This is a genomic window from Rufibacter sp. JT20002 (genome assembly GCF_056491185.1).
In genome coordinates this window covers 634,233-691,903 of the sequence record NZ_JBSZJY010000002.1, presented here as the reverse complement: position 1 = coordinate 691,903, position 57,671 = coordinate 634,233, and the positions used below count along the sequence as shown (strand labels likewise).

At 48.4% G+C, this 57,671-nt stretch carries 53 protein-coding genes (2 of these 53 cut by a window edge); 22 read left to right on the top strand and 31 right to left on the bottom strand.

Annotated elements, in window-relative coordinates; genetic code table 11:
• Positions 1-1,238 carry the 5' end (the start) of an alanine--tRNA ligase gene (alaS, locus tag ACW9SV_RS12385; RefSeq protein WP_479557080.1) on the bottom strand. 1,384 nt of this gene lie to the left of the window's left edge, so 1,238 of the gene's 2,622 nt are visible here — the first part of the coding sequence; it begins with the start codon at positions 1,236-1,238; its stop codon lies beyond the left edge, outside the window.
• 266 nt (positions 1,239-1,504) lie between these two features.
• On the opposite strand from alaS, the gene ACW9SV_RS12380 reads away from it, so the two are divergent.
• The 3 genes from ACW9SV_RS12380 to ACW9SV_RS12370 all read left to right on the top strand — a co-directional run bounded on the left by ACW9SV_RS12380 (position 1,505) and on the right by ACW9SV_RS12370 (position 3,912).
• Positions 1,505-1,843 carry a MerR family transcriptional regulator gene (locus ACW9SV_RS12380; RefSeq protein WP_186640576.1) on the top strand — a complete coding sequence of 113 codons (339 nt, stop codon included), beginning with the start codon at positions 1,505-1,507 and terminating at the stop codon, positions 1,841-1,843.
• 88 nt (positions 1,844-1,931) lie between these two features.
• A complete protein-coding gene (dprA, locus tag ACW9SV_RS12375; RefSeq protein WP_479557079.1) occupies positions 1,932-3,044 on the top strand; it encodes a DNA-processing protein DprA in 1,113 nt (370 codons plus the stop codon).
• 46 nt (positions 3,045-3,090) lie between these two features.
• Positions 3,091-3,912 carry an aminotransferase class IV gene (locus ACW9SV_RS12370; RefSeq protein ID WP_479557078.1) on the top strand — a complete coding sequence of 274 codons (822 nt, stop codon included), beginning with the start codon at positions 3,091-3,093 and terminating at the stop codon, positions 3,910-3,912.
• Positions 3,913-3,973: 61 nt separating this feature from the next.
• Here ACW9SV_RS12370 and ACW9SV_RS12365 read toward each other — a convergent pair whose 3' ends face one another.
• The 5 genes from ACW9SV_RS12365 to ACW9SV_RS12345 all read right to left on the bottom strand — a co-directional run bounded on the left by ACW9SV_RS12365 (position 3,974) and on the right by ACW9SV_RS12345 (position 8,382).
• Entirely contained in the window at positions 3,974-5,173 is a 1,200-nt protein-coding gene (locus ACW9SV_RS12365) for a dipeptidase (RefSeq protein ID WP_479557077.1), read from the bottom strand.
• Between the two features lie 134 nt (positions 5,174-5,307).
• On the bottom strand, positions 5,308-6,510 hold the full coding sequence (locus tag ACW9SV_RS12360; RefSeq protein WP_479557076.1) for a threonine synthase: 1,203 nt from the start codon (positions 6,508-6,510) through the stop codon (positions 5,308-5,310).
• A 76-nt stretch (positions 6,511-6,586) separates the two neighbouring features.
• Complete coding sequence (locus ACW9SV_RS12355) at positions 6,587-7,450, bottom strand: LysR substrate-binding domain-containing protein (protein WP_479557075.1); 864 nt, start codon at positions 7,448-7,450, stop codon at positions 6,587-6,589.
• Between the two features lie 60 nt (positions 7,451-7,510).
• Positions 7,511-7,873 carry a cupin domain-containing protein gene (locus tag ACW9SV_RS12350; protein WP_479557074.1) on the bottom strand — a complete coding sequence of 121 codons (363 nt, stop codon included), beginning with the start codon at positions 7,871-7,873 and terminating at the stop codon, positions 7,511-7,513.
• Positions 7,874-8,055: 182 nt separating this feature from the next.
• A complete protein-coding gene (locus ACW9SV_RS12345) occupies positions 8,056-8,382 on the bottom strand; it encodes a hypothetical protein (RefSeq protein WP_479557073.1) in 327 nt (108 codons plus the stop codon).
• Positions 8,383-8,737: 355 nt separating this feature from the next.
• Here ACW9SV_RS12345 and ACW9SV_RS12340 point away from each other — a divergent pair, with 355 nt between their 5' ends.
• A complete protein-coding gene (locus ACW9SV_RS12340; RefSeq protein ID WP_479557072.1) occupies positions 8,738-10,216 on the top strand; it encodes a nicotinate phosphoribosyltransferase in 1,479 nt (492 codons plus the stop codon).
• A 66-nt stretch (positions 10,217-10,282) separates the two neighbouring features.
• On the opposite strand, the gene pncA is transcribed toward ACW9SV_RS12340, so the two are convergent.
• The 21 genes from pncA to ACW9SV_RS12235 form a co-directional block, all read right to left on the bottom strand.
• A complete protein-coding gene (pncA, locus tag ACW9SV_RS12335; protein ID WP_479557071.1) occupies positions 10,283-10,894 on the bottom strand; it encodes a bifunctional nicotinamidase/pyrazinamidase in 612 nt (203 codons plus the stop codon).
• A gap of 177 nt (positions 10,895-11,071) precedes the next feature.
• A complete protein-coding gene (locus ACW9SV_RS12330; RefSeq protein WP_479557070.1) occupies positions 11,072-12,319 on the bottom strand; it encodes a glutamate-5-semialdehyde dehydrogenase in 1,248 nt (415 codons plus the stop codon).
• Positions 12,320-12,396: 77 nt separating this feature from the next.
• On the bottom strand, positions 12,397-13,491 hold the full coding sequence (gene proB / locus ACW9SV_RS12325; protein WP_479557069.1) for a glutamate 5-kinase: 1,095 nt from the start codon (positions 13,489-13,491) through the stop codon (positions 12,397-12,399).
• Positions 13,492-13,743: 252 nt separating this feature from the next.
• Positions 13,744-16,593, bottom strand: coding sequence for a M16 family metallopeptidase (locus ACW9SV_RS12320; RefSeq protein WP_479557068.1), 2,850 nt, complete (start codon positions 16,591-16,593; stop codon positions 13,744-13,746).
• A 120-nt stretch (positions 16,594-16,713) separates the two neighbouring features.
• On the bottom strand, positions 16,714-18,150 hold the full coding sequence (locus ACW9SV_RS12315) for a RagB/SusD family nutrient uptake outer membrane protein (RefSeq protein ID WP_479557067.1): 1,437 nt from the start codon (positions 18,148-18,150) through the stop codon (positions 16,714-16,716).
• A gap of 10 nt (positions 18,151-18,160) precedes the next feature.
• Positions 18,161-21,586 carry a SusC/RagA family TonB-linked outer membrane protein gene (locus ACW9SV_RS12310; protein ID WP_479557066.1) on the bottom strand — a complete coding sequence of 1,142 codons (3,426 nt, stop codon included), beginning with the start codon at positions 21,584-21,586 and terminating at the stop codon, positions 18,161-18,163.
• An 85-nt stretch (positions 21,587-21,671) separates the two neighbouring features.
• On the bottom strand, positions 21,672-22,655 hold the full coding sequence (locus ACW9SV_RS12305) for a FecR family protein (protein WP_479557065.1): 984 nt from the start codon (positions 22,653-22,655) through the stop codon (positions 21,672-21,674).
• A gap of 275 nt (positions 22,656-22,930) precedes the next feature.
• Positions 22,931-23,506 (bottom strand): RNA polymerase sigma factor, encoded by a 576-nt coding sequence (locus ACW9SV_RS12300; protein WP_479557064.1) that lies wholly within the window; start codon positions 23,504-23,506, stop codon positions 22,931-22,933.
• 374 nt (positions 23,507-23,880) lie between these two features.
• On the bottom strand, positions 23,881-24,645 hold the full coding sequence (locus tag ACW9SV_RS12295; RefSeq protein WP_479557063.1) for an enoyl-CoA hydratase/isomerase family protein: 765 nt from the start codon (positions 24,643-24,645) through the stop codon (positions 23,881-23,883).
• 105 nt (positions 24,646-24,750) lie between these two features.
• Positions 24,751-26,802, bottom strand: a complete 2,052-nt coding sequence (gene paaZ, locus ACW9SV_RS12290) for a phenylacetic acid degradation bifunctional protein PaaZ (RefSeq protein WP_479557062.1) — start codon at positions 26,800-26,802, stop codon at positions 24,751-24,753.
• Positions 26,803-26,912: 110 nt separating this feature from the next.
• Complete coding sequence (locus tag ACW9SV_RS12285; protein WP_479557061.1) at positions 26,913-27,509, bottom strand: acyltransferase; 597 nt, start codon at positions 27,507-27,509, stop codon at positions 26,913-26,915.
• Positions 27,506-28,711: a 3-oxoadipyl-CoA thiolase gene (pcaF, locus tag ACW9SV_RS12280; RefSeq protein WP_479557060.1), complete on the bottom strand. Its 1,206-nt coding sequence runs from the start codon at positions 28,709-28,711 to the stop codon at positions 27,506-27,508. The genes ACW9SV_RS12285 and pcaF overlap by 4 nt, the downstream gene beginning before the upstream one ends.
• A gap of 162 nt (positions 28,712-28,873) precedes the next feature.
• Entirely contained in the window at positions 28,874-30,034 is a 1,161-nt protein-coding gene (locus ACW9SV_RS12275; protein ID WP_479557059.1) for a 3-hydroxyacyl-CoA dehydrogenase NAD-binding domain-containing protein, read from the bottom strand.
• Positions 30,031-30,816: an enoyl-CoA hydratase-related protein gene (locus tag ACW9SV_RS12270; protein WP_479557058.1), complete on the bottom strand. Its 786-nt coding sequence runs from the start codon at positions 30,814-30,816 to the stop codon at positions 30,031-30,033. The genes ACW9SV_RS12275 and ACW9SV_RS12270 overlap by 4 nt, the downstream gene beginning before the upstream one ends.
• Before the next feature lie 4 nt (positions 30,817-30,820).
• Complete coding sequence (gene paaD / locus ACW9SV_RS12265; protein WP_479557057.1) at positions 30,821-31,312, bottom strand: 1,2-phenylacetyl-CoA epoxidase subunit PaaD; 492 nt, start codon at positions 31,310-31,312, stop codon at positions 30,821-30,823.
• Positions 31,313-31,448: 136 nt separating this feature from the next.
• Positions 31,449-32,252, bottom strand: a complete 804-nt coding sequence (gene paaC, locus ACW9SV_RS12260; RefSeq protein WP_479557056.1) for a 1,2-phenylacetyl-CoA epoxidase subunit PaaC — start codon at positions 32,250-32,252, stop codon at positions 31,449-31,451.
• Between the two features lie 4 nt (positions 32,253-32,256).
• Positions 32,257-32,547, bottom strand: coding sequence for a 1,2-phenylacetyl-CoA epoxidase subunit PaaB (paaB, locus tag ACW9SV_RS12255; protein ID WP_479557055.1), 291 nt, complete (start codon positions 32,545-32,547; stop codon positions 32,257-32,259).
• A gap of 39 nt (positions 32,548-32,586) precedes the next feature.
• Positions 32,587-33,543, bottom strand: coding sequence for a 1,2-phenylacetyl-CoA epoxidase subunit PaaA (paaA, locus tag ACW9SV_RS12250; RefSeq protein WP_479557054.1), 957 nt, complete (start codon positions 33,541-33,543; stop codon positions 32,587-32,589).
• A 137-nt stretch (positions 33,544-33,680) separates the two neighbouring features.
• Complete coding sequence (gene paaE / locus ACW9SV_RS12245; protein ID WP_479557053.1) at positions 33,681-34,757, bottom strand: 1,2-phenylacetyl-CoA epoxidase subunit PaaE; 1,077 nt, start codon at positions 34,755-34,757, stop codon at positions 33,681-33,683.
• A complete protein-coding gene (locus tag ACW9SV_RS12240) occupies positions 34,754-35,344 on the bottom strand; it encodes a TetR/AcrR family transcriptional regulator (RefSeq protein ID WP_479557052.1) in 591 nt (196 codons plus the stop codon). The genes paaE and ACW9SV_RS12240 overlap by 4 nt, the downstream gene beginning before the upstream one ends.
• 247 nt (positions 35,345-35,591) lie before the next feature.
• Positions 35,592-36,107: a hypothetical protein gene (locus tag ACW9SV_RS12235; RefSeq protein WP_479557051.1), complete on the bottom strand. Its 516-nt coding sequence runs from the start codon at positions 36,105-36,107 to the stop codon at positions 35,592-35,594.
• Positions 36,108-36,873: 766 nt separating this feature from the next.
• Between ACW9SV_RS12235 and ACW9SV_RS12230 the strand changes: the two genes are divergently transcribed.
• The 18 genes from ACW9SV_RS12230 to ACW9SV_RS12145 all read left to right on the top strand — a co-directional run bounded on the left by ACW9SV_RS12230 (position 36,874) and on the right by ACW9SV_RS12145 (position 54,197).
• Positions 36,874-39,600, top strand: a complete 2,727-nt coding sequence (locus ACW9SV_RS12230) for a S8 family serine peptidase (protein ID WP_479557050.1) — start codon at positions 36,874-36,876, stop codon at positions 39,598-39,600.
• Positions 39,601-39,791: 191 nt separating this feature from the next.
• Positions 39,792-39,983 carry a cold-shock protein gene (locus ACW9SV_RS12225; RefSeq protein WP_123125815.1) on the top strand — a complete coding sequence of 64 codons (192 nt, stop codon included), beginning with the start codon at positions 39,792-39,794 and terminating at the stop codon, positions 39,981-39,983.
• A 273-nt stretch (positions 39,984-40,256) separates the two neighbouring features.
• Positions 40,257-40,703: a hypothetical protein gene (locus ACW9SV_RS12220; protein ID WP_479557049.1), complete on the top strand. Its 447-nt coding sequence runs from the start codon at positions 40,257-40,259 to the stop codon at positions 40,701-40,703.
• Positions 40,704-41,007: 304 nt separating this feature from the next.
• A complete protein-coding gene (locus tag ACW9SV_RS12215; protein WP_479557048.1) occupies positions 41,008-41,226 on the top strand; it encodes a hypothetical protein in 219 nt (72 codons plus the stop codon).
• 338 nt (positions 41,227-41,564) lie between these two features.
• A complete protein-coding gene (locus ACW9SV_RS12210; protein WP_479557047.1) occupies positions 41,565-42,029 on the top strand; it encodes a hypothetical protein in 465 nt (154 codons plus the stop codon).
• 333 nt (positions 42,030-42,362) lie between these two features.
• Positions 42,363-43,517, top strand: coding sequence for an XdhC family protein (locus ACW9SV_RS12205; RefSeq protein WP_479557046.1), 1,155 nt, complete (start codon positions 42,363-42,365; stop codon positions 43,515-43,517).
• A 1-nt stretch (position 43,518) separates the two neighbouring features.
• The gene (locus tag ACW9SV_RS12200; RefSeq protein ID WP_479557045.1) at positions 43,519-44,115 is read left to right on the top strand and encodes a nucleotidyltransferase family protein; all 597 of its coding nucleotides are present in this window, start codon (positions 43,519-43,521) and stop codon (positions 44,113-44,115) included.
• 332 nt (positions 44,116-44,447) lie between these two features.
• Entirely contained in the window at positions 44,448-44,975 is a 528-nt protein-coding gene (locus tag ACW9SV_RS12195; RefSeq protein ID WP_479557044.1) for a (2Fe-2S)-binding protein, read from the top strand.
• Positions 44,972-45,964, top strand: coding sequence for an FAD binding domain-containing protein (locus tag ACW9SV_RS12190; RefSeq protein WP_479557043.1), 993 nt, complete (start codon positions 44,972-44,974; stop codon positions 45,962-45,964). Before ACW9SV_RS12195 ends, ACW9SV_RS12190 begins: the two co-directional genes overlap by 4 nt.
• Positions 45,961-48,180, top strand: coding sequence for a xanthine dehydrogenase family protein molybdopterin-binding subunit (locus ACW9SV_RS12185; RefSeq protein ID WP_479557042.1), 2,220 nt, complete (start codon positions 45,961-45,963; stop codon positions 48,178-48,180). Before ACW9SV_RS12190 ends, ACW9SV_RS12185 begins: the two co-directional genes overlap by 4 nt.
• Before the next feature lie 146 nt (positions 48,181-48,326).
• Positions 48,327-48,566, top strand: a complete 240-nt coding sequence (gene moaD, locus ACW9SV_RS12180) for a molybdopterin converting factor subunit 1 (RefSeq protein WP_479557041.1) — start codon at positions 48,327-48,329, stop codon at positions 48,564-48,566.
• 10 nt (positions 48,567-48,576) lie between these two features.
• Complete coding sequence (locus ACW9SV_RS12175; protein ID WP_479557040.1) at positions 48,577-48,987, top strand: molybdenum cofactor biosynthesis protein MoaE; 411 nt, start codon at positions 48,577-48,579, stop codon at positions 48,985-48,987.
• Between the two features lie 7 nt (positions 48,988-48,994).
• Positions 48,995-49,987: a GTP 3',8-cyclase MoaA gene (moaA, locus tag ACW9SV_RS12170; protein ID WP_479557039.1), complete on the top strand. Its 993-nt coding sequence runs from the start codon at positions 48,995-48,997 to the stop codon at positions 49,985-49,987.
• 81 nt (positions 49,988-50,068) lie between these two features.
• Positions 50,069-50,548 (top strand): cyclic pyranopterin monophosphate synthase MoaC, encoded by a 480-nt coding sequence (gene moaC, locus ACW9SV_RS12165; protein WP_479557038.1) that lies wholly within the window; start codon positions 50,069-50,071, stop codon positions 50,546-50,548.
• Between the two features lie 157 nt (positions 50,549-50,705).
• On the top strand, positions 50,706-51,791 hold the full coding sequence (locus tag ACW9SV_RS12160; protein WP_479557037.1) for a ThiF family adenylyltransferase: 1,086 nt from the start codon (positions 50,706-50,708) through the stop codon (positions 51,789-51,791).
• Positions 51,792-51,796: 5 nt separating this feature from the next.
• Positions 51,797-52,555: a sulfite exporter TauE/SafE family protein gene (locus ACW9SV_RS12155; protein WP_479557036.1), complete on the top strand. Its 759-nt coding sequence runs from the start codon at positions 51,797-51,799 to the stop codon at positions 52,553-52,555.
• A gap of 17 nt (positions 52,556-52,572) precedes the next feature.
• Entirely contained in the window at positions 52,573-53,763 is a 1,191-nt protein-coding gene (locus ACW9SV_RS12150; RefSeq protein WP_479557035.1) for a molybdopterin molybdotransferase MoeA, read from the top strand.
• 116 nt (positions 53,764-53,879) lie between these two features.
• Positions 53,880-54,197 (top strand): hypothetical protein, encoded by a 318-nt coding sequence (locus ACW9SV_RS12145; RefSeq protein ID WP_479557034.1) that lies wholly within the window; start codon positions 53,880-53,882, stop codon positions 54,195-54,197.
• Between the two features lie 43 nt (positions 54,198-54,240).
• Here ACW9SV_RS12145 and ACW9SV_RS12140 read toward each other — a convergent pair whose 3' ends face one another.
• From ACW9SV_RS12140 to ACW9SV_RS12125, 4 genes are all read right to left on the bottom strand, one after another.
• Positions 54,241-54,702, bottom strand: a complete 462-nt coding sequence (locus ACW9SV_RS12140) for a DUF4268 domain-containing protein (RefSeq protein ID WP_479557033.1) — start codon at positions 54,700-54,702, stop codon at positions 54,241-54,243.
• A 402-nt stretch (positions 54,703-55,104) separates the two neighbouring features.
• Positions 55,105-56,091 (bottom strand): aldo/keto reductase, encoded by a 987-nt coding sequence (locus ACW9SV_RS12135; protein WP_479557032.1) that lies wholly within the window; start codon positions 56,089-56,091, stop codon positions 55,105-55,107.
• A gap of 174 nt (positions 56,092-56,265) precedes the next feature.
• On the bottom strand, positions 56,266-57,159 hold the full coding sequence (locus ACW9SV_RS12130; RefSeq protein ID WP_479557031.1) for an aldo/keto reductase: 894 nt from the start codon (positions 57,157-57,159) through the stop codon (positions 56,266-56,268).
• A 252-nt stretch (positions 57,160-57,411) separates the two neighbouring features.
• Positions 57,412-57,671: the 3' end of a transmembrane-type terpene cyclase gene (locus tag ACW9SV_RS12125; protein WP_479557030.1), read on the bottom strand. Its footprint extends 403 nt past the window's final position; only the last 260 of its 663 coding nucleotides appear in the window; its start codon lies beyond the right edge, outside the window; it ends in the stop codon at positions 57,412-57,414.

Sequence of the window (57,671 nt, the reverse complement as noted above, 5' to 3'; positions counted from 1 at the left end):
AGGTCTAGCGGGAAGCCGAACGTGTCATATAATTCAAAGGCGGTTTTCCCGTCAATGGTATTGCCGTTTTCTTTGATGTTCTCTTGTAGCGAATCCAACCGCTTTAAACCGTTCTCCAACGTGCGCAGGAAGGCATTTTCTTCTTCCTCAATCACGCGCTGTACAAAGGCTTGCTGCGCTTTCAGTTCTGGGAACACGGTGGCCAGCTGGTCAGCCAAAACCGGAACTATGGTGTTCAGGAAAGGCTTTTTGAAGTTCAGGTACGTAAACGAGTAACGCACTGCACGGCGCAGAATACGACGAATCACATAACCTGCCTTGTTGTTAGAAGGTAATTGACCATCGGCAATGGTAAAGGAAATCGCCCGAATGTGGTCAGCGATAACCCGAATAGCAATGTCGGTTTTCTCGTTCTCGCCATACGTCACACCTGCTTCTTTGGCAATGAACTGGATGAGTGGCTGGAAAACATCAGTATCGTAGTTCGATTGTTTGCCCTGGATGGCCATGCACAAACGCTCGAAGCCCATACCCGTATCTACGTGTTGCGCAGGGAGTTTCACCAAAGAGCTATCGGCTAATCGGTTGAACTCCATGAATACGTTGTTCCAGATTTCCACCACTTGCGGGTGGTCATTGTTCACCAAGTCTTTACCAGGGATTTTGGCTACTTCCTCGTCAGAACGCAGGTCCACGTGAATCTCGGAGCAAGGCCCGCACGGACCTGTGTCGCCCATTTCCCAGAAGTTATCCTTCTTGTTTCCCATCAAGATCCGGTCTTCCGAGATCATCGTCTTCCAGATATTGAACGCGTCCTGGTCCATGGGAAGGTTTTCAGATGCATCACCTTGGAAAACGGAAACATACAACCTGTCTTTAGGCAGTTTGTAAACTTCGGTGAGGAGTTCCCAAGACCATTCCAGTGCCTCTTTCTTGAAATAATCGCCAAAAGACCAGTTTCCCAGCATCTCAAACATGGTGTGGTGGTAGGTGTCATAGCCTACTTCCTCCAGGTCGTTGTGCTTTCCAGAAACCCGCAAACACTTCTGCGTATCGGCTACCCGGGCAAAAGGCGCGGGCTTGTTGCCCAGGAAATAGTCCTTAAAAGGCGCCATTCCTGAGTTGATGAACATAAGCGTAGGATCGTCTTTTACCACAATAGGGGCAGACGGCACAATCTGGTGGCCTTTAGAGGCGAAGAAATCGAGGAACTTCTGACGTATCTCAGCGGAGGTCATGTATCTAAATAATTGCTTTCTAAACTTAGGCGCAAGGGCTTGTAAATGCGAAAGAAAAAGCGAATTTTTGCCGTTCCAGCACGCACCACGCCGTCTGCAAAAGTAAGCTTTTTTAGCATATTGCGGTGGTAACGGGTGGGTTTTCGCTCTGTTTTTCAGAAAACAAGCTTAAAAAGAGTTCTGAGTTCTGAGTCTTGAGTCCTGAGTCGGTTCAAGAATTTTCCAGACTCAGAACTCAGAACTCAAGACTCAGAACTAGCAAAAAAGTGCCTTACAAAGAACGAGATATAGAAAAGCAGTATTACAGCATTGGGGAAGTGGCAGCCATGTTTGAGGTGGCCCCCTCTCTGATACGCTTTTGGGAAACAGAATTTGACATTCTCAAACCCAAGAAAAACAAAAAGGGAAACCGGCTTTTTTCTCCAAAAGATATTGAAAACCTGCGCTTTGTATACCACCTGGTAAAGGAACGCGGCTACACCATCCAAGGCGCCCGCGAAATGCTGAAGACCCGCGGCGTGCAAGCCAGGGAGAAGTTTGAGATGATCCAGAGCCTGGAGAAGGTAAAGGAATTCTTGATCAGCATCAAGTCACAATTGCCTTAAAAGAGGGGTTCTAATCTTGCAGTTACTAGGCATAACAAGTTTAAAAAGAGCCGTATAAGCAAGACGCAGAACTCAGAATCAACACCCCGTGTCGCACGATCTCCTGTACCAAGTAGCCCTGCCGCTTATTCCCGGAGTTGCCGGGGTAACTTCGCGCGCGCTCCTAAGTTACTGCGGATCGGCGGAGGCGGTCTTTTCCTCTTCCAAGGAGCGATTGGTCAAGGTAGCGGGGGTGGGCACTATCCTTGCGGATAAGATTCACTCCAACCGATCTGCGGCTCTGAAAGAAGCCGAAAACATTCTGAAGCGGGCCGAGAAAGAACAAGTTAAAATCCTGTTCTACAATTCACCTGAGTTTCCTAACCGGCTAAAGAACCTACCCGATGCCCCACTCCTGCTGTATTACAAAGGAAACGCGGACTTGAACGCCACTAAGGTGGTCAGTATTGTGGGCACTCGGGTTTGCACTGATTACGGGAGAGCCGTGACCGAGCAGCTAATTCAGGCTTTGGTGAAACACGAAGTGCTGGTCGTTAGCGGACTGGCGTACGGCATCGATATCGCCGCGCACCGGGCGGCTTTAAAGGTGGGCCTCCACACCGTGGGTGTAATGGGTACCGGCATTGACTTGGTGTACCCAAGTGTTCACAGAACGGAAGCCAACAAGATGTTGGAGCAGGGAGGCTTGTTAACCGAGTTCCCCTTTGGGACGGCTCCTGACGCACCACGTTTTCCGGCCAGAAACCGCATTATTGCCGGTATGGCAGACTGCACCATTGTGGTAGAATCCACCGCAAAAGGTGGCTCTCTTATTTCTGCGGATATTGCCCACAGCTATGACCGGGAAGTAATGGCAGTACCTGGCCCTATCACCTCTCCTACCTCACAAGGCTGCAACCACCTCATCAAGACCTTAAAGGCGGTGCCCTATACCCAACCCAAAGACTTAGAGGAACTGTTGAACTGGGACAAAGCCTTGTCACCGGCTAAAGTACAAAGCAGTCCTGCCGAAGATTACCTCGGGTTTTCAGAAGAAGAGCGGAAAGTGTTGAAGTCATTGAAGGAAGCAGGGCCGTTGCATATTGATGTGCTGAGTAGGCATACCCAACTCTCCATGAATCAACTCTCCACGGTGCTGCTTACTCTGGAGTTCAGTAGCCGAATCAAGAGCTTGCCTGGTAAACAATTTGCCTTGATTTAAGCTCTTTTCAGCAAACCAGGCAAAAAGCCCTTAAACTTATAATTAAGTGTTCCTACTTTATAACGGCCAAATTATTCCAGAAGAGAAACTACATCTTCCCCTTTCAAATCGGGGGTTCCAATACAATGATGGTTTCTTTGAAACGATCATACTAGAGGAAGGCGCTTTGCGGTTTTGGCCAGAACACAAAGAACGCATAGCTGAAGCAACCTCTATTTTAGGGTTTCAATTACCTGAAGAACTCTTAACTGGTTCTTTTCCAGACTTGGTTTTGCAACTAGCCGACCTGAACCATTGTAGAGCTTTGGCCCGCATTAAACTGAAGGTCTGGCGTGCGGGTGCTGGGTTGTATACACCCCAAACAGATCAGGTTGATTGGCTTGTTTCAGCGCAACCGGCACAAAGCCCTTCAACTGCTCCAATCAAAGTGGGAATTTGCCAAAGCGTGAAGACCATTCCCTCGGTTTTCTCTTCTTTCAAAGGTGTTAATTCACCGGTGTACGTTCTGGCCAGCCGCGAAAAAGAGGCCCGAAAAATGGATGACCTTCTTCTACTTGACCCTTTCAACAACCTGGCAGAGTTAACGTTTTCCAACCTTTTCTGGATCAAGGACGAGGTTCTGTTTACTCCAGCTTTACAGACGGGCTGTCTTAACGGAATCATGCGCCGAAAGCTTCTTCAATGGGCAAGAAGCAAAGGCTTACAGGTACAAGAGGGTTTATTTTCCCCAAGTGACCTTGCCGGTGCTACCGTAGTTTTTGCCGGGAATGTAACTGGTTTACGGGTGATTACTGAAATAGAAAACCAAAAAGTAAGTAGTCAACCCTCCCGTATCCAAGAAATTCAAAGAGAAATATTCCACGCTTAATCAAGCTTCTCCTTTTTACCTCTTTTTCTAAATCCCGGTTTAAAACGGATAATGAAACTACTTACTTATTGGCTACCGCCGAGGAGGTGTTTGCCTCCCAAACCCTAATGAAATTACCACCTAAGATTTTTTCAATTTCTTTTTTCTTGTAACCTCGTTGCAATAAAGCTTTGGTGATCAACGGATAAGTGCTCACATCATCTAAACCTTTTGGGGCAGAACCGATGCCATCATAATCAGAACCTAAGCCGACATGGTCTATGCCGGCAAGTTTTACCACATGGTCTATATGATCTAGTAGAATAGAAATAGGTGGTTCAATATCCTTTGACTCCTCTGGAAACTTTTGGTACAGAGCCGCTTTCAAGGCCATTCCATCTAACCCTTTCTCCCGCAGCTCCTTTATATCAGCTTCATGCTTGCCTATGAAAGTTTTTATTCGTTTAGAGTAGGAACTATCCAGGAACTCAGAAAAGAAATTAAGATGGATGACCCCGCCGTTTTTACCGATAGCCTTGATCTGCTCATCATTTAAGTTGCGGGGATGCGGGCAAAGTTTAGCAGCACAACTATGGGAAACCAATACTGGTTTGGTAGAAGTGGCCATGACATCCCAGAAGGTCTGCTCCCCCACATGTGATAAGTCTACCAGCATGCCTAAATCGTTCATACGGCGCACTACCTGCTTACCAAAGTCATTCAGGCCTTTGTTACCCACATAGCCGGTGCCTTTTGTTTCATCCGCAGCGGAAGAGGCCCAGGAAGTACTGTTGTTCCAGGTTAAGGTCAGGTACCTCACTCCTCGGTTATAGAGGTGATTGAGGTTGTCCAGTTTGTCTTCAATCATGTGCCCTCCCTCTACTCCCGTCAAGGAGGCAATCTTCTTTCCTTTGATGGCTTCTCGCATCTGGGCGGGGGAATACACCAGTTGTAGTTGGTCTGGGTTCCGCTTGACAATGGCTTCTAAGGTGTCAATCTGCTGGTTTGCGAAATTGAAAGCCTGTCCGGGACCGTAAGTCTCATCACAGAAGACCGCAAACACCTGCACATCCAAGCCGCCTTTCTTCATGCGGGCTAAATCTGTATGCGCTTTTCCGGTTAAATCCTGCTCCATGGATTGCCCCTCCATGACTACTTGGGACAAGACATCATTGTGGGTATCTACTAAAATGGCTTTCTCGTGGAGGGCTTGGTACGAACTGTTACAGGAGAAAAGGAATCCTAACGCGGAGAGCGCAAGCAAAGTGGAAGAAACTTTCATGGGAGCAGCAGAGATTGAAGGCTGGTTTTCGTTCCCATTTTAAGCAAAAACAGGCAGAAAGCCAACTTAGCGGCGTTTGCCTTAAATTCATGAACTAAATAGTTGGAGAGCTGCGCCGCCGCTTTGGCCGTGAATCAGCCTTTGTATCTGCCTTCTATGTTATCCATGTACTTCTGCCCGGACCCGGTATTAAGCAGCAACACTTTCTCCTGGGGGTTCAGCCAACCTTGTTTTAGTAATCTCCGGGCGGCCATCCATACGGCAGCCCCTTCGGGGGCGACAAAAAGGCCTTCTTTTCTTCCCAGTTCCCGAACTCCTTCAATCATATCTTCCTCGGTGATGGAAATAGCTGTGCCACCAGATTGCTCCAAAACCTGAAGCATCAAAGGCTCGCCTATAGGGCGGGGTACCGCTAAACCATTCGCAATGGTGGGAAGTCCGTTGTAATTTTGAGAGTTGGCATGGATACCTTCGTAGGTATCTACCAAAGGACGGCAGTTCTGGGCCTGAACCGCCACCATGCGCGGCAACCGAACGTTTTTCTTAAGCCAACCCAAGGCAATCATTTCCTGAAAGGCTTTCCAAATGCCTATTAGGCCAGTTCCTCCGCCGGCTGGGTACAAGATAACATCGGGTAACTGCCACTGCAGTTGCTCCGCGATTTCGTAACCCATAGTCTTTTTACCCTCTAGCCGGTAAGGTTCTTTTAGCGTGGAAACATCCAGCAAACGGTTATCCTGGTTTATTTTTCTTACCTCGGCGGCGCAGTCATGTATGAGTCCATCCACCAGATGGATTTCGGACCCGTACCAGTAACACTCTTCTTTAAAGGCTTTTGGCGTGTGCCGCGGCATCACCACAATGGCCGGAAGGTTGGCTTTAGCGCAATAGGCGGCCATGGCTACCCCGGCGTTACCGGCGGTGGGAATTATGCAGCCTTCGGTTCCAATTTCCAGTGCTTTAGAGATAGCCATGCTCAAGCCTCGGGCCTTAAATGATCCCGTGGGATTTTGGCCCTCGTCTTTCAAGAGCAGGTCCTCTAAACCGTAGGTACTTCCCAAGTTTTTAAGCTCCAAAAGTGGGGTAAATCCCTCACCCAAAGATACCCGGTTTTTCTCCTCTAATACCGGCAGCATTTCTTGATAGCGCCACATGGTGGCCGGCCTGTTTAGGAGGTCTTCTTTCAAAAAGGTGCCAGAAACCTCATACTGCGCTAAAAGAGGCATGCTGCAACAGGTGGACACACGTTGCAAAACGTCAAAGTCATGCTTTGTGCCGCATTTTGAGCAGGTAAGGGTAGTTATATTGCTAAGTGTGGTTTCTGTTGTTGCTGCCATAGATAAGAAATTACCTAGGCAATTAGGGCAACTACTATGACCTAAACAAATAGCTATTAGGCATAGTCTATTCCGTTTAGGAATACTGGCGTTTCATAAACTGAATAAAGTTTTTGTAAGGAGCGTTGTTCTCAGTGCCTTTCCGTTGGATAAAGTTAAAGGTCCGTTTCACCTCCAGGTCTTTTATTTTTACCTCCACCAACTCCCCAGACTCAAGTTCCTTTACCACGGCTTGGCGAGGAAGAAAAGCTAAACAGGTGTCTACGCGCACAAAATTCTTCAAAGCCTCGGTTCCGCCCAGCCGCACCCGAACGGGAAGCTGTGAGAGTTTGATTCCTTTCTGAACCAACGCTTCCTCCAGAACAGCCAGAGTACCGGACCCGGCCTCCCGAAGCGCCAATGGTATCTGGTACAAATCTTTCACTTCCAGCTCATGCTTTTTTAAAGGATTCCGATGGGAACAGACCGCGATTACTTCATCGGTGAGAAAGGGAGTGTAAGTTACCTGGCTTACTTTGTTGATGCCTTCAATAATGCCTAAGTCAATGTCGTGGTCCAGCAAGGCCTTCAGAATGTTCTCACTGTTGCGGTTCCGTAGGCTGAGCTCCACCTGAGGGTATTGCGTAAGATAGGCAGAAAGAACCGGAGGCAAGATGTACAGCGAAATGGTGGTGCTGGCGCCCAGCACTAAAGTAATCTGCGGTTGAAAGTTCTGGCTCAATGAAGGCAGTTCATGGTGCAAGTCGTTCTGGATTTGCTGCACGGCTTCCAGTTTTTGGAAAAGGAGTTGACCCGCCGGGGTAAGGCTGATAGTATTGCCATGCCGTTCAAAGAGGCCCGTTTTGTAGTAGTCTTCCAGCGCCTTTATCTGTTTACTAATGGCTGACTGGCTGATGTACAGAATCTGGCTGGCCTTGGTAAAACTGAGTTGCCTAGCCACTTCAAAAAAAACAACGTGTTTGTGCGAGATCACAGGTAAGGTAAAAGATTAACAAGGTACTTACAACCGCTCCAGGGTTAAGCGGGTACGCTCACTTTCTTCCCGGTTGCCGGTGTTAAGCGTAGAAGCAGGCTCAAACAGCAGGACACTTACTTCTTCCTCGGCCACGGGCCGGTGCTCCACTCCTTTGGGTACAATCAGAAACTCCCCTTCCTTCAACTCTATGGTTTTATCTCTGAACTCCATTTTAAACTGGCCTTGTACCACCAAAAACAATTCATCTTCGTGCTCGTGGTGGTGCCAGACAAACTCTCCTTTCAGTTTGGCAAGTTTTACGTGTTGTCCGTTCAATTCACCTACAATCCTGGGGTTCCAGTGGTCAGAGAACAGCGACAGCTTTTCAAGAAGGTTAACTTTCTGCATGGGTTTTAGGGATGCTCTTAGGTGAAGATACTAGATGAACCTTGATTTAAATGATGCTTTTAGGCCTTTTCCGCAAAAAGCCCTAAAAACAGGAAAGCCTCTCAAACAATGAGAGGCTTTCCTGTAGAAGTTTGTAGAGTTTACATCATACACCTTTGGGTTTACATGTGAAAGAAGTAGACTTAGGCAGTTGTTCCATTAAACTTTTGGCCATTTGTGATTTTGCGTTGTTTTTTCAACTTATCGGCCAAAACGTACACGTCGCCATATTCATCAGAGAATTTCTCTGCGTCATACAACACCTTGTCAATTTTAGAGTGCTCAGGCTCCTGGTCGGTGTCAAAGAGCTTGTCCCAGAAAATAGCAAGGATGGAGAGAAAGCAGCCGATAGCGAGGTAGGCTAATACCCGCATAGCGGCAATGTCGCTGTCATTGGAGGAAAACGCTATAACAAACGTGCCAGCGAAGAAACCAATGGCAATGAGGGTAGATAACTGGTCTTTTTTCATGATTTCCTGTTTTTAGTTCCCTATTGCAATTCATTGTGTAATCGCATTCTATATAACAATGCTTAGTTCATTATACGATCCATAATTACCATTGTTACAATAAAAGCTTTATTAAATACAATATTTTTAACAAATTTTTAAGCTAACCGACCAGGGTTTACGGTTCTTTCAACTTAGAATATCTTTATCAAACTCCTTTCTTTAATTTAAAAAAGATCGTCAGAAAGCTTGTTTAAGGTTAATACACACATTTACCGGCTTATTTTGTTCTTTTGCCTTGAAAAAATTAAGGGTAAATGGGAGAACTATTGTCCGTGTATCGTAGTGCATTACTTTAGGCCCCAAATTGAAGTATATGAATATTAGCCAACGCTACCAACTTTCGCTCGCCTTGCTCACCGATATGTATCAACTTACCATGGCCCAAGGCTATTGGAAGAAAGGAATGGCAGAGCAGGAAGCAGTCTTTCACCTTTATTTCCGAAAAAACCCTTTCCAGGGTGGTTATACCGTTTGCGCCGGGTTAGCCGATGTGCTGGACCTTTTAGTCAATTTCAAGGTTACCGAAGAAGACCTCGCTTATTTGAGGAGCCTCAAAGGAAGCAAAGGCCAACGCCTTTTTGAAGAAGGTTTCCTGGAGCACCTGGCTCAATTGGAATTCAGTTGCGAAGTAGACGCGGTGCCTGAAGGCACTATTGTGTTCCCCAATGAACCTCTGCTGCGTATCAAAGGCCCTATCTTGCAGTGCCAATTACTGGAGACACCCCTACTTACCATCCTGAACTTTCAAACCTTGATTGCCACTAAAGCGGCCCGCGTGGTGGATGCCGCCCAAGGGGATCAGGTACTGGAGTTTGGCATGCGCCGGGCGCAAGGACCCGACGGGGCTCTTTCGGCGGCCCGGGCTGCTTTCATCGGGGGGGTGGGTGCCACCTCCAATATGCTGGCGGGCCAGTTATTCAACATCCCGGTAAAAGGAACACATGCCCATAGTTGGGTAATGTCCTTTGACGAGGAACAGGAAGCTTTTTCGGCCTATGCCGATGTATTCCCAGATGACTCTGTATTCCTGGTGGATACTTACAACACGCTGGAAGGAATTAAAAAAGCCATTGAGGTTGCTCAACGCCTGCGCGATCAAGGAAGTGAGTTAAGGGGAATACGTTTGGATTCCGGTGACTTGGCTTACCTGAGCATTGAAGGAAGAAAGATGCTAGACGAGGCAGGGTTCCAGAACGTTTCTATTCTGGCCAGCAACGACCTGGATGAAAACCTGATTCAAAGCCTTAAGTTGCAGGGAGCCCGCATTGATACTTGGGGCATCGGCACGAAACTAGTCACGGCTTATGACCAACCCGCTTTGGGGGGAGTCTATAAATTAGCCGCCCTTCGGCAGGCAGACGGTGAGTGGGAGTATAAACTCAAGCTCTCCGAACAGCTTATCAAAGTCTCTACCCCAGGCATTCTGCAGGTTCGGCGGTTTTACAAAGGCAACGTGATGGTAGGGGACATGATTTATTCAGAGCCCTTGCAGATTTACGCCTCGGCCACCATGGTGCACCCCAACGATCCTACTCAGCGTAAGAGCTTCTCCTCAGAATGCGACCACGAAGACCTTTTGGTACCTGTCTTCCTGAGCGGAAAACAGGTGTACACCTCTCCTTCTTTGATAGATATCCAACAGCGGACCAAAAAACAAATCAGTCTCCTGCACGAGACCTACCGCCGTTTTCTAAATCCCCACATTTACAAAGTAGGCCTGGAAGAACAGTTGCACGAGATGAAAATGAACCTGATCATTGAACTCCGGAAAACAGAGCAAAGCAAAGTGTAGGGATTTATTGCCTCTCTCCCGTTTCACTTCTATTTTGTAAAAACGATAGGTAAACGGGAGAGAGTTTTACTTTAGAATGCTTTGGCTTTGGATAAAATGCCCGCCTTTTGCTTCTACATCGGCTTTGGCTTTGAGGTAGCCTTCCGGGCTAATGGCTTTGGTAGCATCTTCAATGAAATAGGTGGTGAACCCTTCCTGAATGGCATCCAAAGCGGTGAAATAAACGCAGAAATCGGCGGCTAAGCCTACCAGATACACCTGGGTTACTCCCTTCCCCCTCAGGTATTCGGCCATGGCCGTGGACTTCAGGTGGCCGTTGTCATAGAACCCGCTATAAGAGTCAATCTCAGGGTCGGTCCCCTTCCGGAAAATGGATTCTACCCGGTTCATCTCCAAAACCGGTGAAAACTCAGCCCCTGCGGTGCCTTGCACACAGTGGTCGGGCCAAAGAACTTGCTCTAATCCCTGCAACTGGGTTGTCTCAAACACTTGTTTCCCGGGGTGTTGTGAGGCAAAGCTTTTATGCAGAAGCGGGTGCCAGTCCTGGGTTGCCACGACTAGATCAAAATGCGGCTGCAAAGCATTGACAATGGGCAGAATGGTATCTCCCTCCGGCACGGCTAAGGCACCGCCAGGGATAAAGTCATTTTGAATATCTATCAGCAGAAGTGCTTTCATAGTTCTTGAAGTTCGTGCAAAAATACCTTTTTACGGCAATCCCGCTTACTTCGCAGAAAAAGCAGAGGAAAATGGTAGTAGAGGGTATATTTTAGTAAAGAGAGGTTGGCACCCTGTTATTAAGATGACCAGCATTAACATTCTTGTTTAAAGTACATTACAATTTATAATTAAAGTTCAGCTTCTTGTTTGACCCTGCCCCCTGACTAACCATTTGTAACTGGTAAGCTCCTCCAATCCCATTGGACCACGCGCATGGAGTTTTTGAGTGCTTATTCCTATTTCGGCCCCAAAACCAAACTGCGCCCCATCTGTGAAGGCAGTGGAGGCGTTCGCATACACGGCGGCGGCATCTACCCGGTTCAGGAATGTCTCCAGGGTTTCATGATCTTCGGCGATAATGGCCTCGCTGTGTTTGGAGCTGTGGCGAGCAATGTGGTCTAAAGCCTCGGTTAAATCCTGCACCGTCTTCACGGCCATCTTCAATGAAAGAAACTCCGTCCCAAAATGCTCAGTATTGGCGGTGTGCAGCAAACCAGAGGGATATGATGTTTTTAAGGCTTCATAGCTGGGCGCATCCGCGAATATCTCCACGTGCTCCGGAGCCAAGGAACTGAGTAAGTCGCTTAAATCTGCTAAACGACCTTGGTGCACCAGTAGGCAATCCAAGGAATTACAGACACTTACCCTGCGGGTTTTGGCATTATGGATGATTTTCTGGCCCTTCTCCAGATCGCCAGAGGCATCAAAGTAGGTATGCACTATTCCCGCCCCAGTTTCTATGACGGGTACTTTGGCATGCTGCCTAACGTAATCTATTAAACCCTGGCTTCCCCTAGGGATTAGTACATCCACAAACCCGATGGCTTTCAAAAGGGCTTCGGTGGCCTGCCGCTCTGGAGGCAATAAGGTGGCAACATTGGGGTTCACTCCATGCCTTTCCAGCACCTGATGGATAACGCTGATAATGGCTTTATTGGAGAATTCGGCATCGCTGCCGCCTTTCAGTAGACTAGCATTTCCGGTTTTCAGGCAAAGCGAAAACACATCAAACGTGACATTTGGGCGAGCTTCATAAATCACGCCGACCACTCCTAATGGCACGCGAACTTTGGAGAGGTGCAGTCCGTTTTCCAGCTCCTTTTGCAAAAGTACTTCCCCCAGCGGAGAGGTTAAACTCGCCACGTTTTCCAAGTCATGAGCTATGTCTTGGAGGCGAACCTCAGATAATTTTAACCGGTCAAATCTGGGGTCTTCCGGAGCCATGCGGGCCAAATCTTTCTGGTTTTCGGAAAGGAGTTGCTCTTTCTGCGCCAAAGCCTCTGTGCCTACATCTCTGATGATGGCGTTTATTTTGTCTGAAGAGAGCAGCCCTAATGATCTACTGGCGTCCTGTGTGTTTCTGAAGTAATCAATGTAGTTCATGTCTCTGATTTGGTGCTGATAAACTTCTGTTCAGTTGTAGTTTACCTCTGTTTTATAGATTAAAGGCTTAAAGCAACTCAAACCAGAATTTCAGGGTTCAGGAAGAGGTAATCATAATGCACCAAGGGTTTCTGCTTCTGCAAGCCAAGCCGTTCCTGGGCTTTATCAGAACCGTACTCGGCTATCCCGAAACCTACCTGCTGGTTTTGCTCATCTACCAGTTTCACGATGTCTCCTTTCTGAAAATCTCCGTGTATGTGAACTACTCCTACAGGAAGTAAGCTGACCGCGGTTAAAGAACCGCACAGAGCGTTCTTCGCCCCTTGGTTAATCTGTACTACCCCCTTCGCGAACGTGCCCGAATGCGCTACCCATTTCTTTTTACCGGAAGCAGACTTGTCTGGCAGAAAACGGGTGTTTTCACCCTCACCCTTCAGGAGTTTCAGAAGCACGTTTTCGGTTTTACCATTGGCAATGTGGACGGCTATACCCAATTGCGCCACTTTCCGGGCCATGTGGCTTTTGGTGATCATGCCGCCCCGGCCGAACTGTGACTTTTGAGTGGTCACAAAGGAAGAGAAACCCGTAGTGGAAGCATCTATGTCTTTGATCACGGTACTGGCCGGATCTTTGGGATCTCCGTTGTAAATACCATTCACATTGCTCAGGATCAGAAGAGCATCGGCATTCAACATGGAGGCGATGAGCCCGGCCAGTTCATCATTGTCGGTGAACATCAGCTCGGTGACGGAGATTACGTCATTTTCATTGATAATGGGAATGACGTTGTTCTGCAACAATACCCCAAAGCAATTCTTCATGTTCAGGTAATGACCTCTATCCCGGAAGTCTTCTTTGGTCACCAACACCTGCGCACATACCAAACCATGGTGGCTAAACAGCTGCGAGTACGTGTTAATGAGCTTCACCTGACCCACGGAAGCCAATAACTGACGGGCGCTTACCGCATCAGTCTTCTCGGGGATTTGAATCAAGCTTCGGCCTGAGGCTACAGCTCCGGAGGAAACCACAATGACTTCTTTTCCTTCTTTCTTTAGGGTCGAGATTTGCTCCACTAAGTGCTGCATACGGGCCTCATCGGGCATTCCGTTTTCCTGTGTGAGCACGTTGGAGCCAATCTTGACGATGATCCTTTTATAACTGAATGGCATAGGTGACACTCACTTTAAGAATAAATATTTTTAAATGGTTACTCCCAATTATTCTATATTTTTTCAAAATATTGGTCAGCTGTAAATTAATTTAAATAGAATGTAAGCATTTCTTTCAGAAAAGCATAATTAACCCCCTATAAACCTAGAGAAATTTGAAGTTATTTATCATTCCTGTTCTTGTTTAGAGCACAACCAAAAAGCCCTTGAATTTATCAAGGGCTTTTTCGTATTGAACCAACTAAGCAAATTTTAATTTTTACTGGAAGTTTTTAAAGGATGTCCTTCAAGGTCAAGTTCAACCACTTCATAACCTAGAGTCATTAGTTTTGGCAGAACAGTCTTCTTGTCCCCCACTACCAGGATGTGCATTTTATCAGCGGGTAGGTTCTTGGCGGCCAAAGCGTTTACCTCTGTTTTAGTCATTCCAGCTAAAATATTTGACTGCCTTTTCATGAAATCCTTTCTTAAATCAAACTCCACTATCTGGTCCAGGAAGTCTGCTTTCTGCCACGGGGTTTCGTAATTGCGCGCGTCTGACTGGCCAATTGAATTCTTCATAAACTGAAGTTCCTGCTCATTTAAGCCGCTTTTCTGGAAGGCTTTGATCTCCTTCATGAACTCAGCCACCGACTCAGCCGTGACATCGGCTCGCACTCCGGCATAGGCCGTGAAGTTTCCCCCACTCTTGTTTCCGCTAAACCCCGAAAAAGCGCCGTAGGTATAGCCTTTGTCTTCGCGCAGGTTCAGGTTCAAGCGACTGTTGAACCCACCCCCTAACACAAAGTTCATCAGGTTAGACTTGAAGTACTCCCCCGTAGCATCAAAAGGCAGAGCCAAGTACCCAATCCTAATCTCTGATTGCGCGGCATCCTTTTTGTCTACCAGGTAAATTCGAGTTTGGTCAATAGCTGGGGCAGCCGTTACGGTAGGAATGGAGACCTTCTTTTTCTCCCACCTTTCCAAAAAGGAAAGTTTCTGGAGAATTTCCTTTTCGCTGAGGTCACTTACGATAACCATTCGTGCCACCAAAGGAGAAAAATTGGTCTTGTAGAATTGCTTCACATCCTCCAAGGTGAGACTGCTCACACTCTCCGTTGTGCCGGAAGTGGGAATTGCCTGATAATGCTCGGGACCATAGAGAAGGGTTTGATATACATTGTGGGCTATGGAAGTGGGCTGCGTGGCTTGGTTGGCAATGCCTTCCAGTTGCTGCTTCTTCAACCGGTCAAAATCTTCCTGGCCAAACTTGGGGTGCAATAGGCGTTCTTCAACCAATTCAAGGGTTTTGTTCAGGTGTTTAGTAAGTGAGTTCACATAAATGGTCATTTCATGGGAACCGCTGTTAATGGACACACTGCTACCCATTTGGCTGAGTTGGCGCGCAATCTCCTCTGAGGTAAACTTCTCAGTGTCTTCGTTCATCATGGAGGCGGTTAGGGCACTGATGCCGGCCTTCCCAGGAGTAGCCGCTGATAACTGGTGGCCACCTTCCACTGTGATTTTGATCGTAACCGTAGGGATTTCATCAGACTTGGTGCCTATGATTTTAAGTCCGTTTTTCAATTTGGCGGTGTAATACTCCGGTACTTTGGCGGTCTTGGCGGCTCCCACAACCGGTCGCTTGCTCCGGTCAAAAGAATCAACTGCTTTGGTGTATTTTAATTGGCTGAAATCTTGCGGAGGGCTCGTAGGCGGTTTAGTGTTCATGGAGAAATTATCAGCCCTTGCTATTAGTTTTTCTTCTCCTTTGGGCACCACACTCAGAATTACACTAGGCTTTTCTTTCAAGTATTGATTATACACTCTCAACACGTCCTCTCTAGTAACGGCCTGTATGTTGCGCAACGTTTCCTGCAGGTAGTTGGGAGTATTTTGAAACGTCTCAAACAAAGCCAATTGGAAAACCTTTCCATTTACGCTTGCTAATCGGTTGATCAGGCTAGCCTCCGCAGAAGCCTTGTACCGGATCAGATCATCGTCCGTAATCCCCCTTTCCTCAAAGGAAGCAATGGATTTTCGTAAAAGATCCTCCGTTTGGGAGAGCGAAGCATTTGGCAGGGCTGTGATGGAGATATGGAACTCTCCCGCCAGTTCCCCGCCAGAATTGTAGGCGTACGCAGATATTGCCTTCTGGTCTTTTACGAACGTTTTGTAAAAAATAGAGCTATTTCCCTGGCCCAGCACTTGGGCTAACACAGAGAGAGCGTTCTCATCTTTGTGCCCGCCTGGCACCGTAGGAAAAGACATGCGCAGCATCGGAAACCGCACATTATCCTGGTAAGATACGTACCGGTCTTTGTCTAAGGTGGGAAGAATTGGTTGCACATCTTCTACTTCAGGACCAGAAGGGATAGACCCAAAGTATTTTTCCGCTAATTTAATTACTTCGGCAGTCGTCACGTCCCCACCCACCGACAAGGTAGCATTGTTTGGGCCGTACCAGCGCAGGAAAAAGTTTTTGAGATCCTGGACGTTCACCCGGTTAAGATCCTCTACGTACCCAATCACAGGCCAAGAATACGGATGCCCGGGTGGGTACATGGTTTGGTCTATGATCTCAGAGGCACGCCCGTACGGTTGGTTGTCTACCCGTTGCCCCCTCTCATTCTTCACGGTTTCGCGCTGCACCTCAAATTTCTGTTGGGTCACTGCATCCAGCAGGAAGCCCATGCGATCAGCCTCCAGCCAGAGAGCCGTTTCCAGGTGATTGCTGGGCATGGTTTCATAGTAATTGGTGATATCCCGGTAAGTGCCTCCGTTCATGGTGCCGCCTGCCTCAGACACAATCTTGACGTGCTCCTCATCCGCTAAATGGTCGGTGCCCTGAAACATCATGTGCTCAAAGAAATGGGCGAAGCCAGATTTTCCCACTTCCTCCCTGGCTGATCCAACATGGTACGTCACATCCACGTGCACTACTGGGTCAGAATGGTCTTCGTGCACAATCAAGGTCAAGCCGTTGGCTAGTTTATACTTCTCAAAAGGAATGGTGAACTCATCTCCTTTTTTGGTGACCTTCTCAATGAGCTTCGTTTGGGCCTCAGCCGTAACCAAAGTCCCGACTACAAGCAGAACGCTTATTCCAATTCTATGTAACATAAGGTTGATTTCTAGATTTTAACTTCAATGAAATGCCAGGCCATCTCCTACTTTGAAGCAAGAATGGCTTAAACAGGCTGAAAACGGCACTTTAATGCTTTACAGGTTAGATGTGTTTTCTCAGTAACCTGGGTTGGGAGCAAGGCCGGCATCTATGCTGCTTCTGGGAAAAGGCATCACATACTTCTCGGTTCCGCCCGGGGCTGAACTTTCCAGTAGGGTGGGTTTCTTAGCCGTTATTATGAAAGTAGGGTCAACGGTTTCGTACCGGATCAAGTCAAACCAATCTTCCCCATTTTCCGTGGCTAACTCCATCACCTTCTCTACCCTAATGGCTTCCAGTAACTCTGCTTTCGTGATAGTGGCAGGGTAAGGATCTGCCCCTGCCCGGGCTCTCACCTGGTTCAAGGCTTCTAAGGCATTAACCATTGATCCGCTTCTAGCTTCCGCCTCGGCATAAATCAGGTAAACTTCTGCCATTCGCATGTGGAAGTACGTGCTCTTGGTAGGGCCACCTGGGAAAGGGAATTTCCCGTTCATAGGGAAGCAAACATTGGGGGCAAAGCAGTGCACACTGTCCGTCAAGGTTATTCTTCCTTTGTCCAGCTTCACGGAGGTGCCACCAATCAACACGCTTTGTTCCTTAAGACTTTTCACGTAAGGCGATATGGCGTACTGGGCAAAGAAAAAGTACAGGTTGTCCATACCCACGGAGGAGGTTTCGTTGGTGGCCACGGAGAAAAGCGCTTCTTTGGAGTTGAAGGAGGCCGGAATAGGCGCAAATACTTCATTGAAGGTAGGCACCAATTCATACGCATCTGCCCTATCGTCTATGATCTGCTTGGCCGTGGCGGCAGCTCCCGCAAAGTCTTGGTGGAATAGTTGCACTTTCGCTTTTAATGCTTTAGCTGCCACGCTACTGGCAAAATAATGCTGTTTGAAGGCTGGCGCTTCAGCAATGGCTTCCTCTAGGTCTTTCAGAATATAGGTGTACACGTCTTCCACCCGGTCGCGAGGGAAAATCTCGGCAGAACGGGAAGGTTCCTTTTTAAGCGTAATACCCAAGGGCGAGTTCTTGTCCCAGAACTGCCCGAAACACCGTAACAAATAAAAATGGCCTAAGGCTCTATTGTATTTGGCTTCCCCAATGATTTCCGTTCTGCGGTTGCCTGCAAAACCCGTGTTGGGCAAAGCACTTACCCGGTCAATCACCCAGTTGGCCCGGTTGATCATGTTATACAGACCAGAATGGATGTTGGAGGAGAAATTGTCATGGGCTTTGATGTCATTCCGCTGGTAATCAGTGACCGGGTTGGTGGGGGTAGCCACCGATGACACGCCTAATTGGGAGGTGATGGTAGCCATATACGGCATAAAATCTCCCTGGTAATAGCTGTTGTATACCCCGTTTAAGGCCAACTCAGCGGAAGGGGCATCGGTGATCACGGTGTTTGAATCCAGCATGTATAGAGGGTCAATGTCTTCCACATCCTGCATGAGGCCACAAGCTCCCAGGAACGTAGCCCCTAAAAGGAAAATATAGGTATAGGTTTTCATGGTCTGAGGTTTAAAAGCCAATGTTGATTCCGAAGGAGATAACGCGCGAGAAAGGATAGCCTTCCAGGTCTCTGCCGTTGTCAATGGTGGAGTTGCCCACCGGACGCTCTGAGGTAACCGCTTCCGCATCTAAGCCCGGATAGTTGGTGATGCTGAAAATATTGGAGGCCGCCACAAACACCTGCGCCCTTGTGATGTACGCCTTGCTGAACATTTTCTCTGGGAAGGTATAAGCCAACTGCACGTTCTTCAGCTTCAGGTAATCGGCTTTCAGCACATTGGCGGTGGAGGTGCGGCGGTTATCATTGGGGTCGTCTAGAATGACTCTTGGGAATTCTGCATCTGGGTTTTCAGGGGTCCAGGCGTCATACACCTGATCTCTCAACACATTGCTGGAACCTGAATGGAAGGTTTCCCCGGTAAGCCATTCCTTGGAGTTGCCGGCGGCGTACGTGAAGAGGAAGGAGAAATCAAAGCCTTTGTAATTGATGTTGTTGTACCAGCCGCCATAATAATCGGGTTGAATGTATCCGATGATGGTGCGGTCATCGCTGGTGATGCGGCCGTCTGGTACGCCGTTGGGGCCACTTATGTCTTTGTATTTATAATCGCCTGGCGAGGTTTTCTCCACCTGGTAAAAAGCGCCTCCACCCGCTTGGGCTTGGGTGTTGAGGGCATTAATCTCATCAGCCGTCTGGAAGATGCCTTCTACCACATAGCCCATGATGAAACCAAGGGGCTCCCCTTCCCGGATGTTTCCGTTTCCGCCCCCGGAAAATACATAGCCTCCGTTTAGACTGGTGACTTCATTTTTGATGCGGGAATAGTTGAACGTGGAAGACCACCTAACCATGGGCGTTCTGATGATGTCGCCCCCAATCTGGACTTCGTAGCCCAGGTTCTGGAGATCGGCCCGGTTCTGAATTTGCTGCCCAAAACCCAATTGCCCGGGTATAGGCGCATACGTCAACAAGCCGTTGGTCTTTTTGGAGAAGAACCCTATCTCCCCAAAGATCCGGTCCTGGAACAAACCAAACTCCAACGCCACGTCTACCTGCTTGGTGGTTTCCCACTGAATGTCGCGGTTAGGTACTCCCAAAGGCGCTAACCCATTCTCTCCGTTGTACCGGAAACCGGCCCCAAAAAAGGTCTCGTACAGGAATCCGGCAAAGTTGGCATTTCCTGTTTTCCCCACACTGGCCCGCAGCTTCAGGTTGTTCACTACCGGGAAGTCAGCCATGAAGGGCTCGTTGTGTACCTTCCACCCCACAGCGACTGAAGGGAAGAACCCCCATTTGTTTCCGGGACCAAACTTGGAAGAACCGTCATATCTACCTGTGAGCGTTAAGAGGTAGCGGTCCCGTAAACCATAGTCCACCCGCCCGAAATAGGAGTTCAGCCCTCCTTCCACTTTGGTATTAGTTACAGGCATGGCCTTGTTCGCTGAGCCTGGGTTCGTCAACACTTCATCATCGGGAAAATCAAGGTACTCCCGGCCCGTTACCTCGTCGATACTGTTAAACCAGGAAGCTCCCACCACCGCATTTACAGAATGGATTTCCTTGAAGGTTCTGAGGTAATTGAAGGTGTTGTCAAAGGTGAGGCTGGTAGAAGTGAAGTCATTCTGGAAGAGCTGTGCTTGTCCCAAAGGCATTCTCAGACGTTTGGGCGTGAAGTTGTTCTGGGCACTGGCCAGTTCCCCCACGTTCACGGAGGTTCTGAACTTTAGGCCCTCCAGGAGTTTCACTTCCATGAATCCGTTCGCCAATATGTTGCGGGCAATGCCTTCGTTTTTCCTGGTGTTCTGCATTACCGGGTTGATGAGGTTCAACCCCGAGGTGTTGCCGGTGTAGTAATCTCCGTTTTCATTATAGATTGGGAAATCTGGCCTAAAATTGATGACACTGGAAATACGGTCCAGTCCGGCATTAAAGGTTTTGGAATGGGAGTAATTGGCCGTAGCCCCAAAGGATAGCCGTTCGTTTACCTTGGTGTCTACCGTCAACCGGATGCTGTATCTTTTCAGCCCTGATTTTTTCACTAACCCCTCCTGATCAGCAGACGAGACCGACAAGGCATAAGCAGCATTGTCAGAGCCGCCCCTGATGGAAATGTTGGCTTCCTTGATGCTGGCATTCTCCTCCAGAAGTTCATTCATCCAATTCGTATTCCCCGGACCGGGCTTTTGAGGGCCATTCAGTTGGGTCAGGTAACTTGCGAACTCGGTAGCGTTCAGCATGTCATAGGTATTCGCTACCCGTTGAAAGGAATGGGTGTAGTTGAAGTTGAGCGTTGGCTTCTGCCCGAATTTTCCTCTTTTAGTGGTGACAATGATGACGCCGTTGGCTGCCCTGGCGCCGTAGATACCCGCCGCCGAGGCATCTTTGAGGATGTCAATACTGGCGATATCGTTGGGGTTTAGAGTTAATAGAGGGTTCTCGCGCGGGGTGAAGGAAGCCGCTGAGTTCTCCCCAAACTGCTGGACTTTGAGGATGGGCACACCGTCAATTACGTACAATGGTTCATTGTCCCCCGTAAGCGTTTGGGCTCCCCTGATGTTGATGGTAGCCCCTGAACCCGGCGCCCCGGAATTCTGCATGACCATTACACCCGTTGCCCGGCCCGTTAGCAGTTGGTCAAAGCTTTGTATCCCGGAGATTTGCAGATCTTCAGCCTTAATAGTTGCGATGGAACCGGTTAAATCTTTCTTCTCCACGGTGCTATACCCAAGGACCACCACTTCGTTGAGGGTGGTCTGGTCAGGGGTTAGCTGCACGTCTAAGATGGTTCTCCCGTTCAGGGCAACTTCCGCTTTCTGGAATCCCAGGTAAGAAAAGGTCAACGTAGCCCCTTCAGGGACGGTAAGCCGGAAGGAGCCGTCCCCTTCGGTCATGGTGCCTCTGGTAGTGCCGTTAATGCTGATGCTCACCCCAGGCAAAGGTCCGCCTTTTGCATCTGACACGCGACCCGTGACAGGAATGTCTTTTTGCTGCCCAACAGAGGTTGCCACCTCACCCTTGGGGGAGAGTTTGGCAGCAGGTACCTCGGTTGGAACAGCTTCTGCATCAACAGACATGTAGCTGGTTTTATCTTTTTTTGGGGAAATGGCATAAAAACCCTCCCTTACTTTTCTGTAGGTAAGCCCTGTTTTAGAAAGCACCTCGTCTAAGGCCTCTTCTACCGTTCGGTGGTTGGCAACGGGTAGTACCGTTTTCCCTGCCACTAATTTGCTCTGGTAGAAGAAAGAAACCCGGTAGGTTTTTTCCAGCTGTTTTAGGCTCGTTTCAAGTTTTTGGGGCTGCAAACCCCGGTCCCCTTTAGAAGGTCCCAACCGTACGGCGGGTATTGAGGAAAATTGGGGCGCCTCCTGCGCAAACGACAGGGGGTTGGTACTTGCCCAGACAAAAAGCAGCGGTAAAAAGTAGATTTTCTGCATAGCTTAAAGCTCAAAGGGTTGAGAAAGTATAGGCAATAGAAATCCAGGTGCGTTTTGGCGCACTAATCAGAAAGGTATTTTTCAGTTATTTTTTAGAAATAAGTAAGCGTTTTTTCTCCTGGGTGATATCCACTCCTAACGTTTCACCTAAAGCCGCTAGCAACACCTGCACATTGTCATTCGGCACCAGACCAGTCACCAACGTGGTTAAGAATTCTTCATCCTGCACTACTACCTCGTACCCGTAGGTTTCCCGCAGCATCTCCACAATTTCCCGGACAGGTGTGTTCTCAAATACCATCTGGGGCGCCTGCCAGGAGGTGTATTTCTCAGGTTTTACCGCCTTTTTGCTAACCTTTCGGGTGGTCGTGTTTACCTCAATTAAGTCTCCGGGTTTTAATAACAGGCTTTGAGGCTTGTTTTCTGATGTGCTTTCCACGTGTAGCCGGATGCTTCCTTCACGCAACACCACTTGGGTGCCGCTTTGCCGTTTCTTCACGTTGAACTCAGTGCCCAACACTTCCACCGTTACCCCATCAGAGGTATGGACCAGAAACTTCTGGTGGTTTTTCGTGTGCTGCACTGAAAAGAAAGCTTCCCCCGTTAACCAAACTTCCCTTTCTGAGTCTGAGGACCATTCCTTGGCGGAGCGCATGGAGGATTTTCCGTTCAGCACTACTTTAGACCCATCGGGGAGCATGATGATGTGGCGCTCGCCAAAGGCGGTTTCATATACTTTGTCTTGATTGATAGAGAACTGGTATATTCCTAAAACACTAGCTGTAAGAATTAAGAAAATAGCCGCCACTTTTAGCCACAAAGATTTTGGTGAAGGGCTAGTAACGGGTTTAAAAGACGAACTCTTTCTTCCTTCATCAGAAAGCTTTTGATGGATGCCAGCAAGCATTTTATTTTCGAGGCTTACCCGATCCTTTTCAGAGTAGCTATCCAGAATGTCTCCATTGGCTTCAAATGATGTGTACCAACGCTCCACCTCTTGCTTTTCTTCAGGGGTGCAGTTATTGGCCAGGTACTTATCAATCAAATGGGGAGAGATTCTGTTGCTCATTCTAGTTTACCAGCTTTTGTGTAAATGGCTGGTATACTTCTATGACACCTGTGCGCATCACAAACCGCCACTGGTTTTAAAAATAATTTAACTTATAATAGCATGGACCTTGAAACAGGTTACTTAGAAAAACCTAGGAGGCAAAAGCCTCATTGATGACTTGCTGGTTGAGCGGATTATTTGAGTAGGGAATATTAATTCCTTTTTGCAGGCTACTTTCCCAAAAAGGGGTTAAAAGCGGTAATGGGCAGGTACTTACATTACCTAAAGATGATCTATCCTAGGATTTGGAAGAAAAGAATCAGTAGGAAATAATCTTGGAGGTGCAGCCGCAAATAAGACAGGGCTTTCTTCAGTTGTTTCTCCACGGTTGAGACCGGTCTTTGAAGGTGCTGTGCTACTTCCTGCACAGATAGGTGTTGCTCGCGGTTTAAGAGGTAAACCTCACGGTTTCTTTCCGGCATTTGCTCCACATGTAATTGGAGGGCTTGCGCCAGTTCATTGAATTCAACGGACAGCTCCACATGGTGGTAAGTTTCTTCATGGAGAGAAGTAGCTTGGTGAACATGCTTCTGTTCAGTGGCTTTTTGACGTAGGCAATTGAGAACCTTGTTCCTAACCGCTGAGTGCAAATAACCGGTTAAAGATTGGCTTATTTCTAATTGATGCCGTGAACTGTACAAGTAGACAAATAAGTCCTGCACCAATTCTTCACAAGCTTCTTTGTCTTGCAGACGTTTGTACGCGGCGTTGAACAGTTGTTTCCAGTGCTTGCGGTAAAGGGTGTTAAAAGCTTCTATATCATCTTGCCGGATCAACTCCCAAAGTTGCTCATCGGGTAAAGAAGACATATAAAGCACACGTGCCTGCATGGATTCTGAAGAATATTATAATCTAATATTATATTTTATCTTATGTAAATCAAATAATTGTTAAAATATTAAAAACAGGTTATAATATTGTTAAATTAAACAATAGTTCTTTAATAAACTTTTAATTTTCCATCCCTAGTATTCATCAAATAATGATTTTGGACTGAAAATAAGGCAAAACCTCTGCCTTGAAAGTTATTGATTAACAGGGTTTAAGTTTGTGTAAAACGATGAAAGGGTAATCATCTCTTCACGAAAGTTGGCTTGTACCTTAAAAAGAAACACCCCGGCAGGGCTACTTTTATAAAAGTAGCCCTGCCGGGGTGTTGGTTATCCTTTATTTACTTTGAACTTTATTTTGACTTGAATTCCTGAATGAAATTCCGGGTGAAATCAGATAATACAAGTGTTCCGCTAATGCCTGCCCTATCCACCAAAAGTTTATCCCAGTGTTCTGTTCCTTGCCAAAATACCTGTTTAAGAGCAGTTAAAGCATCAGGGCTGTAAGAAGCAAGTTTAGCCGCAAAGGCATGAACGGCAGCGTCCATTGCCTCCGTAGTTTCGAACAATTGGGCGTATAAGCCTTTCTCCTGGGCCCAAGCCGCAGACCTGAACTCGCCGGCATCTAAAGCTAATTGCGAGAAAGCAGACAAACCTATCTTCCGCTCTACGGCCGGACCTACTACAAAGGGCCCGATACCCACGGCTATCTCACTCAACTTCACCGAGGCTTGCTGCGTGGCAAAACAGTAATCGGTGGCGGCCGCTACACCCACTCCGCCCCCAATGGCTTTGCCCTGTACTCTTCCGATTATGATTTTCCCGCAGGTACGGCAAGCATTGATTACTTTGGCGAAACCTGAAAAGAACTCCAAGCCCTGTTCCTTGTTCTGGATGGCGATTAGTTCATCAAAGCTGGCACCAGCGCAAAAGGTACGTTCCCCTTCACTTCTTAGCACGATGACCTTCACTCTATCATCCTGACCAGCCTGTAATATGGTCTGGGCCAATTGGTTCAACAAGGTACCTGGCAAGGAATTATGGGAAGGGTGGAAAAAGGAAATAGTACCAACACCTGCTTCGGTAAAGGTGATCTCTACATTACCTGTTTGGTTCATTATGTTCACGTCTATTTGAAGAGTAGAAATATTGGGTTAAAGAAAGGCCTTTGGATTAGGGGCTAGTTTATCAAAGAAGACCTAAAACTAAGGGCCTGTTGTAATTTATGCCTGGTCTAATTTCTTCACCATGGTCATGATAGTGGCAATGGCTACGGTGTCGCCGGTTTCATCCGTCACATCCACAAGCCATTTCACAATGCCTTTGGCTACGTCTTCTTCGCTGCGTTTTTCCTGGGCTACTTTTTCTTTCACCGTCAACTTCACCCCAATGGTCATGCCCGGGTACACCGGCTTGGTAAAGCGGCAGTTTTCCAATCCGTAGTTCAAGAGCACTGGGCCTTTCTTGGGATCGACAAACATACCGGCCGCTTTGGAAAGGATGTAGTAGCCGTGGGCTACGCGGCCCGTGAATAAAGTACCTTCCAAAGAAGTGGCATCTACGTGGGCGTAGAAATGGTCACCAGAAACGTTGGCGAAGTTGGTGATGTCTGCTTCTGTTACCGTATGCCGGTGCGTCACCCAGGTTTCGGAGATCTCCAGTTCTTCAAAATGTTTCCGGAAAGGATGTACGTCTTTTTCAATCTGCTTGGCGCCTTGTTGGTACACCCCGGTAATGGCGGTGATCATGGTGGGAGAACCTTGAATAGCCGTCCGTTGCATAAAGTGCTTCACGCCGCGTACGCCGCCCATCTCTTCGCCACCGCCAGCCCTACCCGGACCACCGTGCGTCAGCATGGGCATAGGTGAACCGTGGCCGGTGCTTTCTTTTGCGCAGGCATTGTCTAAGACCAAAATACGTCCGTGGTGCGTGGCCGCCCCGATCGCAAATTCCTGAGCGATTACCGGGTCTGCCGTGGCGATGGAGGAAACCAAAGACCCCTTCCCCATTTTGGTTAACTCGATGGCTTCGTCCAGGTTCTTGTAAGGCATAAGCGTGGCAACTGGACCAAATGCTTCTACCTCGTGGGTGTTGGTGAACCGGAAAGGCTCGGAATTGAGCATGACGATAGGTGATATAAATGCCCCTTTCTCCTGATCGGCCCCGATGAGGTTGACCTTGTCCAGATCACCGTAAATAATAGGAGTTTGTTTAGCCAGTTCTTTCACCTGCTCGCGCAGCTTCTGCAACTGCTCCCGTCCCACCAAGGAACCCATGCGTACTCCCTCGGCCTGCGGATTACCAATAGCTGTTTTTGAGAGCTCTTTTCCTAAAGCAATCTGCACATCTTCTACCAGCTTCTCAGGGACGATGGCCCGCCGGATGGCCGTACATTTCTGACCCGCCTTAGCGGTGATCTCCTTCCGGATTTCCTTGATGAACAGGTCGAACTCAGGGGTGCCGGGCACCGCATCCTCGCCTAAAACGGAACTATTCAGAGAATCGGCTTCCATGGTAAACGGCACGGCTTCCTGGATGAGCCTTGGGTGCGCCTTAAGCAAACGGCCAGTATGGGCAGAACCCGTGAAGGTTACCACATCCTGGTACGTAACATGGTCCAGAATGCCTTCGCCAGTACCCGTGACTAGTTGTAAGGCACCTTCGGGCAACAGATTGGAGGCGATGATTTCCCGGACTACGGCTTCTGTCAAAAATGCCGTGATGGGCGCAGGCTTTACAATGGCCGGCATGCCTGCCAGCAGGTTCACTGCTATTTTCTCCAACATTCCCCACACCGGAAAGTTATAGGCGTTGATGTGCACCGCCACGCCTTCTTTAGGCACCAGAATGTGGTGGCCCATAAACGTGCCCCCCTTTGATAAACCAATAGGTTCATCCTCCACAAAGTAAGGCTTGTCTGGGAATTGCTTGCGCAAGGAGGCATATGCAAACAGGTTACCTATACCACCTTCAATGTCAACCCAGCTATCGGCGCGGGTGGCCCCGGTACGGTAACTTAGTTTATAAAAATCTTCTTTCTTAGACTGCAGGTGCAGTGCCAGGGCTTTCAGCATCCGGCCGCGTTCCTGAAAGGTCATCTTCCGGAGGGCTCGGTTTCCCTTGGCCCGGGCGTACTCCATCATGGCGTTGAAGTCTAAACCTCCGCTGTAGGCCAGGCAGATGAACTCACCGGTGACCGCGTCCACAATTTCGCTTTCCTTGCCTGAACCAGGCGTCCATTGGCCTAAAGCGTAATTCTGCAATACTGCGTCCATATGATTGCTCTTTGATAGCTAATTGTTTCTAGTTTATGATCTTTACTCTCTGGTAAACCTTAAAGGTAGATTTCGGCTTGAGTTCGGTGAAACAGGGTTAAAGTAACCCTCTAATCTTTCTTTCGCTCGTTCCAAGTTTGGTAGCTGGCTTCCTGCGCTTTCCGGTTTTCAGGAATTTCGCGCAGTGGCTCGCACGGCTTTAACGTAGCGTGGAGATCGGCGGGCAGTTGCATGTAGAGTTGGGTGCCCTCGGTTTTCCAGACAACCATTTCCTCACTCACCTGCTTCACAATCTTATGCGGATTGCCCACCACCACACTCCGGGGCGGGATCTTTTCATCGGCGCGCACAAAGCACAAGGCGCCTACAATACTCTCATCCCCAATTTCCACTCGGTCCATTACCACGGCGTTCATGCCCACCATCACGTTGCGGCCAATGGTAGCTCCGTGAATGATGGCTCCATGGCCAATATGCGCCATCTCTTTCAGCAATACCGTAGTGCCCGGAAACATATGGATGGTGCAGTTTTCCTGCACATTGCAGTTGTCTTCAATGATGATGGCGCCCCAATCGCCCCTGATGGCAGCTCCCGGACCCACGTACACGTTTTTCCCGATGATCACATTACCCGTGACCACCGCCTGCGGATGCACAAAAGCACTTTCGTGCACCACGGGCACGTAGCCTTTGAATTCGTAGATCATACCCGTTCAATAATGGCTGCGTACCCTTGCCCCACGCCCACGCACATGGTTATTAAGGCATAGCGCTTGTTCTGTTTGTGGAGTTCTATGGCCGCCGAGTTGAGGATTCTGGCCCCACTCATCCCAAGAGGGTGACCTAAGGCAATGGCCCCTCCGTTGGGGTTGATGCGCGGGTCCTGATCGTCTAGGCCTAATGCACGGGTGCACGTCAGTACCTGCGAGGCAAAGGCTTCATTGATTTCAATCAGGTCGATTTCTTTCAGGCTTAGACCTGCTTTCTGCAACGCCAGTTGAGTGGCTGGCACGGGCCCCATACCCATGTAACGAGGCTCTACCCCAGCCGCACCCATAGAAACGTAGCGAGCTTTAGGCGTAAGATTAAATTGCCTCAACGCTTCTTCTGACGCGAACAACAACGCAGCGGCCCCGTCATTCAGCCCTGAGGCATTACCAGCAGTAACAGTTCCTTCTTTGTGAAAAGCGGGCTTAAGCTTGGCTAAAACCTCTAAGGTAGTAGTAGGTTTAATGAATTCATCCTGGGCAAAAATCTTGGCCTCGCCTTTTTTCTGCGGAATGCTTACGGGCACGATCTCTTCGGTAAACCGGCCGGCCTCCTGAGCTTTGGTGGCCTTTTGCTGAGACCATAGTGCAAACGCATCCTGGTCTTCGCGGGTAATGCCCTCCCGGCGGGCGAGGTTCTCGGCGGTTTCGCCCATCCCATCTGTCCCGAACACTTCATGGATCTTAGGGTTCACAAAGCGCCAGCCAAAACTGGAATCAAACATCTGGGCATCGCGGCCGAACGGGGTGCTGGTTTTAGAAATAACCCATGGACCACGGGTCATATTTTCCAAGCCGCCCGCCACAAACAGATCTCCGTCTCCGCACTGAATAGCCCTTGCCGCCGCCACAGAGGCCGACAAACCTGAGGCACATAGCCGGTTGATGGTTTCACCCGGCACCGAAAACGGCAAACCAGCCAATAGTAGAGACATACGGGCCACATTGCGGTTATCTTCACCGGCCTGATTGGCGCAACCCATAATCACATCTGCAATGGCTGCGGGATCAACGGAGGGGTTTCGCTTCAGCAGTTCCTGAATTACCAAAGCCCCTAAATCATCCGGCCGAACCGTAGCCAAGGACCCACCAAAGTTCCCGATGGGGGTTCTGATACCGTCTACTAGATATGCTTGTTTCATGTATAGTCTGCTATGGTTATTTGACCCTTAGTGATTTAATAAGTTTTGTAGTCAATTTGGTGTATGGCCCTTTCAAAAAGAAGCATTTGTAATGCCCGCCCAAGTCAACTTTTAGGCTTTTTGCGGCTGTTTTTTTAAAAAAGAGCCTCTAAATGCTTTTCCTTATGCAGGAAAGAAGGTCTTGTTCTCCCGAACCATTTTTCTGAGGAGTGGGCTGGCGCGGTATCGGTCTTCGTGGTATTCTTTGTAGAGGGCTTCCAGGTTTGCCAAAATGTGCTCCAGGCCAAATTCATCGGCCCAGGCCAGCAACCCCTTGGGGTAGTTCACGCCTTTGGTCATGGCTATCTCCAAGTCTTCTTTGGTGGCTACCTTTAAGGCCAAAGCATCTATTGCTTCGTTGATGAGCATAACCAAGATGCGGTTCAGGATGTAATTGCCTAGTTCCTCATCTTTGGTAGGTTCTGGCAAGCTGACACCTTCGCGGTAATCATAAAAACCTCTGCCGGATTTTCGGCCGTAGAATCCCGCTTCAAAAAGGCGTTTCTGGGTGAAGGATGGTTTGTACCTGGAATCGTAAAAGAAGGACGTAAACACCGATTCCGTGACGCGATAATTTACATCATGTCCGATGAAGTCCATCAGGGTGAAAGGGCCCATCTTGAATCCTCCCAGTTCGGTCATGGCCCAGTCAATGGTGGCTACATCTGCCAAGCCTTCCTCGTACATCCGGATGGCCTCTCCGTAGAACGGACGCGCCACGCGGTTCACGATAAAACCGGGTGTATCTTTAGTGATCACGGGCAATTTACCCCAGGACTGAACCAGAGCTTTGATTTCCTCTGCCAGACCTTCGCGGGTCTGCACGGCCGGGATGATCTCCACTAGGGGCATCAGGGGAGCCGGGTTGAAAAAGTGAATGCCGATGAAACGCTCCGGCTTTTCACAAGCCGAGGCGATGGAGGCAATTGATAAAGAAGAGGTGTTACTGGCCAGTATACAATCCTCGGCCACAATCATTTCCACTTCTTTGAATAAGTTCTGCTTTACCTCCAGATCTTCAACCACCGCTTCCAGCACAAGGTCACAATTTCCGAAATCCTGATGCGCTTCCGTGAAGTTCAACCGATCCAAAATTTCCGAGGCCTCATTTTCAGATAGTTTACCCTTGGACGAAAGTTTGCGCAAGGAGTCTTTGATTTGTGTGGAGGCGCGTGCAAGTGCCTGAGTGTTCTTATCAAGTAAATGCACCTTGTGACCCGCCGTAGCAATAACCTGCGCGATGCCTGAGCCCATGGCTCCGCTCCCAATTATCCCAACAATCATTGCCCGGTAAAATTAGGTTTACGTTTCTGAATAAAAGCCTCTACCCCTTCCTTGAAGTCACTTGTCTGCCCGGCCCGTTGCTGATAAACCGCTTCCTGCTCAAGCTGCTCTGAGAGGGTGTTCTGGAAAGTCACATTGAGCAACTGCTTTGTATATGCCAAGCCTTTGGTGGGCATTTGAGCAAGTTTTTGAGCCAAGGCAGTTACTTCTGTTTCAAAAGCCTCATCTGGAAAAGCCTTGTAAATCATCCCCATTTGTACAGCTTCCTGGGCGCTCACTTTGTCACCAGTCATCATCAGGGCCGAGGCCCGTTGCAAACCAATGAGGCGGGGCAGGAAAAACGTACCCGCGCTGTCTGGAATCAAGCCTATTTTGCTGAATGCTTGTATAAACGAAGCCGATTCTTTGGCCACCACCAAGTCACAAGCTAAGGCCAGGTTGGCCCCTGCCCCCGCTGCTACCCCGTTCACCGCCGCTAATACGGGTTTGTTCAACTCACGCAGCTGCAAGATGATGGGGTTGTAGTGCTGTACCACAATCTCAGAGATCTCCATGCTATCGGGCCCGGTGGCCTCGGCTAAGTCCTGGCCAGCACAAAAGGCTTTGCCCTCGCCGGTGAGCACCACCGCCCGCACGTCATCATCTTGACTTATACTATGCAGGTGCTCCTGTAGGGCCAAGGCCATTTCACGGTTGAAGCTGTTGAAAACGTTGGGCCGGTTAAGCGTGAGCGTGGCCACCCCGTTTTCCAAAGAATAGGTGATGAAAGTACTTTCGGTCATAGTTTTATTTGAGGCACTTGAAATAGTCAAAGGGCTCCAGGCAGTCATGGCACTGGTACAATGACTTGCAGGAGGTGGACCCGAACTGGCTAACTAACCTGGTGTTTTCTGATTTGCAAAGCGGGCAACGCACTACCGTATCTCTCCCGAAAAGGGCGTGAATATCTCCGTTGGGCTCCACTGGGGGAGCAATGCCGTATTCCTCCAATTTCAGCTTCCCTTCCATGGTGAGCCAGTCGGTGGTCCAGGCGGGGCTGAGTTGCAGGTTAACCGAAACCTCTTTGAACCCTTCGGCCAAAAGTCTCAGCTTGATATCGGCGGCGATGGTGTTCATGGCCGGACAACCAGAATACGTAGGCGTAATGGTCACCTGAACTTGTCCATTATCTTGCACCTGTACTTTGCGAAGCACCCCTAAGTCAAGGATGCTCAGAACGGGTATCTCAGGATCAGATACCTCTTCTAAAAGTTGCCAGATGTTTTCTTCGGTTGTCACTTGGTTGTTTATCTTCTTTCAGAGTTGAGTCCGAGTTCCTTAGCTTACTGGTGTGTAGCAGAATAACTCTGGTTACCTGCTTTTACAGATTCACTTTGGTTTACCCGTATTTTCTAAAAAGCAGGTCAAATACAGGTTACCACTCCAAGCCCGGATAAGCCCGTTGCAAGTATTGCAGTTCTGCCAATAGATAGCCCAAATGCTCGGTATGCCGTCCTGTTTTGCCGCCTTTTTGCATAAACACATTTTGTGGGACCTCAAGCGTAGCCTCCGCAAATACCTTGGCTACATGCTCATCCCATTGCTGCTTTAAAAAAGCGTAATTTGGTATGATGCCGAGTTGGGCTAACTGCTTTTCGGTTTCGGTCATGGTGAAGAGTTCGCCGGAGAACATCCAAAGGTTGTCTACTGCTTTCTGAATGCGGCGTCCGCTTTCCTCGGTGCCATCGCCTAAGCGGATGATCCATTCTGAACTCCACTTGACATGGTAGCTGGCTTCCTTGAAAGACTTAGCCGCGATGCCCGCCAAGCCAGGGTCTGAACTGTTTTGCAGCTCTTTTAGCAAAAAGTAATGGAAACCATCAAAGATAAACTGCCGCATTACGGTGTCCCCGAAATCACCGTTGGGTTGCTCCACCAATAGAGGGTTCTTGTACTCCACGGCATCCCTCAGGTACGCCAGATCATCTTCAGTACGGCCTTGGCCTTCCAGCTCAGCAGCGTATTGGTAAAGGCTGCGGGTCTCTCCAATCAGGTCCAAAGCGATGTTGGCCATGGCCAGGTCTTGCTCCAGGATTGGGCCGTGGCCGCACCACTCAGACAAGCGGTGCCCCAGGATCAGGCTGGTGTCGGCTAACTGGAGGGTGTAATCCAGCAGCAGGGCACGTACCTCCGGCGAGTAGTTCTGCAGCGCAGGCGTGGGTTTATGCTGTAAATCCATGGGCTTACATGTTTTTGATTTCAGCGGGTACCTCGTAAAAGGTAGGGTGCCGGTACACTTTGTCGTTGGCGGGGTCAAAAAAGGCCTTGGCTTCGTCTGGATTAGAAGCGTGCACGTTCTTTGATTCCACTACCCAGATGCTCACCCCTTCCATGCGGCGAGTGTAAACATCCCGGGCGTTTTGGATAGCCATTTGGGCATCGGCAGCGTGCAGGCTGCCTACGTGTTTATGGTCAAGGCCTTGTTTGCTTCGGATGAAAACTTCCCAAAGGGGCCATTCTTTCTGCTGACTCATATTGAGTAAAGTGAGGTTGAGTAATGTTTGAATGCTTAACTAAGCTACTTTCTGTGCCTCACGCTGGGCACGCTTCTGTGCGTGGGCTAAAGCGGCTTCGCGCACCCAGGCACCTTCTTCGTGGGCTTTCACGCGGGTATTGATGCGGTCTTTGTTGCAGGGCCCGTTGCCTTTCACCACGTTCCAGAACTCTTCCCAGTCCACCTCACCGAAGTCATAGCCGTTTTTAGCCTCGTTCCACTTCAGGTCTTTATCTGGCACGGTTAAGCCCAGGAACTCGGCCTGAGGCACCATCATGTCCACGAAGCGTTGGCGCAACTCATCGTTGGTGAACCTTTTGATTTTCCAGCGCATGGATTGCTCAGTGTTAGGAGACTCGGCATCCTTGGGTCCGAACATCATGAGCGTAGGCCACCACCAACGGTTGAACGCTTCTTGCGCCATTTTTTTCTGCGCGGGTGCACCGTTGCACAAGGTCATCATGATCTCGAAGCCCTGGCGTTGGTGGAAGCTTTCCTCTTTACACACGCGCACCATGGCGCGGGCGTAAGGTCCGTAGGAAGTCCTAATCAAGGGCACCTGGTTCATGATGGCGGCTCCATCTACCAACCAGCCAATCGCCCCGATATCTGCCCAGGACAACGTAGGGTAATTGAAAATACTGGAATACTTTGCCTTACCCGAGTGCAGGTCAGCAATCATTTGGTCGCGGGAAGTACCTAGGGTTTCGGCGGCGCTATATAGGTAAAGCCCGTGGCCTGCCTCGTCCTGCACTTTGGACAACAGAATGGCTTTGCGTTTAAGCGAAGGGGCCCGGGTGATCCAGTTACCCTCTGGTAACATGCCCACTATTTCTGAATGGGCGTGCTGCGAGATCTGGCGCACCAAGGTTTTGCGGTACTGCTCCGGCATCCAGTCCTTGGGCTCAATGCGGATCTCGTTCGCGATCTTCTCCTCAAATGCTTCTTCCAGTGATTTTTCTATGATCGTTTCCATACCTTTTTAACACTTGTTCTGATACTTACGTTCTTCCTGCGCCTTGCGGTGACGCTTCTGTTTTAAGCTGTTTTTCACAAAAAAAGCTAAAAATCAAAAGCTGCAACTTATTCTATAGTGGCACTCTTTTATATAACCTATTGATCAAAATCAACTACTACCCTCTCTGATAGAGGACGGGCCTGACATGTCAGGATATAGCCCGCAGCCACTTCTTCAGGCTCTAGGGAGTAGTTGACGTCCATTTCAATTTCGCCTTCCAAAACTTTGGCTCGGCAGGTGCTGCAAACCCCACCTTTGCAGGAATACGGAACATCGGCACCAGTTTCAGCGGCGGCATCCAAGATGGTGTTGCCGTAGTACGACATCTCCAGATTGAGGTAGTTTCCGTCTAGTTTTACCTGCACCCTGCTTTTCTGGTCTTCCTGCGCCAAAGCGTTTTCGGGCCGTTTGACCGTTTTCTGCCCCGATTCACTGGTGGTGAAGAGTTCAAAATGGATGCGCTCTTTAGGCATGCCTGCTTCCTCCAGGGCCTCCTTCGCGCCGAAGATCATTTCCTCCGGTCCGCAAATGAAGCACTCATCTACCTCATCAGCTTTGATGATTTTTTGCAGAAACAACTCAGTTTTCTGCTTATCAATACGACCAAACAAAAGGTCGGTGTCACCGTGCTCTCTGCTTAAGATATGGTATACGCTGAACCGATGAAGGAATTTGTTTTTAAGCCCTTCAATCTCTTCTTTGAACATGATGGAGTTCCGGCCCCGGTTTCCGTAGAGCAACAGCACTTGGCTTTGGGGCTCGGCGAGCAGCACGGTTTTGATGATGGAGAGGATGGGCGTGATGCCACTCCCGGCGGCCACCATCACGTAGCTTTTTTGTTTATCGGGGTGCAGTTCTGTATAGAACCTTCCCATAGGCGGCATTACCTCCAGTTCTTCACCAGGTTGCAGCGCCTCATTGGCGAAAGACGAAAACCGACCTTCGGGCACTTTCTTAATGGCTACTTTCCAGATGTTCTCCAACGGACTTGAGCAGATGGAATACGACCTTCTAAGTTCTTCCCCATTGTGGTGCCTCCTGAACGTTAGGTACTGCCCCTGAGTGTACCTAAAGGTGTCTTTTAACTCCTCTGGAACATCTAAAGTGACTGTGACACTGTCATGGGTCTCACGATGCACACTCTTTATTTTTACTTTATGAAATCTGCTCATAGTTCTCTTTTCTCCAAACCATTGAAAAGAATAGTTAGGATTGTGTTTTCAAGCTCTTCTAAAGAGATGCCCCGGTTGGGTTTCCACCACAGTTCCACCCACCTCACGGCTGATAAAAGGGTGAAAAGCGCCACCGACCCGTTCACCTCCTGCAATTCGCCCGCCTGAATTCCTTTTTCTATTAAGGCCCCCAGACGCTTCTCATACTGGCTTCTCAAACCCTTGAACTCTTCCAGAGCCTCGGCTGACAAGTACTTCCAGTCATTATTGGCCACCGAAACCTGAGCCCCTTTGCTGGACATGAGGTGAAGGTGCACCTTCACCAAGGCTTTCAGCTTGTCTGTGTAGGTGTTCTGGGCTTTTTCTATTTCTGCCAATTGGGTGACGTAGGTATTGGCAATGTCAAAGCAAATGGTTTTAAGAATCTCGTCTTTGGAACTGATGTAGTGGTACATGGTGGCGGCATCCATTCCCACCTGTTCGGCCAAATCCCGCATGGAGGTGCCGCCAAACCCTTTCTGCTTGAATAGTTGGGCTGCAACTTCCAGGATGTTCTCCCGCCTAATTTCCTTTTTCTTCTTAATCATGTACCCCTACTAAGGTTCTTTTCCTTAAGAGTTATAGTTCACCTTAGTCATTTCAATTCTGTCCTAAATGAGAGCCTTCAAGACAATTCTATGAATTAAAAATCAAAAAGTCAAATGTTCGTTTGAAATTTAAAACTCCTTAAACTTTGCATATAAGAAGAAAGCCCGTCTAACTCTGATTTTTAGAGTTAAACGGGCTTTTATGATTGAAGGAACTGGTTTCTTTGCCAGTTCAAGTGGTTCAATCTTAGTCGTTCTTCACCAGGAACTCATAGCGCTTGTTCTCTTTTTCATCCAGCACGCATACGAAATCACCGGTTTTAAGCGGTTGTTGTAACACCAGTTTACCAGAAGTTTTATAGGCAGAAACTCCGGCTACAATGGTTGGAGAAACAATGCCATTTTCTATCTTGGTTCTCATCTTCTCGTTGCCGGAAGCATCTAACACAAGGATAGTAAACAACTTAGCATCGACAGAAGCCACGGTGTACCGAGAGATGTCAAACTGCAAAATACCACCGGTAGGTACCTTCGCCAGTTCTTCTTTCTTTAACGTCTCATTCCATTTCTTTAAACGGGCTTCTCTTTGGATTCTGGCCTGCATTTCCTTAGGCGTTTCGTAAACCACCGCTGTGGTTTTGTTTGAAGTTACATCCAGAATGTTGGCGTCTTTAGTAGGTTGTGGCTGGGGGTATTTTTTTACCTCTTGAGCAGCTACAAACAGCGGCACCATCAACATAACAGAGAGTATAGCTTTCTTCATAAAGGGTTAGGTAAGGTTAGATTTATGCTCCTAAATTAATTGGTTGAAGTAAGTTCCACAACAAAATTTAGATTTTCTGAATATCTCTCGGAAGGATAAAGAAGTAAAACAGGACATTTTTTTCAACTCTCAAGAAGGTTGTATTCAACTTTCTTGATGGGAGTAAAATAACAAACTAGTTTTTAATGACATATTTATTCTGGTCTAAGGGGCTCTATCGAGCAATATTCTATTAGAAATGAAATTGGGCTCTGTAGAAAGGAAGGGGTTTTTAAAAATATGAGGCACTTAAATAGTTTAATAGTATCCAACACTTTCCTCATACTACTAAATTATTACTAAATCAAGAGAATGCTAACCTATTGATTAATAAGGTTAACTCCACTAACATCCCTAAATAGTTGTCCAAAAAACTCTTGATCATGGTTCACTAATTACTTCTTAGCTTGTATTTTAAACTTAGAAACAACCACCACCAACACGTATCTACCACAGGTAAATTAATTATTGAAAAAGTTCAAGTTACTTCAACTCAAAAGCTTTCCTGAACCTTCAAAGCTTACCGCCAGTAAAGAGGTACCATCCCCCATCCTCACATTTTCCCGTTCTTATCTCTTATTAGAATTCCCTCTAAATGACTCATAACTGAAAGTCAATTAGAGGGTTACACAGGAACTATGGAGATGTTGTCTCCTTGGTTTTTCAAGCCAACCTAATCCCATTTCTCACCAAACTAACATCTATGTTTAACCTCTATTCAACAAACATGAAGAAAGCACTAAGTGCTTTCACATTGGCTCTCCTTTTGGGAGGCCAGGCCGTTGGACAAGCCATTCTGGACTCCAAGCTTGTTCAGACACTTCAAACAGCCGTTGCCCCAGTGCAGGTGGTGGTCACTTTTACCGGGGATGGTGCACCCAACAGCACCCACTTACAGCTGCTGCAGTCTTTAGGTTTAACCAAAGGCGTTACTTTCAAGAAGCTACCCATAGCCGGATTGCTGGCCACTCCTACTCAGGTAGAGGCCCTTTCAAAAAGCCCCTATGTTCGCTCCATTTACCTAAACCGGAAGCTTAGCTATTATAATAGCAACGGAACCCACATTACCGGGGTGCAGCGTCTTCGCACAGACCCAAACATCATAGCTAAAAACAAAGGCGTTCCGGTATCGGGTAAGGGCGTAGGCGTTATGATCAACGACAGTGGCGTTGACGGTACCCACGAAGACATTAAACTAGGGGATCACCTGGTGCAGAACGTTTTGGGAACCGTCAACCTGAGTGCGCAGTCTACCCTCCTGCCGGTCACCTACCTGGAGAACGTACCGAACACCGACACCAACTCTGGCCACGGTACCCATTGCGCCGGAACTGTAGGCGGTAACGGCGCCAGATCTAACGGCGAGTACGCCGGTGCTGCCCCTGGTGCCACCCTGATTGGGTATGGTTCTGGAGGAGCCCTCTTTATATTAGACGCTATCGGTGGGTATGATTATGCCTTAACGCACCAGTTCCAGTACGGTATTAGAGTGATCAGCAACTCTTGGGGAACCAGCGGAGATTTTGACCCCGCAGATCCCGTGAACGTGGTATCTAAGAAAGCTTATGATTTAGGCATCGTTTCTGTATTTGCCGCCGGAAACGATGGCCCAAGTTCAGACACCCACAACCCATATGCCATTGCCCCTTGGGTAATTTCGGTGGGTGCCGGGGATAAGTTTGGTAAACTGGCCGACTTCTCTTCTCGTGGGGTGAAAAACGAAGGTGGTACCATCACGTTGGGTGATGAGATCTGGCGTTACGAGAACCGCCCTACTATTGTGGCACCAGGCGTAGATGTAGTTTCCACCAGAGCATTGGCTCCGGTTTCGACTTTATCGGCGCAAATGGATGCCGAGCTACTTCAACCTGCCCACGTACCTTTCTATACCCACATGAGTGGTACCTCCATGGCTACGCCGCACGTAGCTGGGGTAGTGGCTTTGATGCTGGAGGCTAATCCGGCATTAACCCCTGCCCAGGTGAAAGATATTCTTCAGAAAACGGCTACCAACATGCCAGGCCACGAATCCTGGGAAGTAGGTGCCGGGTATGTGAATGCCTACGCGGCTATTGACCATATTTACAGAAACACCGCTTTCGGGGCGTACCTCAACTACACCCGGAAGTTCAACAGCTCTGTGAATACCGCTTCTGAGACCCAGGATTTCTCCATCAACTTCAACCCAATCATTGCCACTGGAAACCAGATCACTTTCAATGTGGCTTCTGGCACCAATAGCTTGGAGGCGAAGTTCAATGCCACCGGATTGCTTGGCCAAACTGGAAACCCGGTAAACCTGATTCTGCTTTCCCCTAGCGGAGTTGAATACCGCTCAGGCATTCCCGTGGCTTTTGCCTTGTACTCAGATAGAGGCATGGCGGTGGCTTCTCCGGAGCCAGGCACCTGGACTCTGAAAGCGGAAGGATTAAACGGACTGGCTTTCCCAGAAACGATTAATGGTAAACTAATCAGGACTCAGACTACCGGCACTTCAGGATTAGGAGACATTGCGGGCCACGCGGCAGAAGCTTCCATCAAAATGGCGGTAGCCTCACGCTTAGTAGACGCATTAGCTACAGGCTTTAAGCCAAATGAAACCCTCAAGCGCATTCAATTAGCAGATTACCTGTTGATGGGACAAGCTATCCGCCAGTTCATGCCTACCTCAGGCACCGCTTCGTTCACCGATGTCACCGGTTCGCAGTTGTTATTAGCCGAATCGGTGACTGCCAAAGGAGCCGCTATCAGAGACCGTTCTCAGTTGTTCAAAGGGGTTATGTTACCCGCCTCAACCGGTAAGTTCAACCCAACAGGTACCGTGAACAGAGCTCAGTTAGCCTACTCACTTGTTCAATCCCTGGGGTTTCAGGAGTTTGCCCTGCAACGCAATGGCAAGGCAGTAACCGTGACGGTAGATGGCAAAAGCTACCCAATTGAGGATGCCGCTTCTATTCCGGCCGGCTTGGAAGGGTATGTTAGTGTTGCATTGGAGCTGAACCTGATCAATGCGTTCTACTCGGTTACCCAAGGTCCTTTTGACCTGATGCCAAAACTGCATGCCACCTTCAAACCCTTGCAAGATGTAACTCGGGCGGAGTTTGCGGTCATTGTTACCCGTACCCACTCCAGCTGGAACGCCACTACCCAACCTGTTGCCGCCAGCAGTACGGTTATTGGTTTGCCAACAGCAGAGAAAGCCAAAAACTTCTCTTACCCTAACCCTTTTACTGGCAGCACCACCATCTCCTACTCTCTGGAAAAAGATGGGTACGTAACGGTTGAAGTATATAATTTGAAAGGCAGTAAAGTGCGCACGCTTGTCGCAGAAGACAAAGCGGCAGGCACCTATTCTGTTCCTTTCCAAGCGGGTAATCTCCCAACGGGCACTTACCTGTACAAGGTTTCTACCAGCGGAAAAGAGATCAGCAACAAAATGGTGTTAACTAAATAAGTTTTCTTCAGATTGGTTTGAAAAAGAGGCCCTTAAAGGAGGGCCTCTTTTTTATTGGTTAGTAGACAAAGCCCTTAACCCGGTGTAAGTACGTGCGTATAAAACGAAAAAATTAATTTTTTTCTTTAACTAAGATACTATTGAACGATTTTTTTACTTACTTGGTAGTACCTGTATAATCAAAAAACAATATGAACAACGGTAAAGTAAAATTCTTTAACACCGAAAAAGGATTCGGATTCATTAAAGACAGCAATTCAAACCAAGAGTATTTCGTACACGTTTCTGGCTTGGTTGACGAAATCAGAGAAAATGACGAAGTGACTTTTGAACTGAAAGAAGGCAAAAAAGGGCTAAACGCAGTAAACGTTAGACTCGCTTAGTCTTGAAGTCATAAAGACATTGAATTAAAGCCTTGCCTTCTGGCAAGGCTTTTTTTATGCAGGTCTTTCAACTGCTTCATGCCTTCTTTTTAAAATTAGGCATGAAACAATTTGAAAGAGAGTCTGGATGATTTTTAGCGTTCTTTCGCCACCAAAATACCACCCATCCACCTGCAACCTTTAAGAATATACTACTGCCTGGGGTGGCTTTCTCTTCTAGCTTGCCGTATCTTTCCTGCTTAAAGTAGTTTATAAGACGTAATCTTAACCACCGTGCAGCCTACCAGAGACAAAGAAGCCATTCTTCACATCTACGACAAGATTTTACCCTCCCTTGCCGAACGTATCTACCAAAACCTAACAGAAGTTTTTCCCCTCTTTGATGATTTCAACTTAGAGAAGGTAGTGGATACCTGGACCAAAGACCGGAATGCTTTATCAGAGAAAGAAGTAAGCATAGAAAACGGAAACGTGCAGCAGGTCGGGTTACGTTTGAGACTTATTGGTTTTCAAAAAACAGGGGTACAAACCTTTGACATCAGCAAGGAGCTAGTTTTTAAACTGGAGTACTCCTTCTATGAGGTGGGTCCAAACAAAAACACTAGATGGTTAGAAAAAGCTTACCTACAGCCTTGGTCTACCCAGGAATTAACTGAGATCGCCGAACGCTTTGCAGAAGAAGTGATTGAAGAAATTACTCAAAAACTCCAAAACTTCTAAACACTTTAAAACCAAAATAAAAAAATATGATTATATCTTGAATTCTGGTCTAAATCAAATAAAGTAATAACTTTTTAATATTAAGGATAGTACTTGCAGTAAGCTTTAGCAGGGTTTTACTTCTTCCTTTGAGTTGTTAAGGTTACCAAGAGATATCTATATAAATCCTAGAAAGGACCACCTAATTTTTCGCTTAAATTAATTTAAATTGTTTGTTTTTTACTTTGAATTTTTCAAAAACAATTAGTATATTTCCATACTTGCAAAAGGTTATAATTTGTTCTCCCGGTTTTAAACAAAACTTATGGACCATAAGTACGGCAGTCAATTGAAAGCACACCAGTACGTTGGGCCAACGGAACAAATGTCAGTCGCTAACCTAATTTTGGCTATGCGCCTGAAACGGCTAGGACATACCTCTGATTACATCACCGACTTTGTCACAGGCTCCTGGAGTCCAGTACCCTCATCTTCCCAAATGCAAGCCCTCTGCCCAGAACTTACCTTGCCTGCCCGGAAATAAGAGCAGCTTTTTAGTTTAAGTATATTATTGTAGGAAGGGTAATATCAGCCATCATTAACCATTTTGGACCTTTAAACAGGTTATCTAAACCTCTTTTAACTTTCATATTGATTTTATTGCGAAGGTTTAAATTATAAAACCAACATGCTATCACTCCTGCTCTAACCATAATCAAGGAGGCTTCCCTCAATAAAAAGTTAAACTATTTTACAAGTAGTAAGTGATAGGTTACATGCTTGCTGAACCTGACTGAACATTAGGTCATAGGTTGTATTTAAATTCCTTTTCTCTTAAATTTTAGTAAATTCCTATGTAGATTTACTAAAAGCCCCCTGCCCATGCTACCTCCTAAAGACGAAGAAGGCTTCACTGTACCAGAGCAGCTACCCATTTACCTCAAAGGACGGGAGGTATATGAACTCACGAAAAAGATTGGCAGCCTCATTGAGGAAGAAGACGAGATCCTGTCTTCTTTGAAAGAATGCATGTTGCTAGACGCTTCCCTGCTCACCGTGAAAGTTGCCGGTGCCGAAGCAGCAGACCTTTACGACCTGCGCATGGAGAACGCCACCCTCATCCGGAAGGCGGCCCAAGACCTTCTCTCCCATTGCACCAGCCTTGAAATGTTTGGGTTCAAAGATGTTCATTACCTCCAACTCCTTCGGGAGTCTATTGAAGAGTACCGGTACCTTTTTGTAGACTGGGTGCAAGGATTTGATCCCTGGAATTTTGTGATGGACCGCTGGGGCCTGTTCAATCCGCCTGGTGTCCAAGCCCGAGATTCAGAGGATGATTCTTTTTGATGAAACTATTCGCTCACCTTCTTATTTCATCAGGTATTCCTATCGTCTTAGGCATTCATCCTTTTTCAACCCGTTTTCAATAAACTTCCTCTTAAACAAAGCCCTTCCGGAATAAAAAGTTTTGGGTGTTGTAAAGTAGGGTTATTTAGACTACGTTCTACACTCAACGTCAAGGCTTCCCTTCATTTATATGCGCTTTCCTTTCATGAGACAAGCTTGGATTCGCTTTGACGTATGGGCTTTCTAAAACCAAATAAAGCCACAAGAGTAGAATTGTTATCTTCGTTTTGATTTAGCATCGGGGTATCCCGATTTGCTGCTTTATTCGCTTACATGAAAGAAATACAGGACATCATTCAGGCTTTCACCCAACATTCAAAAGAAGGAAAACAAACAGCTTTGGCCACGGTGGTGCACGTAGAAGGCTCTTCTTACCGCCGTCCGGGTGCCCGGATGCTGGTTTCTGAGGACGGGCAATTAACCGGAGCCATCAGCGGTGGTTGCCTGGAGGGAGATGCCCTACGCAAAGCACGTTTAGCCATGGTGCAAGGCAAACCAACCCTGGTAAAGTATGACACCATGGACGACGATGATGCCAAATTGGGGGTAGGTCTGGGATGCAACGGCATCATCCATATCCTTATTGAACCCATTCATCTGACATCTTCAAACCACCCGTTGGAGTTGCTGCAAGAAGTTAGTAATCATCGCGAAGTAGCCGTGATGGTGACCTTGTTTTCTTTGCAGGACCGTAAATTGGACCAGCCTGGCTCTTGTTATTTGTACCGTTCCGGAGATGAGATTATCACCCAAGCTGTTCCCGAAGATCTTTTGCCTCAATTAAGGGTTGATGTACAGGAAGCCTTAACTAATCTTTCCTCAGAGATCAAGACCTATAATTCCGCTGAAAAAGCATACACGGCCTTTTTAGAAGTGATACAACCCGCCCCTGCTCTGGTCATTTGTGGTGCCGGCAATGATGTGCTCCCGTTGGTGAACATGGCGCATTTGCTTGGTTGGCCCACCAAATTAATAGATGGGCGCAGCAACTATGCCACGCAGGAACGTTTCCCTTTGGCGCAGGAAGTGATCGTAGCCAAACCTGAACAGGTTCTCTCCCAAGTAGAGATAGATCAGAATACTATTTTTCTGCTGTTCACCCATAATTACAACTATGACCTGGCCATGCTTCGGCAGTTGCTCCCGCTTCCGCTTCCGTACGTAGGCGTGCTGGGGCCCCGAAAAAAAATGGACCGAATGCTGGCCGAACTGGAGGAAGAAGGCTTAACACTGGGAGAAGAACAACTGAAAAAAGTTTTCGGGCCGGTGGGCTTGGACCTGGGTGGGGAAACCTCAGAAGAAATCGCCCTATCGGTCTTGGCTGAGGTTAAAGCAGTATTGGCGGGCAGAAACGCGGGCTTTCTGCGCGAGAAAAAGGAACCTATTCACGCTGATTCTCGGGCGCTAGCCTCTGAAGCCACCCTTTAACATGGCAGGCATCATTATACTGGCAGCCGGTTCCTCCTCCCGATTAGGGCAGGCCAAACAACAACTATTGTTCCAGGGCCAGACGTTGCTGCAACGGTCTATTCAGGCTGCAAAAGATTCACAGGGAAGCCCAGTAGTAGTGGTGCTGGGAGCTAGGTCGGAAGCCATACTTCCGCAGGTAACTTCTTTCAGTGTGCATCTTGTGCAAAATTTGGAGTGGTCAGAAGGAATGGCTTCCTCTATAAGAACGGGGCTAACCCACCTCACCTCTATCGCGCCAGAAAGTACCGACGCTTTGTTCATGCTTTGTGATCAACCTTTTGTTACGGCGGAGGTTCTCAACGGAATGGTCCAATTGAAGCAAGCAACGGGCAAGGGTATCGTGGCTTGTTCCTACCAGGACACCTTGGGAGCCCCGGTCCTTTTTAACAAACAGTTTTTCCCCGATCTCCTCCAATTGAAAGGCCAGGAAGGTGCCAAAAAACTACTTTCAATCTATCCCGAAGAAGTTGCTTCCTTTCTTTTCCCCCTAGGTGCGGTGGACATTGACACGCCCGCAGATTATCTTGCCCTGCAACAATCTTCCGGGAAGTCATAGGGGCAGTATCAGGTAAGTGTAAAATCTTTGGGCTTCTTTTATATTTCCTATTGTAAGCAAATCCACAGCTTAAGTCTTTATTGTTTTACCTTTAGTTTACAAAAAGAGCTTTAAAACGGATCTCCTCAATACTAAGAATCAAACTCTACATCCCATTTACTTAACTGTACTGTGTATAAACCGTAAGACCACCTAAGAATTACTTTGTTTTATAAGAGAAGTTGGCGGGCAGAACATGGCCCTGAGAGTAGTTCAAAAAAAGCCAGGCATTAGATTTTATAATAAATTGGCTTGCTCAAAAAGGATGTTTAACCCGTTCAACCGGAATCTTCATGAGATCTGAAAACGCTCCCGGCATGGTCACCGCCCATCGGCCGACCTTGCCTGAGACCCGAGCCGTCACCCTACGCGTGAACGGCACCACCCAACAACTACAGCTTGCGCCCTGGACTTCCATTTTGGATGCCTTGCGAGAGCACCTCCAGTTAACCGGCACCAAGAAAGGCTGCGACCATGGCCAATGTGGCGCCTGCACCGTGTTGCTGGACGGGAAACGCATTAACTCCTGCCTTACCTTAGCAGTGATGCAAGAGAACAAAGAAATTATTACCGTGGAAGGGCTTGCCAAAGACGGCGAATTGCACCCCGTTCAGCAGGCCTTCATTGACCATGATGCGTTCCAGTGCGGCTACTGTACCCCTGGGCAAATATGTTCTGTGATTGGGTTGGTGAACGAAGGTAAAGCCAAGACGCTGGATGACATCAAAGACCTGATGAGCGGAAACGTATGCCGGTGTGGTGCTTATGTGAATATTGTACGGGTGGCCCAGGAAGCCCTGGATAAAAGAACAGGCCTATGAGACCCTTTACTTTCACCCAAGCCCAAGATGTAGAAACCGCCGTGCAGGAAGTTTCTACCCCAGGAGCAAAATTCATTGCCGGCGGCACCAACCTGCTGGATTTAATGAAGATTGACGTCATGTGCCCCAGCCATTTGGTAGACATAACCCAAATTGCCCTAAGCACTATTGAAGGTACCAAAGAAGGCGGTTTACGCCTTGGCGCTTTAGTAAAGAACGCCGAAACGGCCTACAACCCCGACGTGGAAACCCGATATCCATTGCTGTCGCATGCTATTCTGGCCGGAGCTACGGCACAATTGCGCAACATGGCTACCAATGGCGGCAACCTGCTACAACGCACCCGTTGCTACTACTTCTATGACACGCACACTCCTTGCAACAAGCGGGAACCCGGCTCGGGCTGTTCGGCTATTAAAGGGTACAACCGGGATCTGGCTATTTTAGGCACGAGTGAGCACTGCATTGCCACACATCCCTCTGATATGTGTGTGGCGCTGGCCGCCCTGGAGGCAACCGTACACGTGACTGGAAGCAGCGGAGAAAGAACCATCCCCTTTGCCGACTTTCACCGGTTACCCGGAGACACCCCGCACCTGGACTCTACCCTGCAGCCAGACGAAATCATCACGGCCATTGAACTCCCTGCCAAAGGATTTGCCAGCAATTACACCTACCTGAAACTTCGTGACCGGGCCTCCTATGCCTTCGCCTTGGTTTCAGTAGCAGTGGGGTTGGATTTGGAGGGAAATACCATCAAGGAAGCACGCATCGCCTTGGGAGGCGTGGCCCACAAACCTTGGCGGGTGCCACAGGCCGAAGCCTTGCTACAGGGAAAACCCGCAAGTAAGGACAACTTCCAGAAAGTAGCAGAAGCGTACCTGCAAGGTGCCCAAGGTTACGGCGATAATACATTCAAGATTGAACTGGCCAAACGTGCCATTGTACGGGCGTTAGAGCAGGCCACTAACATGAAGACGACCTCATGAAAGAGAACTATACAGGCTCTCCCGCTAATCGGGTAGACGGTCGGGCCAAAGTGACCGGAGAAGCTAAATACGCCGCAGAATTCCACGTATCGGGTCTACTCTATGGGGTGGTAGTGAACAGCGCCATCGCAAAAGGGAGAATCACCAGCATAGATACATCTGCGGCCCTGGCATTACCAGGCGTGCATCAGGTTTTCACCCATGAAAACCGTCCCGGCTATACCTGGTTAGACAGCCACTACCAGGATGAGGACGCCCCACCTGGCTCCCCTTTCCGGCCGTTCAAAAATGAAGAAATCCTCTTCAGCATGCAGCCCATCGCCTTGGTGGTGGCAGACACGTTTGAACTCGCCCGCTATGCCGCCCTGCTGGTGAAAGTAGAATACGAAACCGCTCCACACGAAACTGATTTAAAAACGAACTTAGCAAAAGCCTACAAACCGAAGAAATACAAATCACCTCCCCCATCAGATCCGCGCGGCGATGCGGAGACGGCGTTTACCAATGCTGCCCTGCAACTGGAGGAAGCCTACGCCCATCCGGCACACCACCACAACCCCATGGAAATGCACGCCTCTATTGCCAATTGGCAGAAAGACGGCAAACTAACCGTGTATGATAAAATTCAAGGGGTGCAGAACAGCCAGAAATACCTATCCAGCGCTTTCGGAATTCCTCAGGAGGATGTGCAAGTGTTCTCTCCTTATGTGGGCGGCGCTTTTGGCTCAGGGCTTCGGCCGCAATACCAGTTGTTTTTGGCGGTATTAGCCTCCCGCGAGCTGAAGAGGCCCGTGAAAGTGATGCTAACCCGGCAACAGATGTTTTCCTTCGGGCACAGGCCGGCCACGGTGCAACGTCTGTCCATTGGTGCATCAACTGACGGCAAACTGGAGGCCATCACCCATAACGCCTTGGCAGAAACCTCCCGGTTTGAGGACTACAATGAAGACGTGGTAATCTGGCCCGGCGTTCTGTACAACTGCGACAATGTGGAAGTAAGCCACCAATTGGTGGGCCTGGATGTGTTCACCCCATTGGACATGCGCGCCCCAGGCGGCACCACGGGGACTTTCGCACTGGAAACGGCCATTGATGAGATGGCCTACAAAGCGGGTGTAGACCCTTTGGAATTCCGATTGAGAAACTATTCTGACCAAGACCTGAACGAGGGCAAGCCCCATTCCAGCAAAGAACTGAAAGAGTGTTACCGGCAGGGAGCGGAGCGGTTTGGCTGGTCTAAACGGAAAATGGAGCCAAGGTCCATGAAAGAAGGCCACGAACTAATTGGCTGGGGAATGGCCAACGGTGCCTGGGAAGCCAAGCAGAAGGAAACCTCCGCGAAAGCTTTTTTAACTCCAGACGGGAAATTAACCGTCTCCAGCGCCACCGCCGACATTGGGACAGGAACCTACACCGTGATGTCGCAGATTGCCGCCGAAACCATGGGACTCCCCCTGGAGGATGTTACCTTTGAACTAGGCGATTCCACCTTGCCCAAGTCACCGCTGGAAGGAGGTTCCTGGACGGTTTCCTCCACCGGATCGGCCGTGAAGCTGGTATGCGAGAAGGTTCAAGAGCAACTCCTGAAATTAGCCCAGAGAACGGAAAATTCACCCTTCGCTAATGCCAAACCGGAAGACGTTTCCTTTGCTGACGGACACATGTTCCTACGCCAGGCTCCCGCCACTTCTATTTCCATCAAGTCTATATTCGCTTTAACCGACGGCAAACCTATTGAGGTGGAGGCCACGCAGAAGCCAGACAAAGAGCAGAAAAAATACTCCAGTTACTCGCACTTGGCTACGTTTGTAGAGGTTAAGGTAGACGAAGATTTAGGCACCGTAAAAGTATCCCGCATCGTCAGCGCGGTGGCCGCGGGGCGCATCATCAACCCCAAAACAGGTCGTAGCCAGATATTAGGTGGTACCGTTTGGGGAATTGGTGCCGCTTTGCAGGAACACACCGTCATGGACCATCATCTGGGTAGGTTCATGAACCATGACCTGGACAAATACCACGTGCCCGTAAGTGCCGATGTACACGAAACGGACGTCATCTTTGTGGAAGAGAAGGACGAGATTGTAAACCCACTGGGAGCTAAAGGCCTGGGCGAGATTGGGATTGTGAGTGTGGCACCGGCCATCGTCAATGCGGTGTACCATGCCACCGGCAAACGCATCCGGGAACTGCCCATTACGTTAGATAAACTACTGTAACCTTTTGGGCCTGTTTTCAGCGTATTTAGGTGAAAACAGGCCCAAAACCGTATTAAGGTTTGGCCTTGGCCGAATTGTGACGTAAATTTATAATCCTTGCCGCTTCAAACTTGGGGGCAGGCAAGGGTGAACGAAAGAATAACACCATGGAAATACTCCTATTTGGGATCACCCGGGAGATTGTTGGAAAATCGACGTTGAAAGTACCCGAAAATGAGGCACTTAAAACTGTGGGCCATTTAAAAGCCTGGCTTTACGAGCAATTCCCGGCTATCCAGAAACTGAGTTCGTTGGCGGTGGCCGTTGATAGTGAATACGCAGACGATACCCAGTCTCTCACCCCAGGGCAGGAAATTGCGCTTATTCCGCCGGTGAGCGGTGGTTAATCTAAAAGGCATGCTGATAAAGATAGTAGAAGAGGTTGACCTGATTGAGGCGTATCAATACTTGAAATCTCCCAGCGCGGGCGGCATAGATCTTTTTGTAGGCACCGTGCGCAATCATGCCCAAGGCAAAGCCGTAGTAAAACTGGTGTTTGAAGCCTACGCGCCTATGGCGATTAAAGAGATGCAGAAACTTGCAGAAGTAGCCCAACAGCAGTGGCCCATTGAGCGTTTGGTAATGATACACGCCGTTGGCGAGAAACCGGTGGGCGAACCAGTGGTGATCATCGGGGTGGCCTCCGCGCACAGAGAGGCTGCTTTTACCGCCTGTAAGTTTTTGATTGATGAGCTGAAAAAGACCGTGCCCATCTGGAAAAAGGAATATTACGAAGACAACAGCCTGTGGGTCAATGCCCATCCGTAAACCTGCCATGAGCAAACCACAATTGATTGATAAATACGGCCGGCAATTAACGTACCTGCGGCTATCGGTCACAGACCGGTGCAACTTCAGGTGCTATTACTGCATGCCGGAGGAAGGGATGGATTTTGCCGCGCGCAAGGAGTTGCTCTCGTTTGAAGAAATGTACCAGCTTGCCGTTCTTTTCTGCCAAATGGGCGTGAACAAAATCAGGATTACTGGTGGGGAGCCGTTTGTTCGGGCAGGCATTATTCCTTTTCTGCGCAAATTAAGCAAAGTGCCGGGTTTAGAGGAGATCACCGTCACCAGCAACGGCTCCCTGAACAAAAACCAGATCCAAGCCTTGCAAGAAATCGGAATCAGGAAAATAAACATCAGCCTGGACTCGCTTGACCGGGAGCGTTTCTTTCGCATTACCCGACGTGACCGTTTTGAGGAAGTATACGCCAGCGTATTCCAGTTGCTGACCTCCGGGTTTGACGTGAAACTGAATTGCGTGGTCGCCGAAAACAAGAACATCCAGGACATCCTTCCCTTTGTGGAGTTGACTAAGGAACATAATCTGGCCGTCCGGTTCCTGGAGGAAATGCCTTTCAACGGAAGCGACACCTTCCAGTTACCCCAATGGACCCACAAAGAGATTTTGCAGCACATCAACGATCATTACTTGGTGCTGGAGAAACTGCAAAGCGAACCTTCGTCCACTTCGGTCAACTACAAGGTGCCGGGTTACAAAGGTTTTTTCGGCATTATTCCTTCGTTCAGCAGAACCTTTTGCGGCACCTGTAACCGCATCCGTTTGGGGGCCACAGGTGAGCTTCGCACCTGTCTGTACGGACCACCCGCCACGAACCTTCGTGATTTGCTGCGCAGCAACGCCTCCCCTGCTCAGGTAGAAGAGGTAATTTTAGAAGCAGTTAGCAACCGCGAGAAAGACGGTTTTGCGGCCGAGGCGAGCTTTGCTCATACCGGGCATGAATCCATGTCGGTGTTGGGTGGTTAATAAACATTAAAAAACCTGTCCAATGATTTGGAAGTCTTTTGACGAAAATAGCTTCTAAACAGCTATTCCTTACTTTATAACATGAGTTCACTTTCGCATATTGATGAACACGGCCAACCCAGCATGGTGGATGTATCTGCTAAAGCGGTAACAACCCGAACGGCCATTGCCGAAGCGTTGGTCCGTTTCCCGGAGGCCGTATTTGAGCAGCTAGCCGGGCAGAATTTCTTAACCAAGAAAGGCGCCGTTTTCCAGACGGCCATCATTGCCGGAGTAATGGCTGCCAAGAAGACCTCTGACATTATCCCGCTGTGTCACCCCTTGGCCTTGTCTACCTGCAAAATTGAGATTGAACCGGCGGAAAATTTTTCGTTGAGGGTTACCTGCCTAGTGCGTTGCGAGGGAAAAACCGGCGTAGAAATGGAAGCCTTAACGGGGGCTTCTGCGGCAGCGCTTTGTATCTATGACATGTGCAAGGCCCTTACTCATGACATCATCCTTTCTGAGATAAAATTGATTCAGAAAACCGGCGGAAAGTCAGACATCCATGCTGCCCAGTAAGACAGTTTAACCTCTTTTAAATGAAATTAGGCTAAAAGCTTAAACCTAAACAGGCGATACTAAAACACCTAAACCAGTTTGGTTCAATTGATTTATAAGAAGGAGCTAAATAGGTGCACCTCTTGTAAACCCTTGGAACTTCATTTAAGAATAGATTATGGACAGTCGCTATACCCGCCAACTACAACTACCCGGCTTTGGGCCGGAGGCTCAACAAAAGCTGCAGGCAGCCAAGGCCCTGGTTGTGGGCGCGGGCGGGCTGGGAGTTCCGGTGCTGCAGTACTTAGTTGGTATGGGTGTTGGAACAATTGGCCTGGTGGATGGAGACCAAATTAGCCTGAGCAACCTTCACCGCCAGGTGTTGTACGGCACCTCAGAGGTAGGTCAGTTAAAGGTGGAAGTGGCCGCTAGAAAACTTTTCCAACTTAATCCGGAGGTGCAATTGAAAACCTATCCCAGCCACCTCTCTCCTGAGAATGCCCTGGAGGTTATTCAAGGGTATGATCTGGTCATTGACGCCACCGACAATTTTGAAGCCCGGTACCTGATCAATGATGCCTGTGTGCTCTTGAACAAACCTTTTGTGTACGGCGCCCTGCATCAGTTTGAAGGACAGGTGAGCGTTTTTAACCTGGAAGATGGTCCCACCTACCGTTGCCTTTATCCTACCCCACCCTATGCGCAGGAGATCCCGGACTGCAACACGGCGGGAGTGTTGGGAGTAGTGCCAGGGTTGATTGGTTGCCAGCAAGCTTTGGAAGCGGTGAAGGTGTTGACAGGCATAGGGAAGTCGCTTTCCGGGTATTTGCTCATGTTGGATTTCCTGAACCAGTGCCAATACAAAATCAAGCTGAGGGCGAACCCAGAAAACAAGCGAATTTCTACTCTCCAAACTTCTTACGCGGTGGCTAGCTGCACCAAAGTACCGGAGGTGTCCCCAACTCAACTGTATGCCTGGGTTCAGGAAGGCAAAAAACTTCTGCTGCTAGATGTGCGCGAACAGGAGGAGTATGTAACCGGGCATTTACAAAAATCTTTGCTCACGCCTTTGTCGGTGTTCAGAAATCAGGTCAGCCACTTACCGCAGCACCTTCCAATCGTCACCATCTGCCAAAAAGGAGGCCGAAGCCTTAAAGCCGCCGAGATGCTGTTGGACGAAGAACCTACCGCGGAGGTGTATAGCCTTACCGGAGGCATGGAGGCCTGGAATGCTCAAATGGACAACCAACTGGTTGTAAAATGATGGAGATGGATCTGAACCTTCTTTTATTGATCTTCAGCTTCTTTGTCATTGCCACGTTGTACTCCTCGGTGGGGTTTGGCGGCGGCTCAAGTTACCTGGCTTTACTGGCACTTTTCCTGCCAAATTTCCTGGAAATAAAATCCACCGCCTTGCTGTGCAACTTGGTGGTGGTTACGGGTGGGACTTACTTGTTCATCAAAGAAGGCCACTTTAACCTAAAGAAGTTTCTGCCCTTGGCCTTGTGCAGCGTACCCGCAGCCTTTCTGGGGGCTACTTTCTCTCTCACACAGTCGGTGTTCTTCATCTGTTTAGGGGCAGTGCTAGCCTTTTCGGGTTTTCTTTTGATCCTGCAGTTCTTCACGCAACCAGTGGCCGAGAAAATGCAATATGCCCAACACTCCTGGCTTTTCAACCTGGTCTTAGGTACCAGCGCGGGCTTTGTCTCCGGGTTGGTAGGCATTGGAGGAGGCATTCTACTTTCACCTGTCCTACACCTACTGCGGTGGGCTAATGGCCGTTCCATAGCTGCTTTGGCCTCTTTCTTTATCTTGGTTAATTCGATTGCTGGCTTACTGGGCCAGGTGGCGAGTGGCAACTTTCGGGTTGATCCCTCTTTGCTTTGGCTTTTGTTGCTTGCGGTTTTCCTGGGAGGTCAGTTGGGCACTAGAGTGAGTTTGCGCAAGATTAAACCCCAGGCAGTGAAAGGCTTGACCGGTGTTTTTGTGCTTTTCATTGGCCTTAAGCTGGTCCTCAATTACCTGTAAACCCCAAAATTCTACCTATGATCTCCGTCAAGGATGCATTGCACCTGGTACTTCAAAACAAAATCAAACTTGGCCTGGAGAAAGTTGACTTGCTTTCTTCCTTGGGCCGCGTCTTAGCCCAGGAAGTAACCGCCGACCGAGATTTTCCGCCTTTTAACCGGGTCACCATGGACGGAGTGGCCATCAGAACGCAGGAGTTTGAGGCCGGCATCAGGTCTTTCAAGATAGCAGGAATTCAAGCGGCGGGTACCCCGCAAATGGAATTACCCCAGGAAGGCCATTGCCTGGAGGTAATGACCGGCGCCATGCTCCCCCAGTTTGCCGATGCCGTGGTTCGGTACGAAGACTGTTTCATTGATCAAGGATTAGCCACCATTAGATTGCCCCAAGTTGAAGTTGGGCAAAACATTCACCGACAGGGAGCAGATAAAAAATCAGGGGAAGTGCTGTTGCCTTCTGGAACCAAGATCACTCCGGCGGTAATCGCCACGTTGGCATCTGTTGGCTTAGCTTCTGTAAAGGCTTTTAAATTACCCAGGATAGCGGTTTGTTCTACCGGCGATGAATTGGTGGAGATAGCGCAAACCCCGCTCCCGCACCAGATCAGACGATCCAACGCCTATATGTTGGCGGCAGCCTTACAGCAGGAAAATATAAAAGCCTCCCTATTCCACTTGCCGGATGAACCAGAAACCATGCACCAAAACTTGCATTCCATCTTGGCCGCGCATGACGTAGTTCTTTTGTCTGGCGCGGTGTCACAGGGTAAGTATGATTATTTACCGCAGGTGCTGGATCGTCTTGGCTTTGAAACCGTTTTCCATAAAATTGCCCAAAAACCGGGCAAACCCATGTTGTTCGGCCGGTTCCCTGCCCAGAAGTTGGTGTTTGGCTTTCCGGGGAACCCAGTTTCTACGTTTGTGTGCTACCACTTATTCTTCAAGCCTTGGCTGAATGCCTCCCTGCTCCAACCACCCCGGGAGTACCAGGCTAAGTTAGGCCAGCAGATCGACTTTAAGCCTGCGCTCACCTACCATGTGCCGGTAAGGGTAACTAATGTGGACGGGGTTTTAATAGCCTCTCCTATCCCAGCCACTGGTTCTGGTGATTTGACCAGCATTCTGGAGGCGGATGCTTTGTTGAGTTTACCTGCGGAACAAGATACCTTTTCTCAAGGTGAAGCATTCCCGTTAACTTTTCTTTCCTGAGGGTACCACTTGCCTTCAGAACACCATTCTTTTCGGAGCCGTATTCGTTTAAATTAGGACAAACCCTTACCCCACTTGTTTTACGTACAACCGGGAAGTTACCAAAGGTTTAAAGCATGGAAAATACAGCGTGGGATGCCGAGCGGTACCGGGAGTTGAATGGCTATTTCCGGGAGAAAATACAGCATCAGTTAACCTCAGATCCTCATCTGTTAAACCAGATGGCCGAGGGAAAAAGCTTGCAGTTAGAAGAGATTGTGGAGAGTTTATCCTTGAATGACCAACTTCTTTGGAAGGAGTTTCTATACCTTGACCAACTAAAAATGCACCAGGACCTGCAGAACCACTTAGAGGGGAAAGGTAACCCTATGCATGACGGGGCCGGGTTTTACCGCCAGTCTAACGAAGAAGACGAAGAGAAGCCTCTTTGGTAACCAGAGCACCCAAGTGATCAAGATGGGCCTAAACCAGGCTTGTCTATTTCAATGATTCAAAACTGTACTGGGCATCACTCCAGAATTCATCCAGGGCAATGATGCGCGGTTTGAAAAAAGAGATCAAGGTGGGCCAGTCTTCGCGGTTGAAGACGTTTACCGGGCTAATTTGCTTGTAAATCCGGCTGAGGGGCTCGCCATACTCGTTGGTGGTGTGTAGTTCCCATTCCCATTCTTCGCCCAAGGTGTCGTGCAGGTAGGTTTTCAATTCAAGGAACTGCTCAAAGAAAAGCTCCTGAATGCCAGGATCGGGGTGCGTCATTTCTATCCCAATGGAAGCAAATTTTGTTTCGGCGCGCATCCTAAAGTACACGTGCTTGATGCCTGTCTTATAGTTTGACCAGTTGATCTTTAAGCCTTCGGCCGAGGGGTGCGGAGCAATGTATTGGCCAAAAGTAGTCCAAAAGGCTTGTCTAAGTTGCGAGGCTTGTTCTCTGGTGTACATGTTGGCGTAATTAAGGGTAAGGCTCTTTTAAGTCGGGTACTGTTTCCCGCTCTGAAGAGGTGGATTATTTGTATTAATCCTCGTGCTACAAAAGGATTCTTGAAAGTAGCTTCTCTAGTTTTGAATTGATTTTGTTGCCTGTTTTTTTAAAAGTAAGGCAAAGCACAAATACTTACTTTTAGGTATTTTAATACATTTTAGAAAGGCTTTAATTTGTTTTTAGTTGGAGCTACAAAAAAAGCTTCAACACAGGGTTTTTATTTTTGAAGAGGGGGCATCGGGGGACGCCCCCTCTTTGTTTTTACTGATTTTTGAAGCTTATTAAAACAGAATTCCTGCTTCTTTCAAGCATCTGTTTTTGAGCTTTTTACCTGAATTAAATCAAAACCAGAATGCTCTACCTTACCACTGCTGATGCACGGTTGGCCGGATGTATTTGTCATAAATATCCCGTACTGCTTGCATCTGCTCTTGAGACAAAGCGGGTAAAGAAGCAGCGGCTAAATTAGAACTTACCTGTTCTGGGCGGGAGGCCCCCGGAATAACGGTACTTACTTCAGGGAACATCAGCACCCAACGCAAGGCCCAGGCGGCCAATGGCTCTTGGCCTGGAAAAACCTTTTTCAATTCTTCCACGGCGTCTAGACCCAAATCAAAATCTACCCCAGAGAACGTCTCACCTTTGTCAAAAGCTTCGCCGTGGCGGTTGAACGTGCGGTGGTCTTCGGGCCCGAACGTAGTCTGATGCGACATTTTACCGGAGAGCAAACCACTGGCCAGGGGTACCCGCACAATAAGGCCAACATTGTTTTCCTTCGCTACGGAGAACAACTGCTCACTAGGCTTCAGCCGGAACATATTGAAGATAACCTGCACGGTGGTTACATTGGGAAAGCGCATGGCCAGTAAGGCTTCGTCTACCAGTTCCACGCTAACCCCTAGGTTCCTGATTTTTCCCTGCTCTTTCAGGCGGTCAAACACCTCAAAAATTTCGGGGCGGGTATATACCTCTGTTGGTGGGCAATGCAACTGGATCAAGTCTAAGGTATCCAGTTTGGTGTTGCGGAGGCTCTGCTCTACATAGGCGGTCAGTTTCTCGGGCGTATAACCTTCCGGAACGTGGGGTTGGATCTGCCGGCCGCACTTGGTAGCCACAAATACCTCTTCGCTGCGGCTTTTCACCACTTTTGCCACGGCTGCCTCACTTAACCCGTCACTGTACACATCGGCGGTATCAATGAAATTTACCCCGGCATCTATGGCCGAATGGATGATGGTTTCAGCGGTTTGCTCGTTGAAGGGTTCGCCCCAACGACCTCCTACCTGCCAGGTGCCCAAAGACACTTCTGATACATTGAATCCGGTTTTTCCTAATACTCTATAGTTCATTTTGTTTTATTGTTAACCTGCGATTAAGGTTTGTACTGAAATAAACTCCAAAAGATAGAAGAAGGCCTCTGTTTTTGAAAGTAGAGCGAGGACCTGTTTTGAGCCCACTTTGACGAAAATTGCCACTAAATGCCTTGCTTGCAAAACAAAAGCTGTTTAACACACTCACCTCAATTAGCGGTGTTGTTCATAAATGGACGCTGGTATTTGGGTTTTTAAGAAATGGAGAGTGTCATTTGAAAGAGCGGGAGATTGGGCGGCTTCCAAGGCTTGGGTTAAGTGATTTTGAGTTCTTATTCCTAAAACAGCGCTGGTGATGGCCGGATGGTTCAACACATATTGCACCGCGGCTCCCTGTTCCTTACTCTCCCCCGCGATGGCTTTCAGGGCCTGCGCGGCTTGGGTAACTTCTACTTCGGTATGGCTCAGGTAAGGCTTCGGCGTTTTACCCAACAAGAGGCCTTGGGCTAAGCTTCCACGGGCCAGAACTCCCACCCTATTTTGATGCAGCAAATCCAGCATCTGTTCCTCTGGTCTACGGTCCAACAGGCTGTACTGCATCATGACACTCACCAAGGATGATCGCTTCACGTACTCACGTATGACGTTAGGCCGAATGGAGGAAATCCCGTAAAACCTGATCTTGCCTTGCTCTTTTAGCAGTTCAAAAGCCTCAATGGTTTCGTCTATGGGGTCTTCCATGGTACCGCCGTGTAATTGGTACAAGTCCAGGTACTCGGTTTGGAGCCTACGCAGACTTTGTTCCACCGCTGCCAGTATGTAGGTTTTAGTAGGGTTCCAGTCCCAGCCGCTTCCATCAGGTCGCCACTGGTTTCCTACTTTTGAGGCAATCAGCACCTGGTCTCTTTGTCCCTTGAAAGCCTTTCCTACCAATTCCTCGTTTCGGCCTTTATCGTACAGGTCTGCTGTATCAAAGAAGTTGATGCCCATTTCCTGCGCTTGGTGCAAAAGCCTAATGCTCTCCCCTTCTTCCCCGGTCAAGGACATACAACCAAAACTCACTTCACTCACCTGTAAGTTGGAGGTACCTAATTGATTATAGTTCATGGGCGCAAATTTACTTGTGAAAGGGTAAAGCCTAAAACACCGAAGATAGTAGAAAAGCGGTTTAGGGCTTGGTTTCTAAAAAGTAACCCAGAACCGAATTGATGTAAAAAGTAAAACGTGGTTTACCTTAAGAAGATACTTTTAGGTGTTAAGGGGTTGAGGCAGAAAGAAGCTTTTTCAACTAATAAGGTTAACTAGTTCCTTAGAAGCTGTTTTATGCAAAGTGGGCGCTAAATTTCTTGACTAAGCCTGTTACCACCTTTTCCAGGGATGCTGCCCCTCAGCCTTCAACTTAGAGTACAGCAAAAGGAAATACACCCCATCCAGAACAAAGATGCCCAAGTAAAGCAGAATTAATAGGTATGAGTTTGGGAAGTACAGGTAAAACAATACGGATGGGAATACGGTGCCTATCAGTTTTGAACCCGCAATGTATAGAGACTGCCCTTTTGAACTGTCTCGCTTTAACAACATCCTGATAAACAGAACCGACATCATCAGGTTTTGGGCAA

What these genes read in the sequence shown, in the direction of transcription:
- ACW9SV_RS12365 (WP_479557077.1), bottom strand. Translation starts at nt 5,173, where the DNA reads ATGAAAGTTTCTTCCACTTTGCTTGCGCTCTCCGCGTTAGGATTCCTT.
- ACW9SV_RS12360 (WP_479557076.1), bottom strand. Translation starts at nt 6,510, where the DNA reads ATGGCAGCAACAACAGAAACCACACTTAGCAATATAACTACCCTTACC.
- ACW9SV_RS12350 (WP_479557074.1), bottom strand. Translation starts at nt 7,873, where the DNA reads ATGCAGAAAGTTAACCTTCTTGAAAAGCTGTCGCTGTTCTCTGACCAC.
- ACW9SV_RS12345 (WP_479557073.1), bottom strand. Translation starts at nt 8,382, where the DNA reads ATGAAAAAAGACCAGTTATCTACCCTCATTGCCATTGGTTTCTTCGCT.
- ACW9SV_RS12340 (WP_479557072.1), top strand. Translation starts at nt 8,738, where the DNA reads ATGAATATTAGCCAACGCTACCAACTTTCGCTCGCCTTGCTCACCGAT.
- pncA (WP_479557071.1), bottom strand. Translation starts at nt 10,894, where the DNA reads ATGAAAGCACTTCTGCTGATAGATATTCAAAATGACTTTATCCCTGGC.
- ACW9SV_RS12330 (WP_479557070.1), bottom strand. Translation starts at nt 12,319, where the DNA reads ATGAACTACATTGATTACTTCAGAAACACACAGGACGCCAGTAGATCA.
- proB (WP_479557069.1), bottom strand. Translation starts at nt 13,491, where the DNA reads ATGCCATTCAGTTATAAAAGGATCATCGTCAAGATTGGCTCCAACGTG.
- ACW9SV_RS12320 (WP_479557068.1), bottom strand. Translation starts at nt 16,593, where the DNA reads ATGTTACATAGAATTGGAATAAGCGTTCTGCTTGTAGTCGGGACTTTG.
- ACW9SV_RS12315 (WP_479557067.1), bottom strand. Translation starts at nt 18,150, where the DNA reads ATGAAAACCTATACCTATATTTTCCTTTTAGGGGCTACGTTCCTGGGA.
- ACW9SV_RS12310 (WP_479557066.1), bottom strand. Translation starts at nt 21,586, where the DNA reads ATGCAGAAAATCTACTTTTTACCGCTGCTTTTTGTCTGGGCAAGTACC.
- ACW9SV_RS12305 (WP_479557065.1), bottom strand. Translation starts at nt 22,655, where the DNA reads ATGAGCAACAGAATCTCTCCCCATTTGATTGATAAGTACCTGGCCAAT.
- ACW9SV_RS12300 (WP_479557064.1), bottom strand. Translation starts at nt 23,506, where the DNA reads ATGTCTTCTTTACCCGATGAGCAACTTTGGGAGTTGATCCGGCAAGAT.
- ACW9SV_RS12295 (WP_479557063.1), bottom strand. Translation starts at nt 24,645, where the DNA reads ATGAACCAAACAGGTAATGTAGAGATCACCTTTACCGAAGCAGGTGTT.
- paaZ (WP_479557062.1), bottom strand. Translation starts at nt 26,802, where the DNA reads ATGGACGCAGTATTGCAGAATTACGCTTTAGGCCAATGGACGCCTGGT.
- ACW9SV_RS12285 (WP_479557061.1), bottom strand. Translation starts at nt 27,509, where the DNA reads ATGATCTACGAATTCAAAGGCTACGTGCCCGTGGTGCACGAAAGTGCT.
- pcaF (WP_479557060.1), bottom strand. Translation starts at nt 28,711, where the DNA reads ATGAAACAAGCATATCTAGTAGACGGTATCAGAACCCCCATCGGGAAC.
- ACW9SV_RS12275 (WP_479557059.1), bottom strand. Translation starts at nt 30,034, where the DNA reads ATGATTGTTGGGATAATTGGGAGCGGAGCCATGGGCTCAGGCATCGCG.
- ACW9SV_RS12270 (WP_479557058.1), bottom strand. Translation starts at nt 30,816, where the DNA reads ATGACCGAAAGTACTTTCATCACCTATTCTTTGGAAAACGGGGTGGCC.
- paaC (WP_479557056.1), bottom strand. Translation starts at nt 32,252, where the DNA reads ATGGATTTACAGCATAAACCCACGCCTGCGCTGCAGAACTACTCGCCG.
- paaB (WP_479557055.1), bottom strand. Translation starts at nt 32,547, where the DNA reads ATGAGTCAGCAGAAAGAATGGCCCCTTTGGGAAGTTTTCATCCGAAGC.
- paaA (WP_479557054.1), bottom strand. Translation starts at nt 33,543, where the DNA reads ATGGAAACGATCATAGAAAAATCACTGGAAGAAGCATTTGAGGAGAAG.
- paaE (WP_479557053.1), bottom strand. Translation starts at nt 34,757, where the DNA reads ATGAGCAGATTTCATAAAGTAAAAATAAAGAGTGTGCATCGTGAGACC.
- ACW9SV_RS12240 (WP_479557052.1), bottom strand. Translation starts at nt 35,344, where the DNA reads ATGATTAAGAAGAAAAAGGAAATTAGGCGGGAGAACATCCTGGAAGTT.
- ACW9SV_RS12235 (WP_479557051.1), bottom strand. Translation starts at nt 36,107, where the DNA reads ATGAAGAAAGCTATACTCTCTGTTATGTTGATGGTGCCGCTGTTTGTA.
- ACW9SV_RS12230 (WP_479557050.1), top strand. Translation starts at nt 36,874, where the DNA reads ATGAAGAAAGCACTAAGTGCTTTCACATTGGCTCTCCTTTTGGGAGGC.
- ACW9SV_RS12225 (WP_123125815.1), top strand. Translation starts at nt 39,792, where the DNA reads ATGAACAACGGTAAAGTAAAATTCTTTAACACCGAAAAAGGATTCGGA.
- ACW9SV_RS12215 (WP_479557048.1), top strand. Translation starts at nt 41,008, where the DNA reads ATGGACCATAAGTACGGCAGTCAATTGAAAGCACACCAGTACGTTGGG.
- ACW9SV_RS12210 (WP_479557047.1), top strand. Translation starts at nt 41,565, where the DNA reads ATGCTACCTCCTAAAGACGAAGAAGGCTTCACTGTACCAGAGCAGCTA.
- ACW9SV_RS12205 (WP_479557046.1), top strand. Translation starts at nt 42,363, where the DNA reads ATGAAAGAAATACAGGACATCATTCAGGCTTTCACCCAACATTCAAAA.
- ACW9SV_RS12200 (WP_479557045.1), top strand. Translation starts at nt 43,519, where the DNA reads ATGGCAGGCATCATTATACTGGCAGCCGGTTCCTCCTCCCGATTAGGG.
- ACW9SV_RS12195 (WP_479557044.1), top strand. Translation starts at nt 44,448, where the DNA reads ATGAGATCTGAAAACGCTCCCGGCATGGTCACCGCCCATCGGCCGACC.
- ACW9SV_RS12190 (WP_479557043.1), top strand. Translation starts at nt 44,972, where the DNA reads ATGAGACCCTTTACTTTCACCCAAGCCCAAGATGTAGAAACCGCCGTG.
- ACW9SV_RS12185 (WP_479557042.1), top strand. Translation starts at nt 45,961, where the DNA reads ATGAAAGAGAACTATACAGGCTCTCCCGCTAATCGGGTAGACGGTCGG.
- moaD (WP_479557041.1), top strand. Translation starts at nt 48,327, where the DNA reads ATGGAAATACTCCTATTTGGGATCACCCGGGAGATTGTTGGAAAATCG.
- ACW9SV_RS12175 (WP_479557040.1), top strand. Translation starts at nt 48,577, where the DNA reads ATGCTGATAAAGATAGTAGAAGAGGTTGACCTGATTGAGGCGTATCAA.
- moaA (WP_479557039.1), top strand. Translation starts at nt 48,995, where the DNA reads ATGAGCAAACCACAATTGATTGATAAATACGGCCGGCAATTAACGTAC.
- moaC (WP_479557038.1), top strand. Translation starts at nt 50,069, where the DNA reads ATGAGTTCACTTTCGCATATTGATGAACACGGCCAACCCAGCATGGTG.
- ACW9SV_RS12160 (WP_479557037.1), top strand. Translation starts at nt 50,706, where the DNA reads ATGGACAGTCGCTATACCCGCCAACTACAACTACCCGGCTTTGGGCCG.
- ACW9SV_RS12155 (WP_479557036.1), top strand. Translation starts at nt 51,797, where the DNA reads ATGGATCTGAACCTTCTTTTATTGATCTTCAGCTTCTTTGTCATTGCC.
- ACW9SV_RS12150 (WP_479557035.1), top strand. Translation starts at nt 52,573, where the DNA reads ATGATCTCCGTCAAGGATGCATTGCACCTGGTACTTCAAAACAAAATC.
- ACW9SV_RS12145 (WP_479557034.1), top strand. Translation starts at nt 53,880, where the DNA reads ATGGAAAATACAGCGTGGGATGCCGAGCGGTACCGGGAGTTGAATGGC.
- ACW9SV_RS12140 (WP_479557033.1), bottom strand. Translation starts at nt 54,702, where the DNA reads ATGTACACCAGAGAACAAGCCTCGCAACTTAGACAAGCCTTTTGGACT.
- ACW9SV_RS12135 (WP_479557032.1), bottom strand. Translation starts at nt 56,091, where the DNA reads ATGAACTATAGAGTATTAGGAAAAACCGGATTCAATGTATCAGAAGTG.
- ACW9SV_RS12130 (WP_479557031.1), bottom strand. Translation starts at nt 57,159, where the DNA reads ATGAACTATAATCAATTAGGTACCTCCAACTTACAGGTGAGTGAAGTG.